This is a genomic window from Nocardiopsis sp. NPDC006832, assembly GCF_040635885.1.
Taxonomy (GTDB): domain Bacteria; phylum Actinomycetota; class Actinomycetes; order Streptosporangiales; family Streptosporangiaceae; genus Nocardiopsis.
In genome coordinates this window covers 57672-112779 of sequence record NZ_JBEYLC010000011.1, presented here as the reverse complement: position 1 = coordinate 112779, position 55108 = coordinate 57672, and the positions used below count along the sequence as shown (strand labels likewise).

The following is a 55108-nucleotide window of genomic DNA, read 5'->3' as shown; positions in this document are numbered from 1 at the left end:
TGTGGCCCAGCCACTGCCCCGTGGGGAAGTCGACGGAGATACCGACCGACCAACCGAGGGCGGCCACCAGCGCGCTCTGTGTCAGTGTCGCTCCGGCCACCAGTGAACCCGTGGCGACGAACTTGGCGCGCCACAACCCGCCCGCGGTCACCCCCGAGGTCTGGGAGAGGAACCAGCCGTTGCCCTGGTGCTCGATGTCGACCTGCCGTCCGGCCACGATCGCCAAGAGGAGGGGAGAGATCAGGGCCACCGCCAACGCCGGCCCTCCGAGCAGCCACTGCCAGGGGCGCGCGTGGGGATCGTCGATCGCGTCCAGGAAACCGGGGGCGGTGAACGTCAACGAGGAGAAAGCGACCACGCCGACGACCATGACGGCGAGTACGGGCAGGGTGCGCAGGCGTCGCATCTTGGCGAACTCGGCCACCACGACTCGACCGGTCACAGACCCCGCCCCCCGGTCAGATCCATGAACACGTCCTCCAGGGACTGTTCCTCCCGCCGCACTCCGTGGACGGGGATCCGTTCGTGGACCAGCCGATCCACCAAATATGCGGTGGCGGCGTGGTCGAGTCCGGGGACGCGCACGCGGTCTCCGTCTCGGACCGCGTTCCATCGGCCGGCCAGGGTGGTCGCGCGCTCTGGTTCCGGGGTGTCGACGAGTACGTCGGGGGTGGAACGGGAGAACAGTTGCTCCCGGGTCCCTTGGAAGAGCATGCGTCCGCCGGCCAGGATCCCCAGGACGCTCGCGGTCCGATCGATCTCGCCCAGGAGGTGGCTGGAGACCATCACGGTGATCCCCCGTTCGGTCAGCCGGGTGAGCAGGTCCCGCACCTCCTCGATCCCGGCGGGGTCGAGACCGTTGGTGGGTTCGTCGAGGATCAGCACGCGCGGCTCTCGGGCCAACGCCATGGCGATGCCCAGGCGCTGTCGCATCCCGAGGGAGTACTCGCGCACACGCTTGTCGAGGTGGTCCTGTAGGCGGACGGTTTGTACTGCTCGCTGGACCTGTCCCTGGTCCAGGTCCAGCAGGTGTCGCACCAGCCGCATGTTCTCGGCGCCTGTGAGGTGGCCGTAGGCCGGTGGGGCCTCGATCAGCGAACCGATCTCGCCCAGGAGTTCACGGCGGGTCGAACGTCGCATCGGGCGGCCCAGGACGTGGACCTCGCCGGCGGTGGGGCGCACCAGCGACAGCAGCATCTTCATCGTGGTCGACTTCCCGGAACCGTTGGGTCCCAGGAAGCCGTAGACACAGCCCTGCGGCACACGCAGGTGCAGATCGTGGACGACCGTCCGCTTTCCGTAGGTCTTCTTCAGGTCATGGGTGATGATCGCGTTGGACACGGTCGCAGTGTGGTTCTCCGACCGGGTCGAAGTCGTCTACCCGTGGGAGGAGACCACCGTCGTCCTCAAGGAGGACCTTGGGGGTGCGACCGCCTGGTCAAGCCCTGGCGTGGCTTTTGAGCCGGCGAGCAGGCAGACGGATGTCGGGGAGCCCCGAGGTGGGCTTAATTGCGCTTAGTGCCCCCTCGACGTCGGAGCGTCATAGCCGTCAGTATTATTCGTTTTTGGTGTGGAAAGGGCGGTGGATGCCCGGGCCGGCTTGATGGCCTCGGCCACCGGCCTGATCACCTTCCTGCTCTCCGGCAACCCCCAAGGATCCCCCTGTGTTCGAAGCCGGTAAGAAAACCGTCACCGTCTCACGCCTGTTCATCGTCTCGACCGCGTTGGTGACCTTGACGGTGATCTGTGCTCTGGTCGTCGTGGTCGTCAATCTGTGGCCCGAAGACAACGCCACGGAGATTGCTGAATCGGCCACTACGCCCACTCCCTCTCCAGAGGCATCCACCGTTCCCGATGAGAACGCAAGCATGTGCGGCCTGCCGGGAGGAGACCACACCACGATCGACAGCCCACCCGAAGTCGAGTGGGAGTTCGTGGGGACCATGCACGCGCCCACCTCGGCGGATGTCGGCCCCGGACAGATCACCGATAGCGGTTTTCGCCAGTGTTACGCCCACTCGCCGGAAGGGGCATTGATGGCCGCCGCCAACGTCATGGCGATGGGTACCGACCCCCTGCTGGTCCAAGAACTGAACGAGGAACAGGTCGCCGAAGGCCCAGGCCGTGATCTGGTCCTGGAAGACCTGGAGAACAACGCTCCCGAGTCGGACGCCGACATCCGGTTGACCATCGTGGGATACAACCTCAAGGGCTATGCGCCCAACGCATCTCGGATCGACCTGGCGGTCGAAGGCAGCAACGGCGTCTTCGCCTCGGTGACCACCGATCTGCGTTGGGAGGCCGGCGATTGGAAGGTCGCGCTCAGCGACTCCGGACAGCCCGTCATCCCGGTGACCCAGATCGCCGACGCTTCCGGCTATCACCCTTGGAAGGCAGAGGGCTGACATCCTGCTCACGGAGTCAGAAGGCGGTCCCTGAGGGCAGGCGCTAGAGTCCGGTGTTCCGACAAGCGCCGGGCTCCCTACCGATGATCTTGCTCGCAGCGCCATGTTGGGCGCCCAAATGGGCGCTACGAGCAAGATCATCGGAACCCAGGGGCCGGCGATCTGACCTAGGAGCGCCCGTGGAGACGACCCGGCTGGTGACGGTGAACGACGCGGAGGAACTGACCGCGTTGCTGGTCCGCAACCGGAGGTTCCTCGCTCCCTGGGAGCCGTTGCACGACGACGACCACTTCACCCTTCCCGTGCAGCGCGCACTCTTGGGGAGCGCCCTCGCCGACCATGGGAACGGACGGCGCCTACCGCTCGTGATCGTCGACGATGGGCGTATCGTCGGCAGGCTCAACCTGAGCGGGATCACCCGCGGGGGACTGCAATCGGCCGCCATCGGCTACTGGGTGGCGGCCGACAGCAACGGGCGCGGCATCGCCACCAAGGCGGTCACCGAAGCGGTCGAACGGGCCTTCGGCGAGCTGAACCTGCACCGACTCCAGGCCGAGACGCTCCCGGAGAACACCGCGTCCCAACGCGTGCTGGAGCGCAACGGCTTCACCCGGTTCGGTGTCGCCCCGGATTACCTGCGCATCGCCGGGAAGTGGCGCGACCACCACCTCTTCCACCGGATCAACCGGGACTGGCGGCCCTGAGACTCACCGGTCCTCTCGGGCGGCCGGTTCCTCCTCGGCGATGGCCCGGAACCCGGCGATCAGGGAACGCAGTCCGAACTCGAACCCCGTTCCACCGAACAGGATCCCCCCTTCGGCCAGGGCCCACTGAAGGGTCTCGGAGTTCCGGTAGGCCGCCTCGATCTCCTGACCCCGGTCGCTCATCGGGTCGCCCACCCCCTCCGCGAAGGCGGACTGCACGGCGACGGTGGCCGCCCCGCGCACGTAGGCGTCCAAGGCGTCGATCATGTCCAGCCGGGCCTGCGCGCCCAGGTCGGTGCCATCGAAGATCCGCAGTGCCGAGTCCAGCCAGGTCAGCATGGACGGGCCGTACTCGCGCACGGACAGGCGCAACTCCAGCACCCACGGATCCTCCCGGAAGGTCACCCAGTCCTTTCGGGCCCACGCCTGAAGCTTCTCGAACCAGGTGCCGGGGTGTTCGTGGGGGAGTCCGTCCCGGGCCACCACCGTGTCCAGGATCAGGGACTCCAGGGCCTGGCGCCCCTTGACGTAGGTGTACAGGGTCCCGGGAGCCACCCCCAGACGTTCGCCGAGGGCGCGCATGGTGAGCGCGCTCAGTCCGTCGGCCTTCACCAACTCGATGGAGGTGTCCACGATGAGCTCGGTGGACAAGCGTCGACGGGGCCCGGGGGTGCGTCGACCCGGGCCCTCGGGCCCCCGGGCCGGTTCCGTTCCAGGTGTCATGACCATCAGCCCAATCTAGCGCCGCGTCGGCCAAGGACCGCCTCGTCACGGGTGGACCCCGACCGACGCGGCACCGGTCACCCCCCGACGGTGACCCGCGTCGGCGCCTTTCGGGAGGTGAGGTGGCGCAGCAGCCGCTCGAAGGGTCCCTGCACTCCCCGGCGCTCCATCAGCGTGGCGATCACCACCGTGAACAGCCACAACGCGATGGCGTACAGCGCCATCGTGGAGTTGGTGAACCAGCCGCCCAGCCCCAGACCCCAGGCGGACAGCATCGGCGCCATGATGATCGAGTGGGTCAGGTAGCCGCTCAGCGAACGCTTGCCCAGGGCCGCCACGGAGGTGATGACCACCGGGGGCCGGCCCCGGCGCTCCAACCGGGTGGAGATCAGGACGAACAGCGCGGCGTAGCCCAGGCCCTGAGCCAGACCGCTGGTCCAGACCATCCCGCCGAAGACGGCGCTGGAGAGCCCGTAGAAGGGTGCGACCTCGAAGGCGCCCACGTGGTGCAGGGCCGCCGGGAGCGACCCGGACAGACCCAGGGTGATACCGAAGAGGGCGGTGTTGCGCAGCAGCCGGTGGTGGCGCTCGGGTTCCTCGATGACGCGGTTCCGAGCCGCCCAGAACCCGATGAGCATCGCGGTGGGCAGCACCACGCCGAACGAGTTGATGAAGAGCAGCGACACCCACGACATCAGCCGGACCACCATCGAGGCCAGGTAGTTCTCCTCGCCGCTGCCGTTGAGCCCGCCGAACTCGTCCGGTGGCGTCGCCATGGTGGGACCGGACGGGTCCACCACCAGGAGCGTGACCAGGGTGGCGACCGCCAGGACGAACACCGACGACAGCAGGGTGACGCCGACGATGATCCCGCCGCGCAGCCGCCGTTCGCTTCCGCCGAGGAACAGGGAGCACAGGACCAGGCCGATGATCCCGTAGGCGGCCAGCACCTCCGAGCCCAGGAACAGGGACGCGTGCACGAACCCGAACAGGAGCAGCCACCGGTTGCGGCTCCGGATGACGGCGTGCGCCTCCGAGTTCGAGGCGCCGCGGGCCAAGCGGCCGTTGAGGGCCTGCACGAGCCCGTACCCGACGAGGAAGGCGAAGAGCGGGTAGGAGCGCACGTCCAGCAGCGCGATCATCAGGAACTGGGTGACGCTGTCCGCCGCCGTGGTGGGGTCGGGGAAGTTGACGGATCCTTCGTGGGTGCCCCCGTAGAGGAAGAGCGCCGTGTTCGACAGCACGATCATCAGCAGCATCGAGCCCCGGGCGAAGTCCGGCGCCAGTAGTCGTTTCTTGGTGGCGGTTCCTGCCGCGCTACCCACTGTCATCCCGGTCCCCCGACTCTCGCATGTATCTTTGAACGCTGTTCAGGATTATAGGTCGGTGGATGGAACACCTTCAAGACCATCGGCGTGACCGCATGCGGACAAGCGAAAGGGGCCCGGGTGGATCACCACCCGGGCCCCACGGTCCTCTCTCCTACAACAGGAAGACGCTCAGGAGCATGATCGTCGCGAAGGCCGCCAGGCCCTCGATGGCCGTCGCCACCGTGAGGGTCCGGTAGGCGGTCGCCACCGGGATGCGGCTGAGCTGCGAGACGACCCAGAAGTAGGAGTCGTTGGCGTGCGAGACCACCATCGCGCCCGCGCCCACCGCGAGCACGGACAGCACCATGCCCATCGTGGAGTCCAGGCCCAGCGAACCGAGCATGGGGGCGAGCAGCGCCGAGGTGCTGACGATCGCCACCGTGGACGAACCCTGTGCGGTCTTGAGCGCCGCAGCGATCAGGAACGGCACGGCCAGGCCGATGCCCAGGCCACTGAGGTTGTCCGCGAGGAAGTCGGTCAGCGGGGAGGCGGCCAGCACCGCACCGAAGGCCGCGCCGGCACCGGTGATCAGCAGGATCGGGGCGGCGATGGTCACCGAGTCGTTGATCTGCTCGTTGAAGCTCGTCAGCTTCCCGTTGCCGCGCAGTAGCGTCAACGCGGCGGCCAAGCCGATGATCAGCGCGATCACCGGGGTGCTCAGGAAGGAGGCCACCTCGAACAGGGTGCCGCCGCCGAGCGGCTGCGAGGGGAGCTTGACGAACGAACCGAAGCAGATCAGGAGCAGCGGCAGCAGGATCGGCAGGAACGCGAGGAAGGCGTTCGGCAGCTTGCCGTAGCTCTCACGCAGCTCGTCGTAGGAGCGGGTGTCGATCTCCTCCTCGCTGGAGGCGGGGATCGGGGTGAACTCCTTGCGGGCGAAGGTGCTCGCGTAGATCAGACCGGCGATCGCGGCCACGGCCGCCACCGGAAGACCGAGGGCGATGATCAGCCCGAGACTGTCGGTGACGCCGATGTTCTCCGCGGCGGCCAGCGGACCCGGGGTCGGCGGCACCAGCGTGTGCGTGGCGTACAGACCGGTCATCAGCGCGATCGAGGTGGCCAGCGCGGAGACCCCGGTGCGCACGGTGATGGCCTTGCGCAGCGAGTTCAGGATGACGTAACCGGAGTCGCAGAACACCGGGATGGAGACGATGTAACCGATCAGGGACATCGTCAGGTTCGGGAACCGGGTGCCGATCACCTTGATCAACGCCTCGGCCATCGCGATCGCGGCGCCGGAGCGCTCCAGGATCACACCGATCATGGTGCCGAACAGGATGACCAGGCCGATGTTGCCGAGCGTGCCGCCGAACGCCTCCGTCACCGTCGTGACGATGTCCGCCAGCGGCAGACGGAAGGCGAAGGCACCGAGGATGGCGGCGCCCATCAGGGCGAGGAAGGGGCTGACCTTCCAACGAGCGGTGACGAGCACGATGCCCGCCACCAGGAGAACGAGGATGAGGAGATCGGTCACGGTCGTGGTTCCTTAGTGGTGCCCGGCACGGGTCGCACGGTGCTCGGGGGTCCGGGGTGGGTGAGGAGACGACAGCACTGGTAGGCCGTCGAGGTGATCTCCGGGAGGGCCTCGTCCCGCATTTCCTCCAGCGTCCGGGGGCCCGGAGCGATGGAGAGGGCCGCGGTGACCCCTGAACGGCGGAGCTCGTCCGCCGTGACCGACACGCTGCCCGCGATCACCACGACGGGCACGTGGGCGGGGGTGAGTCGGCGCACCGCGTCGACCACCTTCCCGCCGAGGGACTGACTGTCGAACCGGCCCTCACCGGTCAGGACCAGGTCGGCCGCGCCCAGCAGCCGTTCGGCGTCGAGCACCTCGGCCACCATCCGAGAACCCGGGAGGAGTTCGGCGCCCAGGATCGAGGAAAGGGTCGCGGGCATACCGCCGGCGGCGCCCATGCCTTCCACGTCCCGCAGGCACGAGCCGGTGACATCGGCCAGCACGTCGGCCAGCCGGCCGAGCCCGGCGTCGAGCACCTCGACGTCCTCCGGGCCGGCGCCCTTCTGCGGTCCGAAGACGGCGGCGGCGCCCCGTTCTCCGACCAGCGGGTTGGTGACGTCGCAGGCGATCCGCCACCGGACCTCGCGGGCGCGCGGGTCGAGCCCGGACAGGTCCACGTCGGCCAGGTTCTGGAGGTGGCCGCCCCCGTCGGGGAGTTCAGAGCCCTCAGCGTCCAGGAAGCGCGCCCCGAGTGCGCCGAGCATGCCGGTGCCGCCGTCGGTGGACGCGGAACCGCCGATGCACAGCAGGATCTCCTCGACCTCGCGGTCGAGGAGTTCGGTGGCCAGGCGGCCCACGCCCCGGCTGCTCGCCTCGCGCGGTCGGAGCTCGACGTCGGAGACACCGGGCAGGCCGTTGGCCTCCGCCGCCTCGATCACGCCGGTCCGGCCGTCGTCGGAGACGCCGAATCGGGCGCGGGTGGGGCGACCGAGCGCGTCGGTGGTCTCCACCGTGAGGGCGTCGGTGCCCCAGGCGCCGAGCAGGGCGTCGAGGGTGCCTTCGCCGCCGTCGGCGAAGGGCAGGGTGTGGACGGTCACGGCCAGGTCCTGCTCGGCGAACGCCTCACGGGCACCTTGGGCCATGGCCTCGGCCACCTCGACGGCGGACGCACTGCCCTTGAACGAGTCGGGGATCACCGCGACGCGTGCGACGGCCGACTCGTCATGTTCGTGCAACTCCTTGGACATGACGCAGATCATAGAATCCCGTTCGGTGCATTTCGACGGCGTAGCGCCCAGTCTTCCTGCGCCTTTGTTCGGGGTCTATGTGCTAAATGCCCAGTGCCGTCTCCGCGTAGAGACACATGTGCAGTGTGGTCAGGTGATCCGGGCGACGGATGTCCAACCCCGTCGTGGTCCGGATCCGCTCTACTCGTTGCAGCAGGGTGTTGCGGTGGACGTACATCGTGTCGGCGGCCTCGCGCATGGAGGCGGAGGACGCCATGGCCTCGACCGTGCGGCGCTGGCCCTTCGTCAGTGGGGTGGCCGTCGCGGCCATCCGGGTCAGGGAACGGCGGGGCAGGTGGGCCACCGCCACCGCGACCTCCCGGGACCAGCTTTCGGGCTCCTCCAGGCTCGGGAGTAGGGCGGCGTACCGGCACAGTGCCCGGGATTCCTCGGCGTAGGACAGGAGGGTCTCGACGTCGTCGGTCAACGGGGTCTGTGTGTGGCGGCTGTTGGAGGACAGTCCCAGACCGTTCGGTGCCGGCGTGCGGCCCGAACCGATCACCCACAGGGCGCCGTGCAGTACCGCGGCTCGTCGGGATCCTTTGCCGTTCACCCTGGTCACGGCGGTCTCGGCCGGTGATGGTGGGGAGGCGCCGCCGTCCTGCCGTGGGGTGTGCGCCGTCCACAGGGCCAGCGACCACGGTGGTTTGAGCCCGGCGGCCATGAGGCGGGCCAGGGCGTCTTCGCCGCGGGTGGTGCCGGAGCTCAAGGACGCGATGAGGTCCCGGGCCTCGGTGTGCCGCCGGCTCACCGCGTCCTGTTCGAGCTCCTGGGCGATGAGGAGTTGGACGGTCAGCGCGACCACCCGGGCCAGGGGTTCGACTTCGTGCGGGCTGCCGGTCACCCCCACCACGCCGCGTAGCTCTCCGTTGATGAAGAGGGGTTCGTTGGCGCCGGGACGGTCGGAGGTGTCGGGTTCGGGCGTGGTGACCAGGACCCTGCGCCGCTCGGAGATGGCACGTTGGGCGCCCCGATGCAGGCTGCCCACGCGGGAGGGGTCGAGGCAGGCGATGATCGTCCCGTGCTCGTCCATCACGTTGATGTTGTGGCTGATCGTGGGTGCGATGAGGTCGACCACCCGCTGGGCGAGCTCGCTGCTCAGGGGTGCCCGTCGCCGGTCTTCGGGCATGCCTCAAGGGTATTGGTGCCGGTCAGGGGACGGGAGGAATCGACCCCCGAACTCCTGGAGGCCGACCCCCAAAGGCACCGCGGCCACCCGCCCGGATCACCGGCCCCGTACACGCTCTTCCCTCGGCGGGGCGCGGGGCCTCGGTCCCGCGGGGGTCGTGCGTACGAGAGGTCGACGTCAGGCGGGCCAGGGAAGGCGAAGGCGATGGCGCTCGGGTTCCGAGCCGGAGCGAATCCGTTGCTCCGTCGGCGTTGGCAGGACATCGGGAACCCTCCGCGCTGCGGTACAGTTGTCTGCGGTTGTGGTCTGGCCAAGGATCCAGGACCACGGTCACGGGCCTCTAGCTCAATCGGCAGAGCAACGGACTTTTAATCCGTGGGTTCGGGGTTCGATCCCCCGGGGGCTCACTCTTCCCGAACCGGGCGTTCCTCATCTTCGAGGGACGCCCTTCGTTGTTACTCGGCCGGTGGGAACCCGTAGGAAGCGCGAGATGTCTCCGATAACGCGCCAACGGGGTGCCCGGTCGGCGGATGCTTCGGCCGGAGATCGGAGAGAGATCCGGCTCAGCGCTCCTCTTCGGCTCGTTCGGCGACCGCCTCCTATCGCTCCGCCCTGCTCGCGGCACAGACGAGGCCCAGGGCCACGGCCCCACCCGCGTAGAGGACCACATCGACGGCCCCTTGCTCCTCGCTCTGGGAGGAACCGATCGGCCGGCCGACCAAGAGCACCGCGAACGTGAGAACGATCGCGAGGAGGTGGGGCCAGAGCGTTTTCGTGGCCGTCTCGCCGGTGATGGCGGCCCGTATACGGGTTCGAGGGAGGTCGAGGGCACGCGGTGAACGCTTCGGGCCGGCACTGTGGAGCCCGTAAGACCGACATGAGGCTGGATGGGACACCATGGTGCTCGACGACACGGACCTGAGATTGCTGCGCCTGCTCCAGCGCGACGGACGCGCCAGCTACGAGGCCCTGGCGCGGGAGGTCGGACTCTCCCGCACCGCGGCCCGGATGCGCACGAACAAGCTGCTCGACAGTGGCCGGATCCGGGTCCGCGGAGTCGTCAGGCCCGAGGTCACCGACATCACCACGGTCGGACATGTGTCGGTGGCCATCGAGGGCTCCGCCGAAAAGGCCGCGAGCGCCCTGTCGCAGGTCCCGGACGTGGTCTACCTGGCGGTGGCGGCGGGCCGGTATCCCCTGACCGCGGAACTGCGCACCACGGGGATGGAACGGCTCGCCGACGTGGTGGGGCGGATACGTGCGCTACCGATGGTGCGTGACGTCGACACCCTGGTCTACAGCGCGATCCTGCGTGACCGCTTCCAGGCGGAACGCCCCTACACGCCCACGGAGCTGGACACGACCGACCACGTACTGCTGAGGGAACTCCAGCAGGACGGCAGGATGCCCTTCTCCGAACTGGCCGTGCGCGCCGGTCTGTCCGCGCCCGCCGCGCGTGCTCGTGTGCTCAGGCTCGTGGAGGCGGGCGTTGTGCACGTGGGCGCCATGGTCGTGCCCGGCGCCCTGGGCGTGGAGTTCCTCTGCGGTTTCCTGCTGGCGGTCGACGATCCCGAGGGCGAGGCCCTTTCGGGTATCGCCAGGTCGGAGTCGACGGTGTTCCTGGCGCGGTGCATGGGGCGCGGAGACGCGGTGGGCACCGTGGTGGGCGCCTCCCTGGATCAGGTGCTCCAAGAGTTGGATCGGCTCCGATCGACGCCCGGAGTGAGGCTGATCGAGTCGTGGATGCACCTACACCTGGCCAAAGAAACCTATGAAACCGACTTTGGTAGCTGAAAACTTTGCAGAGATAGGTCTTGCCAAACTTTTCATCCACTAGATACCTTCCAATGTGTCGACGCGTTATTTGTGCTGCTCGACACATCGGAGGAGAACACCTATGGACACCGCCAAACGCGACGCGCATGCCTGGATGGATGCCCACAAGGACCACCTGTCACAGTGGCACCGCACCATCTGGGACTACGCCGAACCCGCCTGGCGTGAGTACCGTTCGAGCGCCTGGTACGTGCGGACCCTGCGCGAACACGGCTTCGAGGTCGAGGAGGGCAGCGGCGGCATGCCGACGGCCTTCTCCGCCACCTGGAGCAACGGCCCCGGCCCCACCCTGCTGACCTACGCCGAGTACGACGCGGTTCCCGGTAACTCCCAGGCGCCGGTGGCCAACCGTGAGCCGCGCGAGGGGCAGAGCGAGTTCGCGCCGGGGCACACCGACCCCCACTCCGCCCTGGGCATGTCGACCCTGGCGGGGCTGCTCGCGGCCCAGGACGCGATGAAGCGCAACGGAATCGGCGGCACCCTGCGCTACACCGGCGAGCCCGCGGAGAAGGTGCAGGGATCCAAGGTCGTCCACGGTCTACGCGGCTACTACGACGACGTCGACGCGATCATCAGTTTCCACCCCTTCTACATGCTCCCCCTGTGCAACACCACGCGGTGGGACACCCAGTGCGGCTCCTACTACAGCCGCGTGTACACCTTCATCTGCGATGAACCCGAGACCTGGCTGGCGGCCGACGAAGCCAGTCCCATCCCGGCCTCGCACTCCTCCGCACGCGCTCCGGGCGCCAACGCCGCCCTGTTCACGATGTACTCACTGACCAAGACCACCCAGGAGTCCATGCTGCCCTCGCACGGCGGCTGGTCCCTGACCGAGGCTCTGCTCCCCGGAGGCCAGGCCACCGCCGACAACCTCCCCGCACGAGTGGCCTCCATCCAGTACTCGTGGCGCTGCCCGGACCTGGACATGGCCGAACGCGTGCTCACCGTTTTGGACCGCAACGCCGAGCACGCCGCCCAGGCCTCCCACGCACGCCTGTCCACACGCTGGGTGGCCCGCAACCGTCCGGGCATCACCAACCACACCCTCGCGGAGGCCACGTTCCGCAACCTGGCGGAGGTCGGCGCCCCGACCTACGGCCCCGAGGCCGTCGAGGCGGCGCGCATGATCCAGAAGAGCCTGGGCTTCGAACCCATGGAAGACCCCTTCCTGGACGAGTGCCAGAGCCTGATCGAGCCGAGGGAGGCCGAGCGGTCGCTGCGTGAGCACATGCCGTCCTGGCAGACCAACTGGACCAGCGACGACTACGTCGAGATGACCTGGTACGCCCCCACGGTGCGCTTCTACGTGGCCCGCCCCGCGCTCAAGGTGCCCCAGGGGTCGCCCGGATACCCGTCCTGGGTGATGAACGCCCTGGGCGGCATGCCCGAGGCCATCGACCCCACCATCGACACCGCCGGGCGTACCGTGGCCGGCACCCTGCTGGATCTGCTGCGCGACCCCGAGACCCTGGCCCGGGCCAAGGAGGAGTTCGACCGGCGTCGCGCCGAGCGCGGCGACACCCCGGCCCTGCTGCCCGCGGACTTCCTCCCGCCCACCGAGCTGCCTTGGCCCGACTACGACAGCGGTACCGGTGCCTGGTCCCCCGCGGTCTCCTTCGAGACCGACGACCACGGACGGACGGTGCAGAGTCGATGACCGCCACCACATCCTCCGCCAAGGTCACCAGCTCCTCGCGCCGGGCCGCCATCGGATCCTTCATCGGCAGCACGGTCGAGTGGTACGACTTCTACGTCTTCACCATCGCCGCGGCCTTCCTGATGGGCCCCCTCTTCTTCCCCCTCAGCGAGAACCCGTTCATCGGGGTCATGGCGGCCTTCGCCACGCACGCGGTCGGGTTCTTCGTCCGGCCCCTGGGCGCTCTGGTCTTCGGGCACATGGGTGACCGGGTCGGACGCAAGAAGATCCTGGTCACCACGCTGCTCCTGATGGGTGTGGCCACCTTCTTCATCGGTCTGCTGCCCACTTATGAGCAGATCGGCATGGCCGCGCCCGTGATCCTGGTGGCCCTGCGACTGCTCCAGGGGTTCGCCGTCGGCGGCGAGTGGGGTGGCGCGGTGCTGGTGGCCGTCGAGCACGCCCCCGCGCGACGTCGCACCTTCCTGGGCTCGTTCGCCCAGCTCGGTTCCTCCGCCGGCTCCCTGTTGGCGACCGGGTCGTTCGCCCTGCTGAGCCTGATCGGGCAGGACTTCCTGATCAATGGTGGCTGGCGCATCCCCTTCCTCTTGAGCGCGGTGATGGTCGTCATCGGCCTGGCCATCCGGATGAAGGTCGACGAGTCACCGGTCATGACCGAACTCCAGCGCACCGAGGGCGTCTCACAGCGTCCCGCGGTCGAGGCCGTCCGTGGTTCCTGGCGCCAGATCCTGATGGGTATCGGCCTTCTCTCGGTCGGCGTGGGGGGCTACTACGTGGTCACCAGTTTCGTGATCACCTACGGCACCGTGGACCTCGGCCTGTCCGAGAGCATGCTCCTCAACGCCATCACCGTGGCCTCGCTCGCGGAGTTCCTCTCCGTCCCCGTCCTGGCTCTGCTGGGAGATCGGGTGGGCGCGCGCCGGGTGATCGGCTGGAGCATGCTTCTGGTGGCGGTCGCGTCGATTCCTCTGTTCGGACTCATGGCCACCGGTAGCGTCGTGCTCATCTGGGGCGTGATGTGCGTCGTCCGCATCGGCATGGCGGGCTCCTACGGTCTCGTGGGCTCGGTCCTGGCCGAATCCTTCCCCGCCCGCACCCGCTACACGGGTATCTCGCTGACCTACCAGCTGTGCGCCATGATCTTCGGTTCCATGTCGGCGCTGGTCGCCACGGGTCTGCTGGCCCTGACCGGTTCGGCGTGGTCGGTCGTGGGCTACCTGGTGGCCATGTGTGTTCTGGGAGCGGTGTGCAACAGAGGGCTCTCCCGATACGGGCACCACATGGACGCCGTCGAACGGAACGCGGGAGCGTAGCCGTGCGCGTCCGCGGACGGGGCCGGGCTCAGTGGAGACCGGCCCTCGCCGGTGGGTCTCCGGTAACACGACAGGGCCCGGCCAGGCTGGAACAAACCGCCACATAGCGGCGCGAAATCCCCCGGTCCCGTGGACTTCTCGTCCGTGGGTTCAGGGTTCGCTCCCCGGGGGCGCCAGAAAAACCCCAGGTCAGTGCGTGTTCAACGCGCTCTCGACCTGGGGTTTTCGCGTGCCAGGGGCTTCGCCGCACCTCTATGCGTGCTCCTAGCGGGCCTATGGATACATGGTCGGGTTCACCGAGCAGGGCGTCGGTGGTCGCGGAGCCGTACACATAGCGGCGCTGAAGCATCTCCCGAGTCGGCGCCGAAGCGGTACTCCCGCAGGGGACGGCATGGTCCTGGCACGGAGGGCCTGTCCAGATCAGACCGACCGCGAACCAAGGGTGCCCGCGGTGGTGCCCCGCCCCCACGATTCTCCCGTCTCGACCCGTGCGTCGCCCAGTAGCGGTGTGTCATCTCCCGCCCGTGACATTCGTGGAGTCCAAGTCATGACGCGGCATCACTTTTGGACACACGCGACGCGCAAAAGACTGTGTCGTGGACGCGGTGGTCGAGCCGGAGCGTCCCGGGCCCGAGGTCGGCCCGGCGCCGCCGGCTCCGGACCGCGACTTCCAGACACCAACGAGAGGAACGACATGGCACTGCCGACCCTGATCTCGGTCGAGGACATGTTCGGCTCACCGGAGCGCACCCGGCCCCTGATCTCGCCGGACGGCACCCAGGTCGCCTTTCTGGCCCCGTGGAGGAACCAACTCAACGTCTGGCTCCAGGACCTGGACACCGACACCGAGCCGCGCTGCGTGACCAACGACGAGACCCGCAGCGTGATCCGCTACGAGTGGGCCGACGACCCCCGTTGGCTGCTCTACCTCCAGGACGTCGGCGGTGACGAGAACTGGCACCTGTACCGCGTGGACCTGGATTCTCCGGATGTTGACACGGTCGACCTCACACCGTTCCCCGGAGACAGGGTTATCGGTTTCGAGCCCGTCGCCGGGCGCCCCGGTAAGAGGAAGCTGGTGATCGGCAGGGCGGCCGGGGGCATCGAGACCCACGAGCTGGACATCGCCTCCGGGGAGATCGTGTCGATGGAGGAGGACCCCGAGCACCTGGCGGCCCTCAAAATGGCCGAGGAGAGCGAGTGGCTCGACGGCACCGACTACCCCCTGGGCGTCTTCCCGACCACGATCACGCCGGACGGCACCGGGATGTGGATCGGTTCCCACCTGGGCACCGACCGTACCCGGCTGGTGCGGGTCGACTTGGCCACCGGAGAGGGGACCGAGGTCGACAGCCACCCCACCCTCGACATCGACACCCGGTCCCTGGTCTTCCCCACACTCCCCCCACCGCTGATCCAGGGCCGGCGGGGAGAGTTGCTCGGGGTGCGCTACCTCGGGGAACGGCAGGTGATCCACGCACTGGACCCGCACTTCGCCGAGGTCCTGGAGAACCTGGAGAAGCTGTCCGAGGGAGACCTCTCCGCCGTGTCCACCGACGAGAGCGGACAGCGGTGGGTCGTCACCTTCACGCACGACCGCGACCCCGGGGTGACCTGGTTCTACGACCACGCCACCGGTGAGAGCCGGCTGCTGTTCCGGCCCTACCCGCACCTGGACCCCGAGGCGTTGGCACCGATGCGGCCGGTCACGATCACCGCGCGCGACGGACTGGAGTTGCCGTCCTACCTCACACTTCCCGTAGGGCTGGACCCCGTAGGGCTGCCCATGGTGCTGCTGGTCCATGGCGGGCCGTGGGCCCGGGACAGCTGGGGGTTCGACCACTCCGTGCAACTGCTCGCCAACCGTGGCTACGCGGTGCTCCAGGTCAACTTCCGTGGATCGACCGGGTTCGGCAAGGCCCACATGGAGGCCGCGATCGGCGAGTTCGCGGGCAAGATGCACGACGACCTGATCGACGGCGTGGACTGGGCGGTGGCGCAGGGCTACGCCGACCCGGAGCGGGTGGCGATCTTCGGTGGTTCCTACGGCGGCTACGCGACGCTGGTGGGGGTCACCTTCACTCCGGACCGCTTCGCCGCGGCCGTCGGTTACGTCGGCGTCTCGAACCTGGCGAACTACATGCGGACCCAGCCCGAGTTCGTCCGTCCCGCGCTGGCCAACAACTGGTACCGCTACGTCGGCGACCCCGACGTCCCGGAGCAGGAGGCGGACATGCTCGCCCGCTCGCCGATCAGCCGGATCGACGAGATCCGCACACCGCTGATGCTGGTCCAGGGCGCGAACGACTCCCGCGTCGTGCGGGCCGAGTCCGATCAGATCGCCGAAGGGCTGCGCGCTCGCGGGGTGGACATCGAGTACATCGTCTTCGACGACGAGGGGCACGGGTTCGTGCACCCGAAGAACCTGATCACCATGTTCGACTCCGCGGAGCGCTTCCTCGCCGAGCACCTGGGAGGACGGACCGAACAGGGCTAGCCGATCAGGGCTGAGCGCCCGCGAAGAACCGAACACCCGGACGGCTCCACCCGTCCGGGTGTTCGCGTGTGGGCGGAGCGTGATGACCAGGGGCGGAGCCAAGACCAGTGACACCACGTCATGGGTGCGCCCCCAGGAATGTCATGCGCGGGTGTTGACGTGAGGGCACTGCCGGGCCAACGCCCCAACGGCTTGAATACAAGAGAAGGAGAACAGAGGAGCAACCGCTTAAAGGCCGAACCGCCCCTTTCAAAACTTTCGAAGGCAGGAGAAGCCCCCATGAGTCACCAGACCGCGATCACGAACTTCGAGCAGGAAGACCGGAACGCGCAGGAGGTGCGGGACGCGCACTCCGAGCAGCCGGTGGACATCAAGCAGGAAGTGCTCAAGGGCCTGGGTGGTACCTCGGGGATGATCTACTCCGTTCTGCCGGTCGTGGTCTTCGCGATGGCAGTCCCCTTCCTTTCACTGTTGGCCGCGATCGGGGCCGCGATCGCTGTGGCCCTGCTGTTGGCCGTGTATCGGCTGTGGCGTGGTGAGCAGGTCATGGCCGCGTTGGGCGGGGTCTTCGGTGTGGCTGTGGCCGGTGGTGTGTCGGCCGCGACCGGGTCGGCCAACGACTTCTTCCTGATCGGGATCTGGGCGTCGCTGGTGGGGGCGGTGATCCTGCTGGTGACGTTGGTGGTTCGTCGGCCGTTGACCGGGGTCATCTGGAACGCCGTCCATGGTGGTGAGAACCCCTGGCGTGAGGAGCGGGGCGTGCTTCTGGTGCACGATCTGGCGACCTTCGCGGTGATGGTGATGCTCGCCGGCCGGTTCGTCGTGCGGCAGTGGCTCTACATGGCTGATTCCACGACCTGGCTCGCGGTCGCCGACACGGTGACGGGCTTTCCGTTGACGGCGGTGGGCGCGGTGGTGATCGTGTGGGCGTTCCGTCGCTCCACCAAGCGTCTGCGCAAGAACGACACCGCCGAGACCGCCACCGCACCGACCAGTGCATAGACCAGCGCGCAGGGCCGACCTGACGAACACCGCGCCATCCATCGAACGGTGGGTGGCGCGGTGTTCGTCGTCTCCGTGGTGGATCGGGGCCGAACAGGCGATCCGATCCAAGGTGCGGTCGGTCAGGTGCTGTTCAGCCCTACTGCCCGCTGGAGCGGGCCACGGCCAAGAGGGCCTGCCACTCGTGGCTGTTCCCGAAGTAGAGGTGTCCGAGATGCCTGTTCTGGGTATCGCGCACGGCTGCGCCGACCGGGAGATCGGCGACCTCTACACAGTTGTCGCCTGAGCCGCCGTAGGACGACTTTCGGAAGCAAGCGACCTCGACACACTCCTGCGCAGTAGTGCTGTAGCTGCTCTTGTGGAACGTGAGTTCTTCGGTGTGGGTGCGCACGTGTGAGTCCTTCGCTGGAGGTAGGGGCGCCTTTCGGCTCGTACCCAACCTTGCTCGCGCTTACGTCCCAGGTTCAGAAGGACAACGTCCCGAACCCCTGACCAGCTGTGGCCACCAAAGAGTCGGCGAATCCTGCTCCCTGCCACTCTGCACGGAAGAGCTCGCACTCGTCGAAGAACGAGTTATAGGCAGGGCGTAGTGTTCGCGGGAACAAGCGAAGGGAGCCCTCACTCTTGTGGGGCTCCCTCTTTTCTAGGGTCGAGTGATGCGCAGCAGCGCGATCCACTCCGTCCCTGGGAACGGAAGGTGGCCGCGCTCAGGGTGCTTGGAGTCGCGGACCACAGCGCCTCCGGGGACGTCGGCAACGGAGACACAGTCACTGCGGTCGCTGTAGCTGGAGGTGCGGAAGTCGAGGGTGTCGAGGGTGGGAATTAGGCTCATGGGTGCCCTCTCCGGGGATTCGGCTGCCCTGCTACTCCTTGACCGTAGCGCTCAAAAGCGCAGCCCACTCCGAGGAAGAGAACGCCAAGTGGCCAAGTTGCCGGTTCTGGGTATCCCGCATCGCTGAGGCACCTGGCAGGTCTGCGACCTCAACGCAGTTCTGCCCCTGGGGCTGACTGTAGGAAGACTTACGGAAAGCGGAGGCGGGGATAGTCGAGTTCATCATCGTCCCTAGGTGATCATTTCTGTCAGGCGTGCCACGGTCTCATCCGGGGTGAGGGCCGCGATGCGCAGATGGCCGAAGGTGTTGCGGTAACGCGCCACCTCGTCCGGTTCCTCCAGGTACAACCCGTCGGTGTCAGTCTCCAGAAAGACGATCGTCGGGTCGACTGCCTCGGGGAAATCCATGATGACGAAGGGTCCGCCGAGTCCTGGTGTCAGCCGGTAAGCAGGAGTCATCTGGATGGTGGTCGTCGGAGCCTGCGCCGCATCCAGCAGGTAGGAGACTTGTCTTTCCAGTACCTCAGGGTGGTCTGACAACGCGAGTAGTGACGCCTCGGAAAACACCGACCACAACTCTGGTGGGTCGCTGTTGAGGATGCGCTGCCGTTCGAGTCGGGCATCAACAGCGCGCTGAATGCTGTGTTCGTCTCCGACTCTCGCCGCTCTGGCCAGGACGCGGGAGTACTCGGGGACTTGAAGCAGGCCAGGGATCACCAATGGTTCCCAAGTACTGATCACGTGTGCCTCAGCCTCGAACCCGATGAACTTTCCACTGAGAACGTCCCGGTACCTGGACCACCAGCCACTCTCGCGCGACTGCCTGACCAGGTTCAGGATCTCCTCACGTTCCTGCTGCTCGGTCACCTTGTAGGCGTCCAACAAGGCCCTGACTTCGTGAACTTGAGGGCGCTTCTTCACACCCGATTCGATGTTGCTGATCGTGGTCCGTGACATCTCAGCAGCTGGAGCAGCCTCGTCAAGGGTCATCCTCGCGGCGTCGCGACGGCGTCGAAGCTCATCGGATAGGCGTCGGCGGCGGACAGTAGGGCTGTAGCGCTGCGTCGTCATCTCTCTCCAAGTAGCTGGTCGCGATTCGAATCCTAGATCCTGGTTGTCTTGAACTAGACATTCCGGGATTTCCCGGACCGGATTTCAGCTTAGTCTCGAAAATCGGAAATTCAGGTTCCATGATGAGGCTAACTTGAAATCCCGGTCGGACCAACCGCCCGGAACCCTGAGCGCCAGGAGCCGCGCCATGTCGCGTTACCTGAACCTGTCCGAGCCGACGTACGTACGCCATCGTGCCGCCGAGCCGATCCACCACCGTTGCCCCCGTAAGGCCGGACGGGTGCGTATCTACGCCTCGTCTCCTCGAACCCTTGCCGAGACAAACCAACCGCGTTCGCCTCGTCCGCCACTGATCCCGGCTCCTCGTCGGCCGCTGGAGGCCGTGCCCTCGGAAGTCCTTCCCGCCGCGCTCGTCGGACTCCACCGGCTGGAGGTGGCGATCTGATGCTCGACGCCCACACCGGAAACCTGCTGTCCACCGTCGAAGACGCCTTGCGCCCGCCGCCGCACCTGACCCCCGGGCAGCTCGGTGACTGGTACTCCCACACCCTGCGCAACCGGCTTCCGCTCATTGGCGACGCGCTGCGCATCGCCCACCAGGAAGGGGATGCCGAGCTGGCCACGCGGTTGATCGACCAGGCCGTCGCCGACCACCCCACGCCCGGCCGCGTCGACACGGCCGGCCCTCGGATGGTCGTTCCACGTCCAGCACCGGCCCAGGACTCAACGGACGGCGAACTGCCCATCCCCGAACGAGTTCTCTGCGCCCTGATCTACCGGCATTGGGACCTGACCATCGAGGGCCGGCCGCCCCAGGAGAAATACGTGGCCCGCCGCCCGCTCACTTGGGCCGGGGAGGGTGACCGCTTCGAAAGCATCACCGCTCCTAGCCGCACCGAACTCCTGCGTCGGCTCGCCCACCGCCACCTGGGCACCTCCACCCGGTTCGACCCCGAGCCGCCGGACGCGGCCTGAGGCCCCCAACGAAAAAGCTCTGGCGGGTGCATGAACACCCCCAGAGCAGGCCGTCAACCAACCCGGATTCGAAGAGAAAGTTGCCGACATGGCCATTGTGCCGCATGCCCGGACTCAGAGTCACACCTTCACCACATCTTCGGCCCCCTTCCGCGACGGGCCGGGCATGACAGCGGCGAATAACAGGGTGCGCTCCGTCCTGGCCGCACCTCGGGGGCAGCGATTCTCCCGGCCGGGATCTGCCCGCCCGACCACCCCACGACCTGGCCCCTTCCGCCCCGTGAACCCCCGGCCGGAATCGCACCAGGCCCGGCAGGAACGGCTGCTCCGGCAGATGCCCGACAACCCCCGGGTCGCCTACATGCTTGAACACGGCCCGCTCCCGCACTGGATGATCGTGGCTCGTGAACGGAGGGGACAAGCCGAGAGGGAAGCCCGCGAGAGCAGGGAGGCAAGGGCCGCCGACGAGGCATTCCTCACCGATCTCCCCGGCATGGCCTCAGCCAAGCCCCGGGGCCGTCATCGGGCCCCGCGCCGGAGGCGGAGCGTGCCCGCTCTGGCCATCAACGTGGTTTTGCTCCCGGGAGCGGCGGTTGTGGCGGCAATAGGCCAAGCGGTAGTCGAGGCGGTCGGGTTCTTGCTCTGACCACGGGCACCAGAACCGCGGCCGGCGGCACCTCGAACGTGTTCGAGGTGCCGCCGGCCCGATCACTCACGGAATCGACCGACGCTTGGCAAGAGCCGGTCAGCCCACCAACGCTCTCCAGGTGATGGGTCCGCCCTCACCATCGACGACCAGACGGTTCAGGCTCTGGTAGGTGCGCACCGCGGAGTGCATGACCGGGCCGAAGTTGCCATCGACCAACAACCCGGCGCTTCGCTTGTTCATCACCTGCTGGAGCCCGCGCACGTGGGATCCATCGGCCGAGCTCTGGTCGAGCGTGTAGATCAGGTGAGGCCAGGTGAGGGGGCCCACCTGACCGTCGTCGACCAACCCTTGGCCACGTTGGAAGGCCTTGACCTCGTTGACCGACACGGGCCCGTAGTAGCCGTCGATCTCCAGCGAGCTTCCCCGCTGGTTCATCAGGTACTGAATGGCCCGGACCCGAGCCCCGTTGGACTCCGGGTCGATCTTCGGCCAGCCACCACCCAGGTCGACGCCTCGCGCGGTCATGAACGGCACCGGGTTGGTCGTCGGCCCCAACCCACCCGTGTGGGTCTCGAAGTGCAGGTGGGGTCCGGTGACGTTGCCGGTGGTGCCCATGTCGCCGATGCGCTGCCCGGCCGAGACCGAGGCGTTGAGCGCGACCCGGTAGGCGTCGAAGTGACCGTAGTAGGTGTAGACGTTGCCGCCGTGGGAGATGACGATGCCGTTGCCGGTGCGGCCGGGAAGGCCACCGCCCCAGGAACGGCGGATCACGGTTCCGGCCGCCGCCGCGTAGACGGCCGTGCCACTGGAGTTGGTGACGTCTTGCCCGGCGTGGGTGACATTGCCGCGCGGCGCGCCGTAGTGGCCTCCGTTGGGGAAGTAGCCGAGGGCGGGGTTGCACCAGGCGCCGTTCATTGCCGAGGCGTGTGCCGGCGTGGCACCGGCGATACCGGCGACCGCGATCGCGGCACCCACACCGGTGCCGAACAGGGCGCGGCGGCTCAGAGGGTTGGGGGACTTTTCGGCTCCGCTCGGAGCGGGGGTTGAAGCCGAGCAGGAGTCGCACATGGGGGACCTCCGAAAGGAAAGCTATCTACTTGTGAGGGGTAACTCAGGGAAAATTTCCTTCTGGGTTGGGATGGTAGGCACCTGATCTCGACCTGACCAGAGAGTTTCTCCCTTTTTTCCTGTTTTCTCCTGGCACGACTTCGGCAAAAGCAAGGACCGTTTTTCCTAAAAATGTCCCAGAATGTAGGGTTCCCTCCCATTTTGGGGTGAGGGAACTCCCTAGCGTCCGGAAACCCGGCGCGTTCGACATGTGCGCGGGGGCGCGACAACGAGGAGGGACACGTGCAAGCCCCACCTCGGAGGCCGGGGCATCGACTACACGGAATGCTCGACGGGGGCTTCGACGTGGTCGGTGAAGCGGTTCCGGTAGGACGTGGGCGTGGTCGCGTAGCGCGCGGTGAAGTTCTGCCGGAAGGTGACGGGGCTGGCGAACCCGCAGGCCGCGGCGACGTGGGCGATGGGCCGGTCGGTCGTCTCCAACAACCTGCGGGCCTCATCGAGTCGACGGGTCAGGACCCAGCGGGCCGGACTCACCCCCGTGGTCTCGCGGAAGCGGCGCGAGAAGTTGCGGGGACTCATGCTCGCGCGCCCGGCCAACACCTCCACGGACAGACGCTCGTCCAGGTTCTCCAACGCCCACGCCATCGTCCCGCCGATGGCCCCTTCCTCGGGATCGTCGAGAACAGGACGATCGATGTACTGGGCCTGGTCACCCTCTCGATGAGGCGCGATCACGAGGTGTCGGGCGACGGTGGCGGCGACCTCCGAACCGAGCCGGGAACGGACGATGTGCAGGCAGGCGTCCAGCGCGGAGGCCGTGCCCGCCGAGGTGAGCACGTCCCCGTGGTCCAGGTACAGCGCGTTCGGGCTCACCCGGACGGCGGGATGACGTGCGGCCAGTTCCTCCGCCGCCGTCCAGTGCGTGGCCGCGGTACGTCCGTCGAGGATCCCGCTGCCCACCACCGGAAAGGACCCCAGGCACAGCCCGACGATCCCCGCTCCCCGTGAGTGCGCGGCGCGGATCAGATCTCTCAACCCGGGCTCGGGTTCTGGGAGGTGGACCGGCCAGGAGGGGAAGACGAGCAGGTCGGCGCGCTCGGCGACGGCCGGGCCGTGCAGGTCGCCCACGCCGACCCCCTCCTCGGAGCGAACAGGGCGCCCGTCGTCGCTCCACACCTCCATGCTCCAGCCCGTGTCCGGGTACCGACGGGACAGCTCCCCGAACACGAGCAGTGGCGCGGCGAGGTGGAACGTGGTGATCCCGTCGAAGACGCGAATGGCGATCCGCATGGGTTGTCCTGATTCCATCGAAGATGTGCATCTATGCCACTCACGCTACCCCGTCATGGAGGGCGAGGATCGGAATCGGAGGCGTCGTCCGCCTCGCATCGACCCGAACGTGAAGGAGAGCACCATGTCCGCTCCGCGCCGAGCCCTCGTCCTCGTCGACGTCCAGCAGGAGTACTTCGACGGCCCGCTGAACATCGAGTACCCGCCCCGTGAGGAGTCCCTCGCCCGGATCCTCCAGAGCCTGGACGTGGCAGAGCGGGCCGACGTGCCGGTGGTCGTGGTCCGACACCAGTACCCCGAGGGCGCCCCGGCGTTCGTGGCCGGTACCCCCGGATACGAACTCCAGCCCGACGTGAGGGCCCGCACCGGCAACGCGGCCAAGCACGTCACCAAGAACCTCTCCAGCGTCTTCGCCGACACCGACCTGACGGACTGGCTGCGCGCGAAGGACATCGACACGGTCACCCTGGTCGGTTACATGACCAACAACTGCGTCCTCGGCAGCGCCGCCGACGCCGAACGGCTCGGGTTCGCGATCGAGGTCCTCTCCGACGCGACCGGCGCCATCCACATGTCCAACGAGGCCGGTAGCGTCAACGCCCGGCAGGTGCACGAGACCCTCATGGTCCTGCTGCACTCGAACTGGGCCGCGGTCGCCGACACCGAGGCGTGGGCCGAGGCCGTCTCCGGTGGGCAGGAGCTCCCTAAGAGCGACCTGGTCACCACCGCCGGCAAGGGTCGCGCCGCCCACTGACCCACGCCATCACGCACGGGGGCGGGTCAGGGCGTCTCCTCGCGTATGGCCGAGGCCGCCTCGCGAAGTGAGCCGGTGACCAGCTCGTGGAGTTCGGTGGTCTCCCACGGGGTGACGGCGAACACCGACCGGCCCAGCCACGTGGGGTCATCGACGCGTACGACGCCGACGCCCGCGGGTACCGAGGGCGCGAGCATCTCCGGCAGGAGACAGATCCCGAGCCCCGCGGAGACCAGGCCGAGCCGGGCGGTCCAGCTGCGGGCACGGCATCGGACGACGGGGTCGGCGAGTGTCGGCCAGGCACCGAAGCGTGGTTCTTCGCGGGATCCCCGCCCGACGATCCACGGCTCGTTCGCGATCTCCGCGAGGGGGACGCGGGACGTGCCGTGGAGTCGGTGCCCGGTCGGTACACCGACACAGAGCTCGCCGGTCTCCAAAGGGGTCGTCCGTAGGCCTTCCAAGGCCGCCTGGGGCAGGCCCTGCCCCATGGCGACGACCGCGACGTCGAGGCGCGCGGCGGAGACCTGTTGAACGAGGGCCGGGGACGACGCCTCGGCCAACGTGAAGGCCAACCTCGGGTGCTGTTCCGTCAGACGGGCCAGGGCCCGTGGGAGCAGGGCGGCGTTCGCGGCCGGGAAGGCCCCCACCCGCAACCGCAGTTCCCGGTCGGAGGCCGGTTCGTCGATGCTCTGTTCGAGGTGTTCGAGTCGGGTGAGGGTCTCGGTGGCGAATCGAGCGACCACGGTGCCCGCACGGGTCAGGGACACACCGCGCGGGTGGCGGACGAAGAGCCGTTTGCCCACGGCGGCCTCCGCCGCGGCCACCTGGCGTGAGACCGCCGGTTGGGAGTACCCGAGGACCCGGGCGGCCTCGCTCAGGGACTTATGCGTCGCCACGGCGCGTACGACACGGAGTGAACTCATCGAGATGTCGGGCATCGCCCCAGCCTAGCCATGCGGAAAGGTTATGGATATCGACGAAGACCTGCATATCAGTTAGGGACTAGCCCTATGGCGGGGAGGTGTTGGAACCATCGACGGTAGAAGCACCAGAGACAGGGACACCCGCCATGAGTGAATTCATCTCGCCCGACGACACCAGGTACGACGAGCGCTCTCGGGCGTTGGTCCGCATCGGTCGCGAGGCCATCGCGGTGGCCGACGACGAGAAGCTCGACCGGTACTTCGCGGAGGACTTCGTTTTCCACGGACCGGACGGCGACATGGGGTACGTGGAGCTCAGGTCGTTCTTCGCGGCGATGCGGGGCGCCTTCGAGGGGTTCGCCTGTGAGCGCAGGGAACTCGTCGCCGAAGGCGCGTTCATCGCCGCTCGCACGTCGATGTCGGGCGTGTTCACCGCCCGCTTCGACGCTTCGCCCATCGGACCCATCGAGCCGACCGGAAAGCCGATGCGGCTCGAACTGATCAACTTCTTCCGCTACGACGAGGACGGTCTGCTGGCCGAGGAATGGGTCCAGTACGACAACCTCGACTTCCTGCGCCGGCTCGGTGCCGATCCCTCCTGATCAGTGCTCGCCCACGTCCACGGCTCGGCTCACCGCCGCCCTGATCCCCCGGGCCCAGGGAAGGCCGTGGCCCGGCAGGACGAGGGTCGCGTCCGTGGCGACCAGGGCGTCCAGGGACGCCAGCGCCTGGTGGGTGTCCTTGGTCGCCGCGGACGCCACGATCTGGGGGCCCGAACGACCGGTGTAGGGGTCGAGCGTGACCAGGGCGTCGCCACTGATGACGGTGCCGCGACCCGGAAGGTGCAGCGAGCAGTGACCGTCGGTGTGGCCGGGGGTGTGGATGGGCACCGGCCGCCCGGGTACCGGCAGGGCGGTGCCGGTCGTCATCGGCTCGACCCGTTCCACCCCTCGCACGTTCAGGGCTCCCGCCAGGCTCATCCGCGCCAACACCGGCAGGGACCGGGGATGGGTGAGGGGGTAGAGAAAGCGATTCCGCTGAGGTGTGTACCTGTACGGGTGGGCGGCCAGACGTTCGTCCCGGGTGTGGACGAACACGGGCACCCTCAACTCCCGCCGTACCCGGTCGGCGAACCCCACGTGGTCGAAGTGGCCGTGGGTGAGGACCAGGGCGCGCACGTCTTTCGGTGTGCGGCCGCATCGCTCCAGGGTCCGCAGGACCATGGGCCACATGGAGGGAAGACCCGCGTCGACGAGGGTGACCCCGTCGTCGTCCTCCACGAGGTAGCAGTTGACGTGTGCGTGGGAGACGACGTGGACGCCGTCGGTGACCATGCCGATCTTCACGGGTGACCTCCTGCGCTCCGGGCCTGTTCGACTACCCGGTGCCGCACGCGTACAGTCGCGCCCCCGTCGTTTTTCTCGGGGAGCGGTCACCGTGCCCGAACGGGTCAGGCCACCAGACCCTGACGGTAGGCGTAGATGACCGCCTGCACACGATCACGAAGGTTCAGCTTGGTGAGGATCCGTGACACGAAGGTCTTCACCGTCTCCTGGCTCAGGGTGAGCGCGGAGGCGACCTCCCGATTGGACAGACCCTCCGCCATCAGGCGCAGCACCTCCAGCTCGCGGGGGGTCAACGGGGTGTCCTTCTGATCCCGATCGACCGGTCGGACTCGGGCGGCGTACGTGCCCACGAGCCTCCGGGTCACTTCGGGGTCCAGCAGCGCCGCGCCGGTGGACACGGTCCGGATCCCGTGCAGCAGCTGCGCCGGTGGCGCCTCCTTCAGCAGGAAACCGCTGGCCCCCGCGCGCAGTGCCTCGTACACGTACTCGTCCAGGTTGAACGTGGTCACCACGAGCACCTTGGTCGGCTCGGCCACCCCGACCCCGGCCAACAGACGGGTTGCCTCGATGCCGTCGAGCACCGGCATGCGCACGTCCATCACGACCACGTCCGGCTTCGACCTGGCACAGAGGTCGACCGCCTCCTTGCCGTTACCGCACTCGGCGACCACCTCCATGTCCGGCTGGGCGTCGATGACGGTGGTCAGACCGGTACGGATCAGCATCTGGTCGTCGCAGACCAGGACCCGGATGGTCTCGCTCATGAGCGGCCTCCCACGGGCACGCGAGCCTCCACGGCGAAACCGCCACCGTCACGTTCACCCGCGCTGAAGTCGCCGCCCAGCACCTCGACGCGTTCGCGCAGGCCGGTCAGACCCCGTCCGCTCCCACCCGTGGACGAGACCTGAGTCCCGGACCCGTCCGTGTCGATCCGCACCGTGATCTCCTTCTTTCCGTGGCGCACCCGAACCGAGGTGGGGGTGCCGTGTGCGTACTTGAGCGCGTTGGTCAGGGCCTCCTGCACGACCCTGAAGGCCACGAAGTCGGCGCTGCCCGACGACTCGGCGGGGGTGCCCTCCTCGGAGAACTCCACCGGCTGACCTGCCTCGCGGGTGTGCTCCACGAGCTCCGACAGAACACCGGTATGCGGCATGCGAGTCTCGGCGCCCTGATCGGTGCCGTGGTCGGGGTCGATCAGTTCGAGCAGGCGCCGCAGGTCGGAGGTGGCTCGACGGCCGGTGTCGGTGACCGAGGAGAGAGCCTGGTCGAGACGGTCGGGAGCGGCGGTCAGGTACCGGGCCGCCTCCGTCTGCACCACCATGGCCGTCACGTGGTGGGTCACCACGTCATGCAGTTCGCGGGCGATGCGGGCCCGCTCGGCGGCCAAGGCGTCCTGGGCGACCCGGCGACGGCGCTCGGCCTCGGCGATCCGGGTGGAGCGCACCCACGAACCGATGCCCCACACCAGGGCCACCGCCAGGTAGAACACCACGAACTCGCTCACCGGCTCACCGGTGCCGATCTGGTACAGCACGACCGCCAACGGCAGGTACGCCAGGGAGAACAGCAGCGCGGTGAGGCGTCGCCGCCGCTCCAGGTGCACCCCCGCGCTCAGCACGGCGATGGCCAGGCCGGTGCCGGCGACCGTGTGGTAGCCGAGGAGCTGGTCGACGGCGAAGCCGACCGCGATCAGTGTCAGACAGAGCGTGGGCCACCGCCGACGAAGGGCGAGCGGGAAGCTCTGTAGGGCGATCACCACGACGGCGATGGCGTCGAAGGGCCGGTCCGGCACCCCTCCGACCTGCGTGCCGTAGTTGAAGAACATCGGCATGAACGAGGGGACGAAGAGAAGGAGGACCAGGGGGAGGTCCCGGATGGTGACGTCGAGCCGGCGCCACAGCTCGGGGACGCGCAGAAGAGCGCTCATCCGGTGAGTGTAGCGGCGGCCACGCGATCGGAACGACGCATGGGCACCAGGTTCCGGCGCCGACGGGCGACCCACAGGTACACCACCGTCGCGAGTACGAGGAACACCAGCGAGTACAGGCTCGCCTCCGGCCCGAAGTCGCCGCCGGTGATGAGCAGTGGCCCCGAGGTGGTGGCGTCCAGCAGGCCCGCGGGGGTGCCGTTTCCGGAGACCTCGGTGCTGAAGATCGCCGAGGCCGCGAAGTTCCAGCCGAAGTGGATGCCGATGGGCAGCCACAGGCTGCGGGTGGCCACGTACGCGACGGCGAGCAGGCCACCGGCCCCGACCGTGATGATGGCGATGCCCAACAGGCTCGCGTTCGGGTTGGGCAGGTGCCACAGGCCGAACAACACCGAGGACGCCACCACCGCGATCCACGTTCCGGCGCCCCTCTCGATGAACCGGAACAGGACGCCGCGGAACAGCACCTCCTCGGTCACCGCGGCGGCGGCCATGAAACCGAACAAGCCCACCGCGCCGGTCGGTGACCCCATGCCGTCGACCTTGTAGTGGCCGAGGAAGGCGATGTTGACGATGACGCACGCGAACAGCAGGACACCGACCAGCGTCCCCCCGCCAAGACCCGCGAAGACACCCTCGCGGGTCACGTCCGTGACGGTCACATCCTTGGTCAGGCGGAGCACCCACCGCTAGAGGGCCAGCGTGAGCACCGCTGTCAGCAGGCCCAGCCCGAGGGTGAGCCATGGGTCGCCCTCGACCAGCATGACGGCCTGACCACCGACGACACCGGCCACCATGACGGCCAGTAGCTGTAGGAACAGCTTCATGTTCTTCCCCTTCACCGAGTCCACGGACGGATCACCGCGGCTGTGGGGAAAACGCTACGGATGCGGGCTTTCGGGGTCGTCACCACGCGGTGGACACTTGCGTGTGGCTCTCATGGGGGACAGGCGGTCGGTGGGCGCGGGGCGCCGCGCAGAGTCCGTGCGTACAGCGGAACCGGGTGGGAAGGGAAACGGTGCCCACCGGGGGACGGTGGGCACCGTGGGATGGGCGAGAGCGACACCGAACGGGGTGATGTCCTCTACGTCCCCGACATGGGGTGTCGGCTAGTGGGAGATGTCGTCCGCGCCTCGGAGGGGACCGTGGTAGAACTCGTGGCTCGGCTCGTCGTCGGGCACCGTCGGGTAGGTGGGGCCGTCCTCGCCCGGGGCACGAGCGGCGGCGATGGGGATGTCGAGCGCCCCCATGGTCTGGGTGACCCGGTTGCGCAGGTCGGGGAGCATGGCGTACAGCACGTCACCGGGGCAGGCGGTGGCGTTGAAGTCCCGGTGGCCGACGATCGCGCTCGGGTTGAGCCCGTAGGCGCCGCACAGCCAGGCCAGGGTCTCCACCAGGGAGTCGGTCAGGGCCTGGGTCGGGCTCGCGCTCGTGTAGGTGCCCTCGTTCTCGATGCCGATGGCCGAGCTGTTGTAGTTGGCCACGTGGGTGCCCACGACGTGCTGACCGGCCGCGATGGCCTCCGGGGTGCGGTCGCGTCCTTCCATCACGTACCCACCGCGGCTGATGGTGAGCTGCTGGCCGGCGTCGATCCAGCCGTTGGAGTCCATGTGGTAGTTCTGAATCGACTTGGACAGGTTCAGTCCGTGGTCGAGCGAGTAGTCCGTGCTGTTGGGCGTGGCGGTGTGGTGGACCACGATGTAGGTCGGCGCGTTGGCCAGCACCTGGATGGGTGAGCGAGGTGCGCGGGCGTTCCAGGCGCCGCGCCAGTAGAGCTCCGGGGCGGCGGCCTGGATGGGGTTGCCCGGTTGAGCGGAGGCGGCGGTGGCGCCCAGTGTGCCGAGGGAGCCTCCGAGGATGGCCGCGCCCGAGGTGAGGGCGGCCCCGCGCAGGAGGGAACGCCTGTTCAGACCGGACCGGGGGATGTTGGTCATGGGTGTCCTTCGCGATCGTCGTTAATTACTTACCAGTTCATAAAAGAACATGGAGAAGCTTGACGCGCAAAGGGTCGAGCCGTGAATTCCGGTGACCGGTTCCGGTCAGAGAATTCACCGGTTGCCCCCATGGCCGAATTTCCTCGGATGTTGTAGCGAGGCCCGAAGGATCCGCTGAGGGCTCCAGCGAAGCCCTATTCTCCGGTGGCTCCTGGTGCTGAGGTGGTCACCGGCTGTCGAAGGATGGTGCGCCGTTTCTCCGGAGCGACCCGACGGAAATCACCCAGGTAGACCTCGTGGTGCCTGCCCACCATGCGCAGGCCCTGTTCGGGGACGAACTCGTGGTGCATCCGGTGGAGCACCTCCGCCTCGTCGTCGAAGGGGCCGACGTGCAGGGTCTGGACGCAGCGGCCCTCGGAGAGGGGCTCCAACCGGACGTCGTCGAGGCGTGCCGGCGGGGTCTTGGCCCCGGCCAGTGCGACGGCGGTGGTGAAGGCGTCCGAGTCGAGCCAGTCCGGGACCATGATCATCAGGGTTCAGCTCCAGCGTGACTTGTCCCGTTCGGTGGTGAACGCGTCCATGTCCTCCGCCCACCACAGGCCCTCCAAGGGCGGGACTACGTAGTCGCGTTCGAGGTCGCGCTTGCTCGCGAACTTCAGTTTGTACGCCACCGGGTAGAGAGCCTCGATCGCTTCGGCGAAGGCGGGGGAGGTGTTCGGATCACCATGGCCGTCGACCATGAGGTAGCTCAGGTCCGGAAGGTCGAGGATCCTGAACCGGTCCCGTCGCGCGCGGTAACCGTCGAAGGTCTTCTTGAAGTCGGTCTTGCCTGCCATCGAACACCCCGACCCGATCGCTGAGCCACTGCCTGGGGCCAGGGTACGGCGGGGCCACGACATTCGATCGTGTTCGTGGGCATCCACCGAACGGTGGATGCCGGGGATCCGCCGTATCGGCGCCGAACAGGGGCCGCGCGGGCGATCCACGAGAGGCCCGCGCCGACCAGGCTTGTGGGCATGGCAGTCATCGAAGTCGACGAACTCGTCAAGAAGTACGACGATCACGTGGTCCTGGACCGGGTCTCCTTCTCCGTGGAGGAAGGAGAGGTGTTCGGGATCCTCGGCCCCAACGGCGCGGGCAAGACCACCGCCGTGGAGTGTGTGGAAGGCCTGCGCCGCCCCGACTCCGGCACGATCCGGCTGCTCGGATCCGACCCCTTCGAACAGAGTCGGGAGCTGCGCGAACGCATCGGTGTGCAGCTGCAGCACACTCGACTCCCGGAGACCATCAAGGTGTGGGAGGCGCTGGATCTGTACGCCTCCTTCTACTCCCGCCCCAGGGACTGGCGGGAGCTGCTGGAACGGTGGGGACTCGTCGAGCAGCGCCACACACGCTTCGGCAGACTCTCCGGTGGCCAGAAGCAGCGCTTGTTCATCGCCCTGGCGTTGGTCGGTGACCCCGAGGTCGCGTTCCTGGACGAACTCACCACCGGACTCGACCCGCAGGCCCGCCGCACCACCTGGGAGCTGGTCAAACGGGTGCGTGCCGAGGGGGTGACGGTCGTACTCGTCAGCCACTTCATGGACGAGGTGGAGGAACTGTGCGACCGGGTGGCGGTCTTCGACCGTGGCCGCGTCGTCGCCCTCGACACCCTCGCGGGGCTGATCGAGGGGGTCGACCCCGAGTACCGGATGGGGTTCCGGCTGATGGACGTGGGAGCTTCACGGGCCTCGGAACCGGAGGCCCTGCTCGGGAACCTGCCGGGGGTGGGCTCGGTCTCCCGTTCCGGTGACCGGGTCGAACTGGTGGGCCGCGGCGACTTCGCCACCGAGGTCACCGCCACCCTGGCCCGCGAACGCTTCCTCGTCGCCGATCTGCGCATCGACGGCCGCAGCCTCGACGACGCCTTCATCGCCCTGACCGGGCACTCCTTCCGCGTCGCGGAGAACGCGGAGAACGGGGACGGATCATGAAGAGCCTCACCAAGCTCACCACCGTCGAGACCAAGCTGTTGGTCCGCGAACCCGGCGCCGTGTTCAGCCTGCTCATCCCCCTGTTCATCCTGTTGGCGTTCGGCGGTTCCATCACCGAGGGGGACACGGTCCTGCTGCCGATGGCGGTCACCATGGCGATCGCCATGGTGGGCGTGTACCTGCTGCCCACCACCCTGGCCACCTACCGCGAACACGGGATCCTGCGCCGGCTCTCGGTCACCCCGGTGCGCCCGGGGAACCTGCTCATCGTGCAGATCCTGCTCCAGCTCGTCCTCACGGTGCTGGCGGTCGTGCTCCTGCTGGTGGTGGGCACGGGGTTCCTGGGGGCGGTCGCTCCCTCGGGCACCGCCTTCACCGTGGCGTTCGCCCTGGGTGTGGCGTCGACCTTCGCCATCGGTCTGCTCCTCGCGGCGCTCGCCCCGAACGGGCGGTCGGCCAACGGGTTCGGCGTGCTGCTCTTCTTCCCCATGACCTACCTCGCCGGCCTCATGCAGCCCCCCGAGTACATGCCGGAACCGTTGGCGGTCGCCGGACGGTTCACCCCGTTGGGCGCGATGCGGGAGAGTTTCCACTCGGCCTGGTCGAATGGGACCCTCGAACCGCTGCCCCTGATCACCATGGCGGCGTACGCGGTGGTCCTCAGCGCCCTCGCGGCCAGGTACTTCCGCTGGGAGTGAGCATGGAGAACACCTCGGAGCGCGATCTCGACCTGCGGGAGCGTCGGTTGGGGCGGCTCATCGCCGTCGCTCCGTTCGCCCTGTTGACCGCCTCCACGGTGCTGGCGTTCACCACCGGCGACGTACGGTGGCCGAGCCCGCGGACACTCGCTCTGGTGGCGCTCGCCGCCCTGCTGGTGTGGATGCTGAGCGGTCGCCGGCACGGGTGGGTCGACCGACCGGGTGTGGTGACCGCCTTCGTCGCCGCGCTGATCGTGATGATCGCGGTGCTCGGTGTGGTCAGCGTCTGGTTCGCGGGGTTCTTCGGCTTCATCGGTTACGTGTACTCCTGGTGGCTCCTCAAGGACGCCTGGCGGTACCTGGGGGTGCTCGCCACCGCTCTGGTGACCGTCGACGCGTACATGGGCGGGCCCCTGACCCTCGCCCCTGGCCCGCTCCTCCTGCGCCTGTCGTTCGTGGTGACCATCGTCGTGATGGTCGTGGTGTTCAGCCACCTGGGCGAGGTCACCGAGCAACGCAGCGCCGAACGCGAGCAGATGGTGCGACGACTGCGCGAGACCATCCGGGAGAACGAGGGGCTGCACGCTCAACTGGTGGTCCAGGCGCGCGAGGCCGGTGTGCTCGACGAACGCCGACGCATCGCCCGGGAGATCCACGACACCCTCGCCCAAGGGTTCGTCGGGATCATCACCCAGCTCCAGTCCGCCGAGCGGGCGGGGGAACCGGGGGAGTGGCGGCCCCGCGTCGACAACGCCCTGCGGCTGGCCCGCGAGAACCTGACGGAGGCGCGCAGGTCCGTGGACGCGCTCGGCCCCGCGCCCCTGGAGTCGGCGGCGTTGCCCGAGGCCCTGTCCGACCTCACCGCCCGCTGGTCGCGCCTGTACGGGGTGCGCGCGGACTTCACCGCCACCGGGGAGACCCGGCCCCTGCGTGACGAGGTGGAGGCCGCCCTGCTCCGCATGGTGCAGGAGGCACTGGCCAACGTGGCCAAGCACGCCGACGCCGAACGCGTCGGGGTGACCCTGTCGTACATGGAGGACGTGGTCGCCTTGGACGTGCGCGACGACGGCGTGGGCTTCGATCCCGAGCGGTGTCCTTCGCCGCGTCTCGACGGCGCGTCCGACCACGCGCGCGGCGGGTTCGGTCTGACGTCCATGCGGCAGCGCGTGTCCGGCCTGTCCGGGATCCTGGAGGTCGAGTCCGAATCCGGTGTCGGGACGGCGATCTCCGTGGTCGTTCCGGCCGCTTCCGAAGGAGAACCCTGGTGACCGACCGACCCATCCGCCTTCTCATCACCGACGACCATCCCGTGGTCCGCGATGGCATCCGGGGGATGTTCGCCGCGGACCCGGGGTTCGACGTGGTCGGAGAGGCCTCCGACGGGGCGCGGGCGGTCGAACTGGCCCGGTCGCTGGAGCCCGACGTGATCCTCATGGACCTGCGCATGCCCGGCACGAGCGGTGTCGAGGCCATCCGGGAACTGGCCCGACTGGGCGTTCCGTCCCGTGTGCTGGTGCTGACCACCTATGCCACCGACGGCGACGTCGGCCCGGCCATCGAGGCCGGGGCCACCGGCTACCTCCTCAAGGACGCGCTGCCCGAGGAACTGACCCGCGCCGTCCGTTCGGCCGCGCGTGGGGAGACGGTCCTCTCCCCATCGGTGGCGACCCGACTCGTCGGTCGGGTCCGCTCGCCTTCGGTGTCCCTGAGCGACCGTGAGTTGGAGATCCTCCGGCTCATCGCCGATGGGTCCACCAACCGGGAGGCCGCGGCCCGCCTGTTCGTCAGCGAGGCCACCGTAAAGACGCACGTGCTCCACATCTACGCCAAGCTCGGGGTCAACGACCGCGCGGCCGCGGTCGCCGCGGGCTTCCGCCGAGGTCTGCTCGACGTGTCGGACGACTGACCTCGATCGGAGCCCAGGGAGGGGACGTCGGGGTGGGCGCGGCCGTGGACGGTGGCGTCCTCGTCGACGTGGATCGCCCGGTCCAGGGCGATCAGGGTGGACCACGTCGGCGTCGGTGACGGTGGGGTGGTGGCGGGGTCGTGTACGTTCATCGACGTGTGTCGGACCGAGTGAAAAAATACACGTTGAGAATATTTGCGCGTCCTGAAAAAATCAGCAGTGTGCAAGGAGGTCCGATGGGGCTGCGGGAGCGAAAGAAGCAGGCCACGAGGCGTGCCCTCCAGGGCGCCGCGGTCCGGCTCACCCTGGAGCGCGGACTGGAGAAGGTGACGGTCGAGGAGATCGCGGCCGCGGCCGACGTCTCCGCCCGTACCTTCTTCAACTACTTCGCCACCAAAGAGGACGCCCTCATCGGCGACGCCCCCATCAGCCCGGACGAGGCGGACCGGGAGGAGTTCATCGCGGGCGGCCCCACGGGCGACTTCTCCGAGGACCTCGTCCACCTCCTCATCAACTCCCTGGCCGGCCCCGGCGGCCTCGCCGCCCACCGGGCCGAGGCGACCCAGCGCAAGGAACTCCTGGACCGGGAGCCCCAACTGCTGCCCGTCTTCCTCGGTCGCCTCCATAGCGCCGAACAGGGGCTGGCCACCGCGGTCGCCCAGCGCACCGGGGCGCCCGAGGACGACTTCCGTTCCCAGGTGATCGCCGGCGCGGCCATGTCCGTCACCCGGCACACCGTGAAGCGGGTCCCCTACGGGGACGCCGGGGACATCGAGGCGGCGCGCGACCTGTTCCGGAAGGCGTTCGTGAACCTGGGCGAGGCCTTCGGGCCGACGGACTGATCCCGGCCCCCTCTTTTCCGGGGGTGTGGCTCAAGTCATGGAACGCCTTTGCGTCACGTTTCGTCCCATTTATGGGGTTTTCGCTCCGGTGAGGACCCTCCCCCTGAGGGCCGGGGGTGGAAGTCAGGGGACGCCCAGGGCTGTCCCCGATGGGAACTGTCGCAAGGAACGGGCACGCTGGAACCATGAGCGAGAACTTCGGGAGCAAGCGACTCCAACGCAGCGAATCCGACCGTTTCCTGACCGGCGTCTGTGGCGGTATCGCCGCCTACACGGGGATCGACTCCACCCTGATCCGCGTCCTCTTCGCCGTCTTCACCCTGCTCGGCTTCAGCGGTGTGTTCGTCTACATCGTGGCCTGGCTGATCATGCCGTCGCAGAGCGAGCAGCGTTCGCTGCTGGAGCAGATCGTCCGTAACTTCCAGGGAAAGGAGAGCCAGAACTGATGATGTGGACCTTGAGGGCACACCCGGACTGGCACCGGAGGGACCCCCGGTGCCCGCGCGAGGAGCACGAGACCGAGGAGGTTCGTGACCACGCCTCGGACCACGGTTCGGGGGAACAGTGATCGACACGGCCGGGGACGACGGAGGCGGGCGCTCCTCCTAGGGGGAGCGTTCCGACTCGGTCGCCTCCATGCGGGCGATCGTCTGCCCGGCCATCCGGGACCACCGGGCCGCCAGGACCGCGGCGCTCAGAACACCGAGCACACCCGCCCAGGCGATGACCGGACCGGTGCCGAAGGACTCCACGAAGTAGCTGGCGAGCAGGATGCCGATCCCCTGGACCACCTGAAGTCCGGAGGCGGCGAGCCCGAACGCCTGTGCGCGCCCCTCCTGCGGCACGCACAGCACGAACGCGGCGTTGGCGACGAACTGGTAGGAACCCGCCGCTCCGCACACGGCCAGGGCGACCACCATCAGCCACAGTGGCGCCTCGAAGAACCACAGCAGTAGCGGCACCGACGTCAATACGGCGAGCGGTCCGAGCAGCCTCATCCGCGTCGGTGGTGGCACCAGACGGGTGAGGATCAGACCACCGAACAGGGCGCCGATCGACGCGCCGGCCATGATGAACCCGGTCGCCGTCGCGCCGGCACCCGCCTCGTCGGCCATGGGTGTGGCCAGACCGTAGGGGATTCCGTACAGTCCGGCGAGCCAGGCGAGCAGGACGAGTGTGCGCAACTTGGCGTCGGTGAAGACCAGCTTCGCGCCGTCCCTGAACATCGACAGCAGGCCGGGACGCTTGGGCGCCTCCGCGCCACCGGCGTCCCCCTCCGGTTCGGGCAGGGAACGGGCCCGGACGCCGAACAGCACGATGAGCGCGGACAGCGCGAACAACAGGCCGGTGCCCATCACGGTGATGTTGGGGCCGATGAACGAGACGATCACGCCGCCCGCGATGAGGCCGAGGAGCATACCGAGCTGGGCGGTCAGCTGGATGATCGTGGTGCTGGCGACGTAGCGCTCGCCCTGGATGATCTGGGTGAGCAGCGCTGCGCGTGCGGCGGCGAAGGGGATCCCCGGCAGCACCACGAAGAACATCAGTGCCCAGATCGCCCAGACCGGCATGCCCGGGACACCGATGAGGACGATGACCGCCGCCCTGAGGACGTCGCAGGCGATCATCACCCGGCGACGGGGCAGGATGTCGGCGAGTCCGGACAGCAGCGGGCCGCCGATCAGCGGTGGCAGGAAGTTCAGCGCGAGGGTGATTCCGGCCGCGAACGCGGACTCGGTCACGTGGTAGACCAGCAGCGAGGTGGCGATGTTCAGCAGGTTGGTGCCGACCACGGACAGGGCATGGGCGAGCCACATGGAGCGGAACTCACCGATGGCCATGACGTCGCGGTAACTGCTCCGCCAGTCGTCTTCCCGGGCTTCCTGAGCCGCCGAGGACTCGTGGTCCTCGTTGTCGGGGGCATCGTCGATGCTCGGATTGCCCACGGGGCACTCCCTACTGTTACAGGGTTGAAATCACGCTGTGTCGTGTCCCAATGACCAACGGTTCCGGATGGTGGGCGGCCTGGCAAGTCGTTCGGGGAAATTCGTATCTGATTCGTTGCTCCGGGTAATGCCACCGAATGGGATTCGGCGATGTGCCGGCGAGTCTACGCGCGGATTGTTCTCCCAGGTCGCTCCATGTGAAATGGGGTGGGAAAGGGTGCGCTGGAACGCCGATTCGGAGGCGAGTGGAGTTTTCCCGGGGGCCTTTCCGTCGACGGTCTGTGGTCCCCCTGGAACGGCGTTCCGACGTAGCGCCGACCGATCACCCCCGACCGATCACCCCCAGCCGAGGTCGGTCAGACGCGAGTCGTCGATGCCGAAGTGGTGCGCGATCTCGTGGACCACGGTCACCAGCACCTCGTGGACCACCTCGTCCGGTGTCTCGGCGATCGCGCAGATGTTGCGTCGGTAGATGAAGATCTGATCCGGCAACACCCCGAAGTAGGAGTCGCCCCGCTCGGTGAGCGGGATCCCCTCGTACAACCCGAGCAGCCCCTCCGGAGACTCGTCCTCGACCGTGATGACCACGTTGTCCATCAGTCGGGAGAGCTCGGGCGGGATCTGGTCCAGGGCGTCGGCCACCAGTTCCTCGAAGTCCCTGCGCGTCAGTTCAACCACACACGTCATTGTGGCGCCTTCGGGTGGCCGCGAGGAAGAGACATAACACTCTGGTCGGGATGAAGCATTGGGAACGGCCCGTGACGACGGCATGATGGGGGTGTGTTGTCACAGATCCGCGCATTCGACCTCCGTGGTGCCCTCGACCGCTCCCGTGCGAGCCTCGGACGTTCACGCGCCGCCTTCGCGCGATGGCGCACCGGGCGTCTGTGGCGCTGGGGCTGCGTCGTCGTGGCGGGCCTCCTCGGCGGTTGGCTCGGCCTGGCGCTGGGCGGACAGGTGGTCACCCCCATCGGCCCCGCGGACGTCACGTTCTCGCTGAGCCCCCAGTGGCACGGGGAGACGGTGGTCAACGTCGCCCCCCTCGGGCAGTTGGCCTTCGACACCCACGCCGCTCCGCTGCGGATCGAGGCGGCCATCACCGAGATCCGCAGCTCCGCGGCCCAGGAGATGTTCACCGACCCGGAGGCCATCGACAGGATGGCCGCGGGCATCGGAGCCGACCTCACCAGCGGCGTGACCGCCCTGGTGTTGCGCTCGCTCCTCGCGGCGGCCCTCGGCGCGGCCTTGATGGGGTTGCTGCTGTTCCGTAACGCCTGGCGGGCCCTGGCGAGCACCGTGACCTCCGTCGTCGTCCTGGCGGGGCTCGGGGGCGTGGCGGCTCTGACGTTCAACCCCAGCGCCATCGTCCAACCGCGATTCACGGGCCTCATCGGGGAGGCCCCGGCCGTGGTCGGCAGCGTCGACGACGTCGTCGGGCAGTTCACCGAGTACCAGGAACAGCTCGCCGGACTCGTCGGCAACGTGGCGATGATCTACCAGGCCACCTCGTCACTGCCGGTCTATGAGGAGGACGAATCGGTCATCCGGGTGCTGCACGTGTCCGACATCCAGCTGAACCCGGCCTCGTGGAGCATCATCGGCACCCTGCGGGAGCAGTACGGGGTGGACGTGATCGTGGACTCCGGCGACCTCACCGAACGCGGGAGCGCGGCGGAGGACGTCTTCGCCGACGAGATCGGCAGGCTCGACGTGCCCTACGTGTGGGTGCGCGGCCAGCACGACTCGGTGGGCACCCAGCGGGCGGTGGAGGCCCAGCCCAACGCGGTGGTCCTGGACGGGGACACCGAGGAGGTCGGCGGACTCACCTTCTTCGGCGCCGGCGACCCCAGGTTCGTTCCGGACGCCACCCGGCTCAACCCCGACGACGCCGACGTGAGGGAGCTCGGGGAGAAGCAGGCGGCCTCGGTCGAGGGCGGCGACACCGACGTCGACGTCGCGGTCCTGCACACCCAGGTCCAAGCGCGGCCGTTCGACGGGGTGGTGCCCCTCGCCCTGGCGGGCAACGAGCACATGCGGTCCACCGAGCTCACACAGGAGGGCACCAGGTTCCTGGTCCAGGGTTCGACGGGTGGTGCCGGGTTGAGTGGGCTCGATCACGGCACGGACCGGCCCACGCCCTACCAGGCGTCCGTGCTGTACTTCGACGCCGAGACCGGCCGCCTCCAGGCGCGCGACGACATCGACCTCGGCGGTGTCGGACTCACTTCCGCGCAGGTCGAGCGGCACATCGAGGAGGACCCCGACCGGGTCGTCGGTGATGAGCCCGAGACCGAGGAGGAAGAGGAAGAGGAACCCACGCCCTGACCCGGAAGCCCTGAGCGATGTGGGCCCGGACCGGCTCGGACATTCATTTTGGCGTTGGTGGAATTCTCCCCTATGCTTGGGACGTCTACACGGGCCCCCATCGTCTAGCGGCCCAGGACGCCGCCCTTTCAAGGCGGTAGCGCGGGTTCGAATCCCGTTGGGGGTACGAAGCGGTCAGACCACTGCCGGGCGTCTGGCAGAATGGAAACCGCAGCGAGACACCGGGCCCGATCAGCTCGGTGTGACAACTGAACAAGGTCCTGTGGAGCAGTTAGGAGTGCTCGCCACCCTGTCAAGGTGGAGGCCGCGGGTTCAAATCCCGTCAGGACCGCAAGCGTCGCCGATCGGCGCCGCGGCTAGGTAGCTCAGTTGGTACGAGCGTCCGCCTGAAAAGCGGAAGGTCGGCGGTTCGACCCCGCCCCTAGCCACACATCACGACCAGCATCAAAGCCCGGAAGCCCTTTGGCTCCGGGCTTTTTTGGCGTTGAGCGAGGATCGATCGTCTTTCGGGCGTCCTAGATCGCGAACGTTAGCGTTCTAGTACGCTTGCCGTGTTCGCCATCAAGGAGCCGGCCGTGTCCCCTCAGGTTCAACGCACCGATCCGCCCTACTTGCAGGTCGCCGAGCACATCAGGGCCGAGATCGAGTCCGGTGCCCTCCCCGACGGGGAGAAGATCGACTCGGTGCGCACCATCAGCGCCAAGTGGAAGATCTCGCTCGCCACCGCGACGAAGGTCGTCGGGGTGCTCAAGGCCGAAGGTCTGGTTCGGGGCGAACCCGGCCGGGGGACCATCGTCACCCGTGACCAGGCGGCGGCCAGCGCCCGGGACCGGGTGGTGCACAGCCTCCAGGGCAGGATCTACGCGGACCACGAGCGGGCCGAGATCCACGCGGCCGAGCTGGTGCCGGCCCCTGAAGCGATCGCGGACGCCCTGGGCGTTCCGGTGGGAACCAACGTCATCCGGCGCCGGAGGGTCGCCTTCCGAGACGACGTGCCCTCTTCGGTCAGTACGTCCTGGTTCAAGGGCGAGCTGGCGGCCAAGGCTCCACTGCTGCTGGAGGTGGAACGGCTGGCCCAGGGAACCCCCAAGTACGTGGAGGAGACCACGGGGCTCGCCCCCGCCGCCGGCAAGGACCAACTCCGTGCCGATGTCGCCTCGCAAGAGGACTCCGCGGCGCTGAACATCCCGCAGGGCTCCCCGGTACTGCGCAAACAGAACTGGGTGCTCGACGCCGAGGGCGACGTGATCGAGTTCGGCCGGTCCGTCTCCGTCGCCCGCCGTTGGACCACCTACGACTACGAGATCTCCAGGTAGGAGCGACATGGAACTGCTGCACTCGGGCAAGGTGCGAGACGTCTACGCCGATGGTGACGACCTCATCCTGGTGGCCTCGGACCGCGTGAGCGTCTACGACGTCGTGCTGCCCACCCCCGTCCCCGACAAGGGCAAGATCCTCACGCAGTTGTCGTTGTGGTGGTTCGAGCAGCTCGCCGACCTGGTGCCCAACCACGTCGTCTCCGCCACCGACGTGCCCGAGGAATGGGCCGGCCGTGCCGTGCGCTGCCAAAAGCTCACCATGCTGCCGGTGGAGTGGATCGCCCGCGGCTACCTCGCCGGTCTGGGACTGAAGGAGTACGAGAAGCAGGGCACCGTCTCCGGGATCGAACTCCCCGAGGGCCTGGTGGAGGCGTCCAAGCTCCCCGAGCCGATCTTCACCCCCACGACCAAGGCGACCGAAGGACACGACGAGTTCATCACGTTCGCGGACGTCGTCGAGGAGATCGGCCAGGAGACCGCCGACCGCCTGCGCACGGTGACCCTGGACGTGTACGAGCGTGGCGCCGAGATCGCCGCCGAGCGCGGCATCATCATCGCCGACACCAAGCTGGAGTTCGGCCGCGCGGCGGACGGCACCCTCGTGCTCGCCGACGAGGTGCTGACCTCCGACTCCTCGCGGTTCTGGCCCGCTGACGACTGGGCGCCGGGCGGGCCCCAGCACGCTTTCGACAAGCAGTTCGTGCGGGACTGGTCGAGCACGGTGACCGATTGGGATCGCACGCCGCCCGGCCCTGAGATCCCGGATGAGATCGTGGAAGCGACCCGGGCCCGGTACATCGAGGTCTACGAGCGGATCACCGGCGAGCGCTGGGAATCGTGATGTCGGAAGGCCAGGTCCGAGAACCGAACGGGTCGAAGGGGGATCTCCTGATCGAAGACCCTTGACCTACGGGAGGTCCCATGGCGAAACGGGAAGGCTCCGACGAACTCCGGGAGCTCCGCGAGCGGCTGGATCGGCTGGAACGACTGACGTGGCGGCTCGACGCGGACGAACGCAGACTCCGCTTGGGCACGGTCGCCATGGCGGTCGGTGCCGTGGTGCTGTTCGTTTCGCTCGCGTTGCCGTGGCTGCGCGGTCCGCGCAAGGACGGGTCCGGGTTCGACGTTTCACCGACCCTGGGTTCTGAGGATCTTCCCTTGCGGCTGGAGCCCCGGGGCCTGATGACCGGATGGGAGATGTTCGGGGCCGCCATCACCGACACCAGGGCGATCCTCGCCGTCTTCGTCGCGGTCGTGCTGATCCTGGCGCTGACCCTGTACGCGTTGGTCATGGATGACGGACGCCTCCACGTCGTCGTTCAGGTGTGCGCGTTCCCGACGCCGTTCCTGCTGCTGATCCTCTGGCCGACCGACTCCGAGAGCTCGATCGTCACCGGGCCGGGCGCGGTGGTGGCCTTCCTGGCCTGTCTGCTGGTCGGAACGGGCGCGGCCCTCGCGAAGCCGGACGACTAGCTCCAGGTGACTCCGTGCCAGCTGACGTGGTGGTCGGTGTGGTCGGAGTCCTTCGTGCACCAGTAGGTGGTGCCGTCGCGCAGCAGGAACCGGTCGCAGGCGATACCCACGGCGCGGTCCTCGGCGAGCCGGCGCAGGATGGGTTGGTCGTCGTCGAACCCGTCGACGTGGGCCAGGCCGTCCAGCAGCACCTCTTGTCGGGACAGGTAGGGCGACTCCGGGAGCGGCAGCCGGATGACCATAGCGGTGGCGTTGTCGCCGCTCTCGGCCTCCCGGGCGGCGTCCACCAACACCTGGGCCAGGACGTCCGGGGTGTGCGCGTGGTCGGTGACCAGTTCGGCCAGCAGGAGTTCGTCGACGTAGTCGTGGACCCCGTCGGTGGTGAACAGCACCAGTTTCGCGGGGGGAGCGGTCGCGGTGCCGATGTCGGCGAGGGCCGCGGTGGCGACCGAGGTGGTGAGCGCGTTGTCGCCGGCCCGCGCCAGGTCGTCCGCCACCCACCGGTCCCGCAACCGCTGCCCGAAGGTGTGGTCGTGGGTGTGCCGGCGCAACCCGTCGCCGGGGGACCAGGTCCAGAGTCTGCAGTCGCCGACCCAGGCGACGTCGATGGGGTCGTCGGGGGCGTCCTGGCGCGCGTGCACCATCACACAGTCGGCTCCGGGATGGGCGTCGGAGATCGCACTCGTGGCGGCGAGAACGGCGTCCAGTGCCTCGCCGCCGGCCTCTATGGCGGTGACGGCGGCGAGTACGGCGGCCTCACGGGTGCGAGGGTGTTCGCCGAAGCCGTCGGCCAGGGACGCGCGCCAGCCGCCGGAGGCGTCGGCTACCTGGTGCGCGTACGCGTCCTGTTGGTGTTCCCGAGGCCCCTGGTCGGAGTCGGCGGCGATGACGGGTGTGTGCATTCGCGCTCCTCTCCCGATGGTGGGATCCGGGGAGATGCTCGTCCGGGGTGGTTTGGTTCGCGGTCACCGGACACGAGATCGTGGACGGACCATTTCCGACGAGTCGAGGAGACCCCTCCGTGAGATCCAACGGCCAGGATCAGCCGAGCGAGACCGAGCGCCTGCGCGTTCGGGTCAACCGCTTGGAGATGCGTTTGCAGAGGCTGAACGGTGACGCCCCGTCGGATCGGACGACGGCCGCCGCGCTCCTCGGTGGCACCGTCGCCCTGTTCCTGTCTCCGGCCCTGCCCTGGATCCGTGAGGGAGGGGGGTTCCGCGTCTACAACGACGCAGGAGTGGGCGCGCTGGATCCGTCCGGCTACGCGACGGGCTGGGACGTGCTGTGGGGAGCGCTCGCCGAGGGGCACGGCCTCTTCTTCCTGAGTCTCGCCCTCCTCCTGCTCCAGATCGGGTTCGCGGTGGGATGTCACTTCGAGCAGAACGGCTTCCGGCTCGTGACGCTGATGGTGCTGTGCGGCCTGGTCCCGTTCCTGTCCTTCGTGGCCTGGTTCTGGGCGGGCGTTCCGGGGGAGGATGTGGCGCCGGCGTCCGGAGTGTTCGTCATGCTGGTGGCCAGTGCGGTACTCGGCTGGGCGGCCTACCGTTCCTGGCACGAGGACCACGTGGTCTCTCGGTCCCCACGCCGCTCGTGAGGCGTGCTTTGTCGGGTAGTGTCCGTTGGCGTGAACCACGCGACCGCCGCTGACGGAACCCGCATTCGGTACGACGTCCACGGATCGGGTGAGCCGCTGCTACTCATCCACGGACAGTCCCTCGACCACACCATGTGGGAGGGGGTGTACGCCGATCTGGCCGAGCGTCACCGGGTGATCCTGATGGACATGCGCGGCAGCGGCGGCAGCGACGTTCCCCTCGACCGCCCCTACAGCATGGAGCTGTTGGTCCACGACGCCTTGGCCGTCCTGGACGGGGAAGGGGTGGAGCGCGCCCACGTCTACGGCTTCTCCATGGGCGGCAAGGTCGCCCAGACACTCGCCGCGATCGCGCCCGACCGGGTCGGTGCGCTGGTCCTGGGCGCCACCGCGCCGGGTGGGAGCAACGAGGTCGAGCGCCCGCACCACGCGTCGATCGCCCTGCGCAAGGCCAACACCGAGGAGGGGCGTGGCCTCATCGCGCACCTGTTCTACTCACCCTCGTGGGCCGACGCGAACCCCGAGACGGTGTCCCGGATCGTGCCGCGCAACCCGCTGCGCGCCCAGCGCCGCCACTACGAGGCGAGCATGAGGCACGACGGCTGGGAGCTGTTGCCGCGCGTCCAAGCGCCCACACTGGTGATGCACGGTGAGGACGACGAGCTCACCCCCGTGGCCAACGCCGAACTGCTCGCCGAACGCGTCCCGAACGCCCGGCTGCTGGTCCTGCCCGGCGTCCGCCACGGCTACCTGCACGAGGCGGCGCCCAAGGCGACCGACGCCGTCCGCGACTTCCTCGCCGAACACCCGCTCCCCTGGCTCAACGGAGAGAACGGACCAGGGTGAGGGCGCGGGGCAGGGCGGCGTCGCGCCCGGACGCCAAGAGGGCGGGGGAGATACCGGACAAGGGGGCTCCTGAGGGCTCAGGCGGGCGGGGGGAAGTCGGACCGCAACCGATCCAGCATGCGACGGTCCTTCTTGGTGGGCCGACCGGCGCCGCGATCGCGCCGGATCACCGGCCCTCGGGCCTCCGGCGGTGGGGCCGGGGTGCGGTCCTCGTAGCAGCGGACCGCGACGGACGCCCCGACCCTCTTGACGATGACGTGCGTCACATCGACGATCCGGGTGACGCCGTTCAGTCGTACGCGCACCTGGTCGCCCGCCTTTACCGTCGTGGCCGGTTTGGCCGGTCGGTCGTTGACACGAACATGCCCGCCACGGCAGGCCTGCGCCGAATCGGAGCGGGTCTTGGTGAGGCGCACCGCCCACAGCCAACGGTCCACCCGCGTGGAGTCGGGGCCGGTGGGAAGCGGGGCGGACTGCTCGCTCACGCAAGGTCCTCTCGTCGGTCGCGGGTACTTTCGAACCACTTTAGGGCGACGGCGGTACGAAGTACTCCGAAGTCGCGCTAGAGTTGTGAACGCAACGAGGTCCTGTGGAGCAGTTAGGAGTGCTCGCCACCCTGTCAAGGTGGAGGCCGCGGGTTCAAATCCCGTCAGGACCGCATCATCGAAGGCCCGGTGTCCCTCAGACACCGGGCCTTCGGCGTTGTGGGGACGTTGTCGTCTGGACGGGGGACGTTTGTGAGTTACCGGTACGCCATCGAGCGTACGGACCACTCCGCGCTGGCGAGTGGACAGGTTCTGCGGTCGGCGCCGGGGTTCCCCGGCTTCCCCGTCCGATTGGCCAGCGAACTCCTCCAACGCGCCATGGTGCACCTCGGCCACGAGCGGGCCCGCCTGTGGGACCCCTGCTGTGGCAGCGGTTACCTGGTCACGGTCCTGGGCCTACTCCACCGCGACCTGCTGGTCCACGTACGAGCCTCGGACGTGGACCCCGACGCCGTCGCCATCGCCGCGCGCAATCTCGAACTCCTCACCGCCGAAGGGATGGCCGAACGCGAGCGCGAGCTACGCCGTTCGGCCCTCGACTTCGGCCGTGTCGCCTACGTGGAACGCGCCGAGGCCGCCCGCGACCTCGCCGCGGGACTGGCCGTCACCGGAGGCGACCTCCCGCACGAGTCGGCCGTGGCCGACGTGTTCACCCTCACCGAGCCGGTGGACGCCGACCTCGTGGTCACCGACGTCCCCTACGGCGAGATGACCCGGTGGGAGGGCGACATCCCGCAGGACCCGGTCCACGGGCTGCTCTCCTCGATGGGGCGGGTACTGCCGGAACGCTCCGTGGTCGTGCTGACCGCGCGCACGCGCCGGGTGCGGTTGCCCGAGGGCGTGCGCGCGCTGGAACGGGTCAAGGTCGGCAACCGTTCGGCGGTCCTGGTCCGTGCCCGCGACCTCACCGGGATCTGAACCCGCCCCGATGACGCGGGGCCCGTCAAGACACGTCGCGAAAGGCGCGTGTGGTGTACAGGGCGACCAGGAGCGCGACCACGGCCAGGAGGACGAAACCCAGCGTGTAGGCGCCGGTGGCCTGGAAGACCACGCCCATGAGCAATGGCGGGAAGTAACCTCCCAGCCCGCCGGCCGCGCCGACCAGGCCGGTGACCGTGCCCACCCGGGTGGGCTCCACCAGTTTGGCGACCAGGGCGAACACCGAACCGGTACCCAGCCCCAACGACACGGCGATCAGCACGAACGTGAACCCGGCCGGGAACTCCGCGGGCGGGTGCAGGGCCAGCGCCACGGCGAACACGCAGGTGCCGAAGAACGAGATCAGGCAGACCTTCACCGGGCCGATCCGGTCCGACAGAATGCCGCCGACGGGACGGGCGATCACCGCCGCCAACGCGAATCCGGCGGTGCGCATGCCCGCGTCGGTCTGCGCGTAGTCGTAGGCGGTGGTGAGCAGGGTCGGCAGGTAGGTGGAGAAGGCCACGAAACCACCGAAGACCAGTGCGTACAGGCCGGACGCCTGCCAGGTCGCCTTCAGTCTCAGGGCCTCGCGCATGCGCGGTAGCGCCGGCGCGGTCTGCGGTCGCCATTCCGGCGCGTCACGGACGAAGACCCACATCACGACGCCCATGGCCGCGAGAGCCACGCACATCAGCAGGTGGGTGGTGAACAGCCCCAGGGCCTCCACCAGGCGGGGCGTCAGGAAGGCGGACAGCGCCGTGCCACCCATGCCCGCCCCGAACACACCGGTGGCGAACCCGCGCCGGTTCGGCCGGTACCAGGCGTTGACGAACGGGATGCCGGCCGCGAACGAGGTTCCCGCGATACCGAGGAAGAATCCCCACACCAACAGCATGCCGTAGGAGTGGGAGGAGAGCCCGACGAGGAACGTCGGAACGATGCTCAGGAAACAGAGGATCGTGAACATCAGCCGACCGCCGTAGCGGTCGGTCAGGGTGCCGACCGGGATACGCCCGAGCGAACCCACCAGCACGGGGAAGGCGACCAGGATCGACGTCTGGGTCGGCGAGAGTCCCAGCTCCTCGCTGTAGGTCCGCGACAGCGGGCCGATCAGGTTCCAGGCCCAGAACGTCAGGGCGAACGCCGCCGTCGCCAGCGCGAGGTTGGTACCCGCTGTCCCGGAACGGGCGGTCGTCTCATCGGCTTCCGCGCGCATTGCGGCTCCTCCAAGTATCGGATTCTGCGATTGTCGCCCGAATCGGTGTGGGAAACGTGACTTCACTCCCGTGGCAGGCATATTTATTAACGGAATGTGGTCGATGCTGGAAGTGATTTTCCGGGATTTCCTCATCGCTGCGGTAACGGGCCGGCAAATGGAGTGTCTTCCTTATGGCGACGCAGGGCAAAAATGGCGGGGCGGGTGACGCGCTCCTGCGGATGGGGAACTATCTGACCCGTTCCGAGCCTCTCGACGGAAACCGTGCGCAGGTCAGGCATGGTGGACGTGAAGGCGATGTGTTCTACCGCGATCGTTGGAGCCACGACAAGGTGGTCCGTTCCACGCACGGTGTGAACTGCACCGGTTCTTGTTCTTGGGACGTGTACGTCAAAGACGGAATCATCACTTGGGAAACCCAGGCGACCGATTATCCCTCGGTGGGTCCGGACCGGCCCGAGTACGAACCCCGGGGTTGTCCGCGCGGCGCCGCGTTCTCCTGGTACACCTATTCGCCGACCCGGGTCCGCTATCCGTACGCGCGCGGTGTCCTGGTCGAGATGTTCCGCGAGGCGAAGCGACGCCTAGGCGATCCCGTGCTCGCGTGGGAGGAGATCACCACCGACCCGGAGAAACGCCGCCGCTACCAGCGGGCGCGTGGCAAGGGCGGATTGATCCGCGTCACCTGGGAAGAGGCCCTGGAGATCGCGGCCGCCGCCCACGTGCTCACCATCAAGAAGTACGGCCCGGACCGCATCGCCGGCTTCTCGCCCATCCCGGCGATGTCGATGGTCTCCCACGGTGTCGGCGCGCGCTTCGTGAACCTGCTGGGCGGCTCCATGCTGTCCTTCTATGACTGGTACGCCGACCTTCCCGTCGCCTCTCCCCAGGTGTTCGGCGACCAGACCGACGTGCCCGAGTCGGGGGACTGGTGGGACGCCGCCTACCTGATGCTGTGGGGTTCCAACGTCCCGGTCACCCGCACCCCGGACGCCCACTGGATGGCCGAGGCCCGCTACCGAGGGCAGAAGGTCGTCGTGGTCTCCCCGGACTACAACGACGCGGCGAAGTTCGCCGACGAGTGGTTGGCCCCGCACCCCGGCACCGACGGCGCCCTCGCCATGGCGATGGGCCACGTCATCCTGCGCGAACGCTTCGTTGAACGGACCACGCCGGGCTTCCTGGACTACGCGCGCGCCTACACGGACCTGCCCTTCCTGGTGGCCCTGGAACAACGCGACGGTCGTTGGGTACCCGGCAAGTTCCTCACCGCCGCTGACCTGCCGGGTGGCGACGCCACCGCGAACGCGGACTGGAAGCCGCTCCTGTGGCCCGAGGGCGAGGACGCCCCGGTGGTCCCCAACGGCACGATCGGTGACCGCTGGGGCGAGGACGGCGAGGGCAGGTGGAACCTGGACCTGGAGGGCCGGATCCCCGAACTCACCTTCTACGGCGAGGGCGAGGAGGTGGCCGAGGTGGCGCTGCCCCGGTTCGACACCCCGGATGGTTCGGCCGAGGTCGACATCCGGGGCGTTCCGATCCGTCGGGTCGCCGGACGCCTGGTCACCACCGTGTTCGACCTGGTCCTGGCCCAGTACGGGGTGTCTCGCCCGGGGCTGCCCGGCACCTGGCCCACCGGCTACGACGATCCCGACGCCGCCTACACCCCGGCCTGGCAGGAGACACTGACCTCGGTGCCCGCGGAACGCGCGGTGCGCATCGCACGCGAGTTCGCCGACACCGCCGAGGCCAGCGGTGGCCGCGCCATGATCGTGCTGGGCGCCGGCACCAACCAGTGGTTCCACGGTGAGAACTCCTACCGCGCCTTCCTGGCGTTGTTGCTGTTCACCGGCTGCCAGGGGGTCAACGGCGGTGGTTGGGCGCACTACGTGGGTCAGGAGAAGTGCCGCACCGCCACCGGCTGGGCGACGTACGCGTCCGGGAACGACTGGGCGCGCCCGCCGAGGTTCATGGCCGGAACCTCCTACTGGTACTCGCACACCGACCAGTGGCGTTACGACACCTACCGGGCCGACGCGCTCATGTCGCCGCTAGGCCCGGGCAGGGTGCGCGGACAGCACACCGCGGACCTCGTGGCGGCTTCGGCCCGAATGGGGTGGATGCCGTCCTTCCCGACGTTCGACCGCAACCCGATCCAGCTCGGCAAGGAGGCCGTCGAACTCGGCAGGGACCCCGCGGAGTACGTCGTCGACCAGCTCGTCGACGGCACCCTCCGGTTCGCCGTCGAAGACCCGGACGACCCGGCGAACTGGCCGCGCACCCTCACCCTGTGGCGCTCCAACCTGTTCGGTTCGTCGGCCAAGGGCGACGAGTACTTCCTCAAGCACCTGCTCGGCACCCACTCCAACCTTCAGGCGGAACCGGCCGGTCCCGAACACCGGCCCGCGGACGTCACCTGGCGGGAGGAGATCCCCGAGGGCAAGCTGGACCTGCTGCTCACCTTGGACTTCCGGATGACCAGCTCCACCCTGTTGTCGGACCTCGTGTTGCCGGCCGCCACCTGGTACGAGAAGCACGACCTGTCCACCACGGACATGCACCCCTACGTGCACGCCTTCAACCCGGCGATCGACCCACCGTGGGAGACGCGCACCGACTTCGACACCTTCCACGCCCTGGCGAAGGTCTTCAGCGCGATGGCCGCCGACCACCTCGGTGAGGTCACCGACCTGGTGGCCGTGCCCCACCAGCACGACACCCCGGGCGAGCTGGCCCAGGCGCACGGGGTGCCCAGGGACTGGAAGGTCACGGGGGAGCGCCCGGTCCCGGGGAGCACGATGCCGGGGATCGTGCCGGTCCGCCGCAACTACTCGGCGATCGCGCAGAAGCTCGCCTCGCTCGGACCACTCGCCGAGGGCAAGGGGCTCCCGGTCAAGGGGGTGTTCTTCACCCCCGACAAGGAGGTGGAGTGGCTGCGCGAACGCAACGGCGTCGTGCGCGGCGGTGTCGCCGACGGGCGGCCCTCCCTGGACACCGACGTCAAGGTCTGCGAGATGATCCTGGCGCTGTCGGGCACCAGCAACGGTCGTCTGGCCGCCCAGGGCTTCGAGCGTCTGGCGGCGCGCACCGGCACCGACATGGACGAGTTGATCGACCACGCCGCCGGTCGCCGGGTCGTCTTCGACGACGCCAAGCGCGGGCCCACGTCGGTGGGCACCAGCCCGGAGTGGTCGGGCAAGGAGTCGTCGGACCGCCGCTACTCGCCCTTCACCATCAACCTCGAACACGACAAGCCCTGGCACACCTTCACCGGGCGCCAGCACTTCTACCTCGACCACGACTGGATGCACGAGTTCGGCGAGGCCCTGCCGGTCTACCGGCCGCCGCTCGACGTCGGCCGTCTCTTCGGGGAACCACGGATCGGCCCGACCGGGCGGTTGGGGGTGGTGGTGCGTTACCTGACGCCGCACTCCAAGTGGTCGATCCACTCCGAGTACCAGGACAACCTGCTCATGCAGACCCTGTCCCGGGGTGGTCCCACCATCTGGATGAGCGTGGCCGACGCCAAGGCCATCGAGGCCGTCGACAACGACTGGGTCGAGGCGATCAACCGCAACGGTGTGGTGGCCGCACGTCTGGTGGTCTCGCACCGGATGCCGACCGGGACGGTGTACATGTACCACGCCCAGGAACGCACCATCGACGTGCCCAAGACGGAGACCACCGGTAGGCGCGGTGGCATCCACAACTCGCTCACCCGACTGCTCGTGAAGCCGACACACCTCATCGGCGGGTACGCGCAGTTCACCTACGCCTTCAACTACCTCGGCCCGACGGGCAACCAGCGCGACGAGGTCACGGTCGTGCGGAAACGGACGACGGAGGTGCGTTACTGATGGCGGACACCCGACCACCCCGACCGGCGGGGGTCTCTGCCCGGGCGGAGACGGGACACGAGGGGAAGCGGCCGATCGGCCGGGTCATGGCGCAGGTCGCCATGGTGATGAACCTCGACAAGTGCATCGGCTGTCACACCTGCTCGGTCACCTGCAAGCAGGCGTGGACCAACCGGAGCGGGGTCGAGTACGCGTGGTTCAACAACGTCGAGACCCGACCCGGGCAGGGATACCCGCGCACCTACCAGGACCAGGAACGGTGGAAGGGCGGCTGGGAACGGAGGCCCAACGGCAAACTGGTCCCGCGCTCCGGTGGGCGCATCAAGCGCCTGGCGACGATCTTCGCCAACCCGCTGATGCCGTCGATCCAGGACTACTACGAGCCCTGGACCTACGACTACGAAACCCTGATCAACGCGCCCCTGGGCGACGACTTCCCGGTGGCGTCCCCGCGTTCGGCGCTCACCGGCAGACCGATGAAGGTGGAGTGGAGCGCCAACTGGGACGACGACCTGGGCGGTGGTCCCGAACTCGCCGCGCAGGACCCGATCGTGCGCAGACTCGGCGACAAGGTGAAGCTGTCCTTCGAGGACACCTTCATGTTCTACCTGCCGCGCATCTGCGAGCACTGCCTCAACCCGACGTGCGTGGCCACCTGCCCGAGCGGCGCCCTGTACAAGCGGGCCGAGGACGGCATCGTCCTCGTCGACCAGGACCGCTGCCGGGGCTGGCGCATGTGCGTGACCGGCTGCCCGTACAAGAAGATCTACTTCAACCACAAGACGGGCAAGGCCGAGAAGTGCACCTTCTGCTACCCGCGCGTGGAGGTGGGTATGCCCACCATCTGCTCCGAGACCTGTGTGGGCCGGCTGCGCTACCTGGGGGTCGTCCTCTACGACGCCGACCGGGTCGGTGAGGCCGCCGCGGTCGAGGACGAGAAGGACCTCTACGAGGCACAACTGGGGGTCTTCCTCGACCCGAACGACCCGGCCGTGCGCTCCGCGGCCCGCCGCGACGGCATCCCGGACCGCTGGATGGACTCCGCGGCCCGCTCGCCCATCTACGCGCTGGCCAAGCGGTTCCGGGTGGCGCTGCCGCTGCATCCGGAGTACCGCACGATGCCGATGGTCTGGTACATCCCGCCGTTGTCGCCGGTGGTGGACACCCTCACCCGGACCGGGCACGACGCGGAGGAGCACGGCAACCTGTTCGGCGCCATCGACGCGTTGCGCATCCCCGTCGAGTACCTCGCCGAACTGTTCACCGCCGGAGACACCGCTCCGGTCGACCTGGTCCTGCGCAGGCTCGCCGCCATGCGTTCCTACATGCGCAGGATCAACCTCGGTCAGGAACGCGACGAGTCCATCGCCACCGCGGTCGGGATGACCGGCACCGAGATCGAGGACATGTACCGGCTACTGGCCCTGGCCAAGTACGACGAGCGCTACGTCATCCCCACCGCCTACGGGGTGAATGAGGCCGACCGCGGCGTCATCGACGAGGTCGGTTGCAGTCTGGACTTCGACGGTGGCCCCGGCATGGGCGGGATGGGCGAGGTGCCCTTCGGCGAGGCGTCGGGACGTCCGAACGAGGCGACGGTGGAGACCTTCCACGCGCTCCAGGACCGGCAGACCGGCGAACACCACTCCGTCACCGACGGACGCGTGAACCTGCTGAACTGGGACGGCAACGGCCGCCCCGACGGACTCTTTCCACCCCAGAAGGACGACGGTACCGACAACGGGCGGGGCGGGAACCCCGGTCCCGTGTAAGGGGTCGATCATGAGCACCACCACCGACGGTACGAACAACGACGACGGGGCGCGGGCCGGCTGGCTGGGCGCGGGACGTGAGGCGCGCCGGACCCACAGGCGGGCGGTGACCCACCAGTCCGCCTCGGTCCTGCTCGGCTACCCGGACCAGGAATTCTTCGAACGACTCCCACTGGTGGCGCGCGCCGTCGCCGAACTGCCCAAGGGCCCCGCCCGGACCGAACTGCTGGAGTTCTGCGAACACGCCTCCAGCACGCCGGAACTCGACCTGTGCGCGCACTACGTGGACGTGTTCGACCTGCGCCGCCGCAGGGCCCTGCACATGACCTACTACACCGACGGGGACACCCGACGCCGCGGCCACGCCCTGGCGGAGATCAAACGGGCTTACGCGGAGTGCGGCTGGCGGGTGCACGCCCGTGAGCTGCCCGACCACCTCGCCGTGATGCTGGAGTTCACGGCCAGGGGCGACTCCGACGTGGGACAGGAACTGTTGGTGAACCACCGGGCCGGTCTCGACCTGTTGTTCGAGGCGTTGCGCGAACACGGAACGCCCTACGTACGTGTGGTGGAGGCGATCCGGCACACGCTCCCGGCGCCCCGCCGGGCCGACGCCGAACGGGCCCGCCGGTTGGCCGCGGAGGGACCGCCCGCGGAGGACGTGGGCATGGAGCCCTACGGTGCGCGGCCACGGGTCCCGCTTCCGTTGACGGACGTGAGCGGGAGGAAGCGGTGAACGATTCCGTGGACCTGTTGCTGTGGGGCGTGCTGCCCTACGTGGTGCTGGTGCTCGTCGTGGGTGGACTGATCTGGCGCTACCGCTACGACCGGTTCGGCTGGACCACGCGCTCCTCGGAACTGTACGAGTCCCGGTTGCTGCGGATCGGCAGCCCGTTGTTCCACTTCGGGCTGCTGGTGGTGATCGTCGGGCACGTGGTCGGGCTGGTGATCCCGGAGTCCTGGACCCGGGCGATCGGCATCTCCGACGGGCTCTACCACGTGAGCGCGCTGTCGCTCGGGGCGATCGCCGGGTTCTGCACGCTCTCCGGGATCGCCCTGTTGATCTGGCGCAGGCGCACCAGCGGGCCGGTGTTCAGCGCGACCACCCGCAACGACAAGCTCATGTACGTGGTGCTGGTGTCGGCGATCGTGACCGGTCTGGGGATGACCCTGTACTTCGCGGGCGTGGAGCTCTCGGGCGGGCACACCGGTGACTACCGACAAACGGTGTCGCCGTGGTTCCGGTCGATCTGGATCCTGCGGCCGAACGTGGACGCCATGGCCGCCGCCGACGCTCCCTACAAGTTGCACGCGCTCGTGGGGCTGGGGCTCTTCGCGCTGTTGCCCTTCACCCGCCTGGTGCACGCCTTCAGCGCACCCGTGGGCTACCTGTTCCGTCCCTACGTCGTCTACCGCACGCGGGACCCGCACCCGGCCGCCGCCGGTCAGGCCGAGCGGGCCACCCGACGCGGTTGGTGATCGGGCAGGGTCGCCACGGGCGCGCACCGACGCTCCGGCCCGCCCCGGTGGGGGCACCGAGGCGGGCCCGGGAGGTCACCGACCCGTTCGGTGACCCGATGTGTGGGCGTGTGGTGGGTATGGGAACGTGTTCTCCTGTGGGACCCATCACGCGCACGACAGGTGCGCGACGAACGCGCGAACTTGGGGTAGTGGCAATGGAACTGACCGTCGTCGACGTGCCGGAGCGCTCGCGGTACGAGGTGA

At 68.4% G+C, this 55108-nt stretch carries 56 protein-coding genes, 5 tRNA genes and 1 pseudogene (2 of these 62 only partly in view); 36 read left to right on the top strand and 26 right to left on the bottom strand.

All coding sequences use genetic code 11. The features are described from left to right. Nucleotides 1-442: the 5' portion of an ABC transporter permease gene (locus tag ABZ717_RS08350; protein ID WP_358507253.1), read on the bottom strand. Its footprint begins 320 nt before the window's first position; the window shows 442 of its 762 coding nt (coding positions 1-442); its start codon is at nucleotides 440-442; its stop codon lies beyond the left edge, outside the window. Further along, nucleotides 439-1341 (bottom strand): ATP-binding cassette domain-containing protein, encoded by a 903-nt coding sequence (locus ABZ717_RS08345; RefSeq protein WP_358507251.1) that lies wholly within the window; start codon nucleotides 1339-1341, stop codon nucleotides 439-441. The genes ABZ717_RS08350 and ABZ717_RS08345 overlap by 4 nt, the downstream gene beginning before the upstream one ends. 323 nt (nucleotides 1342-1664) lie before the next feature. Here ABZ717_RS08345 and ABZ717_RS08340 point away from each other — a divergent pair, with 323 nt between their 5' ends. After that, nucleotides 1665-2405 carry a hypothetical protein gene (locus ABZ717_RS08340; RefSeq protein ID WP_358507250.1) on the top strand — a complete coding sequence of 247 codons (741 nt, stop codon included), beginning with the start codon at nucleotides 1665-1667 and terminating at the stop codon, nucleotides 2403-2405. A 179-nt stretch (nucleotides 2406-2584) separates the two neighbouring features. Further along, a complete protein-coding gene (locus ABZ717_RS08335) occupies nucleotides 2585-3109 on the top strand; it encodes a GNAT family protein (protein ID WP_358507249.1) in 525 nt (174 codons plus the stop codon). A 3-nt stretch (nucleotides 3110-3112) separates the two neighbouring features. Here the strand turns inward: ABZ717_RS08335 and ABZ717_RS08330 are convergent, their stop codons facing one another. The 5 genes from ABZ717_RS08330 to ABZ717_RS08310 all read right to left on the bottom strand — a co-directional run bounded on the left by ABZ717_RS08330 (nucleotide 3113) and on the right by ABZ717_RS08310 (nucleotide 9073). Next, on the bottom strand, nucleotides 3113-3838 hold the full coding sequence (locus tag ABZ717_RS08330; protein WP_358507247.1) for a TetR/AcrR family transcriptional regulator C-terminal domain-containing protein: 726 nt from the start codon (nucleotides 3836-3838) through the stop codon (nucleotides 3113-3115). A gap of 71 nt (nucleotides 3839-3909) precedes the next feature. Next, nucleotides 3910-5163 carry a DUF418 domain-containing protein gene (locus ABZ717_RS08325; protein ID WP_358507246.1) on the bottom strand — a complete coding sequence of 418 codons (1254 nt, stop codon included), beginning with the start codon at nucleotides 5161-5163 and terminating at the stop codon, nucleotides 3910-3912. Nucleotides 5164-5314: 151 nt separating this feature from the next. After that, the gene (locus ABZ717_RS08320) at nucleotides 5315-6676 is read right to left on the bottom strand and encodes a GntP family permease (RefSeq protein WP_358507245.1); all 1362 of its coding nucleotides are present in this window, start codon (nucleotides 6674-6676) and stop codon (nucleotides 5315-5317) included. Beyond that, nucleotides 6673-7917 carry a glycerate kinase gene (locus tag ABZ717_RS08315; protein WP_358507242.1) on the bottom strand — a complete coding sequence of 415 codons (1245 nt, stop codon included), beginning with the start codon at nucleotides 7915-7917 and terminating at the stop codon, nucleotides 6673-6675. Before ABZ717_RS08315 ends, ABZ717_RS08320 begins: the two co-directional genes overlap by 4 nt. 70 nt (nucleotides 7918-7987) lie before the next feature. Further along, nucleotides 7988-9073, bottom strand: a complete 1086-nt coding sequence (locus ABZ717_RS08310; protein ID WP_358507240.1) for a sugar diacid recognition domain-containing protein — start codon at nucleotides 9071-9073, stop codon at nucleotides 7988-7990. A 334-nt stretch (nucleotides 9074-9407) separates the two neighbouring features. Here ABZ717_RS08310 and ABZ717_RS08305 point away from each other — a divergent pair. The 6 genes from ABZ717_RS08305 to ABZ717_RS08280 all read left to right on the top strand — a co-directional run bounded on the left by ABZ717_RS08305 (nucleotide 9408) and on the right by ABZ717_RS08280 (nucleotide 17381). After that, nucleotides 9408-9480 (top strand) — tRNA-Lys (locus ABZ717_RS08305). 490 nt (nucleotides 9481-9970) lie between these two features. Beyond that, the gene (locus ABZ717_RS08300; protein ID WP_358507238.1) at nucleotides 9971-10867 is read left to right on the top strand and encodes an Lrp/AsnC family transcriptional regulator; all 897 of its coding nucleotides are present in this window, start codon (nucleotides 9971-9973) and stop codon (nucleotides 10865-10867) included. A gap of 103 nt (nucleotides 10868-10970) precedes the next feature. After that, nucleotides 10971-12569, top strand: coding sequence for a hypothetical protein (locus tag ABZ717_RS08295; RefSeq protein WP_358507236.1), 1599 nt, complete (start codon nucleotides 10971-10973; stop codon nucleotides 12567-12569). After that, entirely contained in the window at nucleotides 12566-13882 is a 1317-nt protein-coding gene (locus tag ABZ717_RS08290) for an MFS transporter (protein ID WP_358507235.1), read from the top strand. Before ABZ717_RS08295 ends, ABZ717_RS08290 begins: the two co-directional genes overlap by 4 nt. Nucleotides 13883-14576: 694 nt before the next feature. Next, nucleotides 14577-16379: a S9 family peptidase gene (locus ABZ717_RS08285; RefSeq protein ID WP_358507234.1), complete on the top strand. Its 1803-nt coding sequence runs from the start codon at nucleotides 14577-14579 to the stop codon at nucleotides 16377-16379. 279 nt (nucleotides 16380-16658) lie between these two features. Further along, nucleotides 16659-17381: a DUF3159 domain-containing protein gene (locus ABZ717_RS08280; protein ID WP_358507232.1), complete on the top strand. Its 723-nt coding sequence runs from the start codon at nucleotides 16659-16661 to the stop codon at nucleotides 17379-17381. Nucleotides 17382-17520: 139 nt separating this feature from the next. On the opposite strand, the gene ABZ717_RS08275 is transcribed toward ABZ717_RS08280, so the two are convergent. The 4 genes from ABZ717_RS08275 to ABZ717_RS08260 all read right to left on the bottom strand — a co-directional run bounded on the left by ABZ717_RS08275 (nucleotide 17521) and on the right by ABZ717_RS08260 (nucleotide 19284). After that, on the bottom strand, nucleotides 17521-17772 hold the full coding sequence (locus ABZ717_RS08275) for a DUF397 domain-containing protein (protein ID WP_358507230.1): 252 nt from the start codon (nucleotides 17770-17772) through the stop codon (nucleotides 17521-17523). 252 nt (nucleotides 17773-18024) lie between these two features. Continuing rightward, nucleotides 18025-18213, bottom strand: coding sequence for a DUF397 domain-containing protein (locus ABZ717_RS08270; RefSeq protein ID WP_358507228.1), 189 nt, complete (start codon nucleotides 18211-18213; stop codon nucleotides 18025-18027). Nucleotides 18214-18244: 31 nt separating this feature from the next. Then, complete coding sequence (locus ABZ717_RS08265; RefSeq protein WP_358507273.1) at nucleotides 18245-18436, bottom strand: DUF397 domain-containing protein; 192 nt, start codon at nucleotides 18434-18436, stop codon at nucleotides 18245-18247. Nucleotides 18437-18444: 8 nt separating this feature from the next. Next, entirely contained in the window at nucleotides 18445-19284 is an 840-nt protein-coding gene (locus tag ABZ717_RS08260; protein WP_358507226.1) for a helix-turn-helix transcriptional regulator, read from the bottom strand. A gap of 187 nt (nucleotides 19285-19471) precedes the next feature. Here ABZ717_RS08260 and ABZ717_RS08255 point away from each other — a divergent pair, with 187 nt between their 5' ends. The 3 genes from ABZ717_RS08255 to ABZ717_RS08245 all read left to right on the top strand — a co-directional run bounded on the left by ABZ717_RS08255 (nucleotide 19472) and on the right by ABZ717_RS08245 (nucleotide 20905). After that, nucleotides 19472-19729, top strand: coding sequence for a hypothetical protein (locus ABZ717_RS08255; protein ID WP_358507224.1), 258 nt, complete (start codon nucleotides 19472-19474; stop codon nucleotides 19727-19729). Beyond that, complete coding sequence (locus tag ABZ717_RS08250) at nucleotides 19729-20259, top strand: hypothetical protein (protein WP_358507222.1); 531 nt, start codon at nucleotides 19729-19731, stop codon at nucleotides 20257-20259. Before ABZ717_RS08255 ends, ABZ717_RS08250 begins: the two co-directional genes overlap by 1 nt. A 334-nt stretch (nucleotides 20260-20593) precedes the next feature. Beyond that, the gene (locus ABZ717_RS08245) at nucleotides 20594-20905 is read left to right on the top strand and encodes a hypothetical protein (protein ID WP_358507220.1); all 312 of its coding nucleotides are present in this window, start codon (nucleotides 20594-20596) and stop codon (nucleotides 20903-20905) included. A 99-nt stretch (nucleotides 20906-21004) separates the two neighbouring features. On the opposite strand, the gene ABZ717_RS08240 is transcribed toward ABZ717_RS08245, so the two are convergent. After that, nucleotides 21005-21976 (bottom strand): peptidoglycan DD-metalloendopeptidase family protein, encoded by a 972-nt coding sequence (locus tag ABZ717_RS08240; RefSeq protein ID WP_358507218.1) that lies wholly within the window; start codon nucleotides 21974-21976, stop codon nucleotides 21005-21007. Nucleotides 21977-22291: 315 nt separating this feature from the next. Beyond that, on the bottom strand, nucleotides 22292-23266 hold the full coding sequence (locus tag ABZ717_RS08235; protein ID WP_358507216.1) for a helix-turn-helix domain-containing protein: 975 nt from the start codon (nucleotides 23264-23266) through the stop codon (nucleotides 22292-22294). Between the two features lie 124 nt (nucleotides 23267-23390). On the opposite strand from ABZ717_RS08235, the gene ABZ717_RS08230 reads away from it, so the two are divergent. Next, nucleotides 23391-24020 carry an isochorismatase family protein gene (locus ABZ717_RS08230; RefSeq protein WP_358507214.1) on the top strand — a complete coding sequence of 210 codons (630 nt, stop codon included), beginning with the start codon at nucleotides 23391-23393 and terminating at the stop codon, nucleotides 24018-24020. A gap of 26 nt (nucleotides 24021-24046) precedes the next feature. On the opposite strand, the gene ABZ717_RS08225 is transcribed toward ABZ717_RS08230, so the two are convergent. After that, nucleotides 24047-24958, bottom strand: a complete 912-nt coding sequence (locus ABZ717_RS08225) for a LysR family transcriptional regulator (RefSeq protein ID WP_358507212.1) — start codon at nucleotides 24956-24958, stop codon at nucleotides 24047-24049. 131 nt (nucleotides 24959-25089) lie between these two features. Here ABZ717_RS08225 and ABZ717_RS08220 point away from each other — a divergent pair, with 131 nt between their 5' ends. Further along, nucleotides 25090-25545: an ester cyclase gene (locus tag ABZ717_RS08220; protein ID WP_358507210.1), complete on the top strand. Its 456-nt coding sequence runs from the start codon at nucleotides 25090-25092 to the stop codon at nucleotides 25543-25545. Here the strand turns inward: ABZ717_RS08220 and ABZ717_RS08215 are convergent, their stop codons facing one another. The 7 genes and pseudogenes from ABZ717_RS08215 to ABZ717_RS08185 form a co-directional block, all read right to left on the bottom strand. Further along, complete coding sequence (locus ABZ717_RS08215; RefSeq protein ID WP_358507208.1) at nucleotides 25546-26289, bottom strand: MBL fold metallo-hydrolase; 744 nt, start codon at nucleotides 26287-26289, stop codon at nucleotides 25546-25548. It lies immediately after the preceding gene. A 104-nt stretch (nucleotides 26290-26393) separates the two neighbouring features. After that, complete coding sequence (locus ABZ717_RS08210; RefSeq protein ID WP_358507207.1) at nucleotides 26394-27053, bottom strand: response regulator transcription factor; 660 nt, start codon at nucleotides 27051-27053, stop codon at nucleotides 26394-26396. Continuing rightward, the gene (locus tag ABZ717_RS08205; protein ID WP_358507205.1) at nucleotides 27050-28216 is read right to left on the bottom strand and encodes a histidine kinase; all 1167 of its coding nucleotides are present in this window, start codon (nucleotides 28214-28216) and stop codon (nucleotides 27050-27052) included. Before ABZ717_RS08205 ends, ABZ717_RS08210 begins: the two co-directional genes overlap by 4 nt. Beyond that, on the bottom strand, nucleotides 28213-28863 hold the full coding sequence (locus ABZ717_RS08200) for a CPBP family intramembrane glutamic endopeptidase (RefSeq protein WP_358507203.1): 651 nt from the start codon (nucleotides 28861-28863) through the stop codon (nucleotides 28213-28215). The genes ABZ717_RS08205 and ABZ717_RS08200 overlap by 4 nt, the downstream gene beginning before the upstream one ends. 42 nt (nucleotides 28864-28905) lie before the next feature. Further along, a complete protein-coding gene (locus ABZ717_RS08195; RefSeq protein WP_358507201.1) occupies nucleotides 28906-29043 on the bottom strand; it encodes a hypothetical protein in 138 nt (45 codons plus the stop codon). Nucleotides 29044-29325: 282 nt separating this feature from the next. Continuing rightward, nucleotides 29326-30150: an N-acetylmuramoyl-L-alanine amidase gene (locus ABZ717_RS08190; protein WP_358507199.1), complete on the bottom strand. Its 825-nt coding sequence runs from the start codon at nucleotides 30148-30150 to the stop codon at nucleotides 29326-29328. Between the two features lie 194 nt (nucleotides 30151-30344). After that, nucleotides 30345-30986, bottom strand: a pseudogene (locus ABZ717_RS08185) (GyrI-like domain-containing protein). Nucleotides 30987-31166: 180 nt separating this feature from the next. Between ABZ717_RS08185 and ABZ717_RS08180 the strand changes: the two are divergent. The 7 genes from ABZ717_RS08180 to ABZ717_RS08150 all read left to right on the top strand — a co-directional run bounded on the left by ABZ717_RS08180 (nucleotide 31167) and on the right by ABZ717_RS08150 (nucleotide 36137). Continuing rightward, on the top strand, nucleotides 31167-32123 hold the full coding sequence (locus tag ABZ717_RS08180; protein WP_358507197.1) for an ABC transporter ATP-binding protein: 957 nt from the start codon (nucleotides 31167-31169) through the stop codon (nucleotides 32121-32123). Then, nucleotides 32120-32821 (top strand): ABC transporter permease, encoded by a 702-nt coding sequence (locus ABZ717_RS08175; protein WP_358507195.1) that lies wholly within the window; start codon nucleotides 32120-32122, stop codon nucleotides 32819-32821. Before ABZ717_RS08180 ends, ABZ717_RS08175 begins: the two co-directional genes overlap by 4 nt. 2 nt (nucleotides 32822-32823) lie before the next feature. Further along, nucleotides 32824-34089, top strand: a complete 1266-nt coding sequence (locus ABZ717_RS08170; RefSeq protein ID WP_358507194.1) for a sensor histidine kinase — start codon at nucleotides 32824-32826, stop codon at nucleotides 34087-34089. Beyond that, the gene (locus ABZ717_RS08165; protein ID WP_358507192.1) at nucleotides 34086-34727 is read left to right on the top strand and encodes a response regulator transcription factor; all 642 of its coding nucleotides are present in this window, start codon (nucleotides 34086-34088) and stop codon (nucleotides 34725-34727) included. The genes ABZ717_RS08170 and ABZ717_RS08165 overlap by 4 nt, the downstream gene beginning before the upstream one ends. A gap of 236 nt (nucleotides 34728-34963) precedes the next feature. Continuing rightward, a complete protein-coding gene (locus tag ABZ717_RS08160) occupies nucleotides 34964-35569 on the top strand; it encodes a TetR family transcriptional regulator (RefSeq protein ID WP_358507190.1) in 606 nt (201 codons plus the stop codon). A gap of 185 nt (nucleotides 35570-35754) precedes the next feature. Then, a complete protein-coding gene (locus tag ABZ717_RS08155) occupies nucleotides 35755-36015 on the top strand; it encodes a PspC domain-containing protein (RefSeq protein ID WP_358507188.1) in 261 nt (86 codons plus the stop codon). Then, nucleotides 36015-36137 (top strand): hypothetical protein, encoded by a 123-nt coding sequence (locus ABZ717_RS08150; protein ID WP_263363335.1) that lies wholly within the window; start codon nucleotides 36015-36017, stop codon nucleotides 36135-36137. The genes ABZ717_RS08155 and ABZ717_RS08150 overlap by 1 nt, the downstream gene beginning before the upstream one ends. A gap of 37 nt (nucleotides 36138-36174) precedes the next feature. Here the strand turns inward: ABZ717_RS08150 and ABZ717_RS08145 are convergent, their stop codons facing one another. Both ABZ717_RS08145 and ABZ717_RS08140 read right to left on the bottom strand, forming a co-directional pair. Then, nucleotides 36175-37515, bottom strand: coding sequence for an MFS transporter (locus tag ABZ717_RS08145; protein WP_358507186.1), 1341 nt, complete (start codon nucleotides 37513-37515; stop codon nucleotides 36175-36177). A 336-nt stretch (nucleotides 37516-37851) separates the two neighbouring features. Further along, nucleotides 37852-38202, bottom strand: coding sequence for a metallopeptidase family protein (locus ABZ717_RS08140; protein ID WP_358507184.1), 351 nt, complete (start codon nucleotides 38200-38202; stop codon nucleotides 37852-37854). A 93-nt stretch (nucleotides 38203-38295) separates the two neighbouring features. Between ABZ717_RS08140 and ABZ717_RS08135 the strand changes: the two genes are divergently transcribed. From ABZ717_RS08135 to ABZ717_RS08105, 7 genes are all read left to right on the top strand, one after another. Continuing rightward, complete coding sequence (locus ABZ717_RS08135; protein ID WP_358507182.1) at nucleotides 38296-39840, top strand: metallophosphoesterase; 1545 nt, start codon at nucleotides 38296-38298, stop codon at nucleotides 39838-39840. Between the two features lie 93 nt (nucleotides 39841-39933). Next, nucleotides 39934-40006: transfer RNA gene (locus ABZ717_RS08130), tRNA-Glu, on the top strand. Nucleotides 40007-40096: 90 nt separating this feature from the next. Then, nucleotides 40097-40171 (top strand) — tRNA-Asp (locus ABZ717_RS08125). 23 nt (nucleotides 40172-40194) lie between these two features. Further along, nucleotides 40195-40268, top strand: a tRNA-Phe gene (locus tag ABZ717_RS08120). Between the two features lie 147 nt (nucleotides 40269-40415). Further along, nucleotides 40416-41156, top strand: coding sequence for a GntR family transcriptional regulator (locus ABZ717_RS08115; RefSeq protein WP_358507181.1), 741 nt, complete (start codon nucleotides 40416-40418; stop codon nucleotides 41154-41156). Between the two features lie 7 nt (nucleotides 41157-41163). Next, nucleotides 41164-42000, top strand: a complete 837-nt coding sequence (locus ABZ717_RS08110; protein ID WP_358507179.1) for a phosphoribosylaminoimidazolesuccinocarboxamide synthase — start codon at nucleotides 41164-41166, stop codon at nucleotides 41998-42000. Nucleotides 42001-42080: 80 nt separating this feature from the next. After that, on the top strand, nucleotides 42081-42632 hold the full coding sequence (locus ABZ717_RS08105; protein ID WP_358507178.1) for a hypothetical protein: 552 nt from the start codon (nucleotides 42081-42083) through the stop codon (nucleotides 42630-42632). On the opposite strand, the gene ABZ717_RS08100 is transcribed toward ABZ717_RS08105, so the two are convergent. Continuing rightward, nucleotides 42629-43534 carry a phosphatase gene (locus ABZ717_RS08100; RefSeq protein ID WP_358507176.1) on the bottom strand — a complete coding sequence of 302 codons (906 nt, stop codon included), beginning with the start codon at nucleotides 43532-43534 and terminating at the stop codon, nucleotides 42629-42631. The genes ABZ717_RS08105 and ABZ717_RS08100 overlap by 4 nt on opposite strands. A gap of 119 nt (nucleotides 43535-43653) precedes the next feature. On the opposite strand from ABZ717_RS08100, the gene ABZ717_RS08095 reads away from it, so the two are divergent. Further along, nucleotides 43654-44226, top strand: coding sequence for a hypothetical protein (locus ABZ717_RS08095; RefSeq protein WP_358507174.1), 573 nt, complete (start codon nucleotides 43654-43656; stop codon nucleotides 44224-44226). A gap of 30 nt (nucleotides 44227-44256) precedes the next feature. Then, a complete protein-coding gene (locus tag ABZ717_RS08090) occupies nucleotides 44257-45072 on the top strand; it encodes an alpha/beta hydrolase (RefSeq protein WP_358507172.1) in 816 nt (271 codons plus the stop codon). A 77-nt stretch (nucleotides 45073-45149) separates the two neighbouring features. On the opposite strand, the gene ABZ717_RS08085 is transcribed toward ABZ717_RS08090, so the two are convergent. Continuing rightward, on the bottom strand, nucleotides 45150-45557 hold the full coding sequence (locus tag ABZ717_RS08085) for an RNA-binding S4 domain-containing protein (protein ID WP_358507171.1): 408 nt from the start codon (nucleotides 45555-45557) through the stop codon (nucleotides 45150-45152). Between the two features lie 98 nt (nucleotides 45558-45655). On the opposite strand from ABZ717_RS08085, the gene ABZ717_RS08080 reads away from it, so the two are divergent. Together ABZ717_RS08080 and ABZ717_RS08075 are read left to right on the top strand one after the other, a co-directional pair. Next, a tRNA-Asp gene (locus tag ABZ717_RS08080) sits at nucleotides 45656-45730 on the top strand. Nucleotides 45731-45809: 79 nt separating this feature from the next. Further along, nucleotides 45810-46535 (top strand): rRNA methyltransferase, encoded by a 726-nt coding sequence (locus ABZ717_RS08075; protein WP_358507169.1) that lies wholly within the window; start codon nucleotides 45810-45812, stop codon nucleotides 46533-46535. 25 nt (nucleotides 46536-46560) lie between these two features. Here ABZ717_RS08075 and ABZ717_RS08070 read toward each other — a convergent pair whose 3' ends face one another. After that, on the bottom strand, nucleotides 46561-47754 hold the full coding sequence (locus tag ABZ717_RS08070; protein ID WP_358507167.1) for an MFS transporter: 1194 nt from the start codon (nucleotides 47752-47754) through the stop codon (nucleotides 46561-46563). A 173-nt stretch (nucleotides 47755-47927) separates the two neighbouring features. On the opposite strand from ABZ717_RS08070, the gene ABZ717_RS08065 reads away from it, so the two are divergent. The 5 genes from ABZ717_RS08065 to ABZ717_RS08045 all read left to right on the top strand — a co-directional run. After that, on the top strand, nucleotides 47928-51611 hold the full coding sequence (locus tag ABZ717_RS08065) for a nitrate reductase subunit alpha (RefSeq protein ID WP_358507165.1): 3684 nt from the start codon (nucleotides 47928-47930) through the stop codon (nucleotides 51609-51611). 86 nt (nucleotides 51612-51697) lie between these two features. Further along, nucleotides 51698-53383, top strand: a complete 1686-nt coding sequence (gene narH / locus ABZ717_RS08060; protein WP_358507271.1) for a nitrate reductase subunit beta — start codon at nucleotides 51698-51700, stop codon at nucleotides 53381-53383. Nucleotides 53384-53393: 10 nt separating this feature from the next. Next, nucleotides 53394-54119, top strand: coding sequence for a nitrate reductase molybdenum cofactor assembly chaperone (gene narJ, locus ABZ717_RS08055; protein ID WP_358507163.1), 726 nt, complete (start codon nucleotides 53394-53396; stop codon nucleotides 54117-54119). Further along, nucleotides 54116-54862 (top strand): respiratory nitrate reductase subunit gamma, encoded by a 747-nt coding sequence (gene narI, locus ABZ717_RS08050; protein WP_358507161.1) that lies wholly within the window; start codon nucleotides 54116-54118, stop codon nucleotides 54860-54862. Before narJ ends, narI begins: the two co-directional genes overlap by 4 nt. 197 nt (nucleotides 54863-55059) lie before the next feature. Continuing rightward, nucleotides 55060-55108, top strand: partial view of a GNAT family N-acetyltransferase gene (locus tag ABZ717_RS08045; protein ID WP_358507269.1) — the start only. Its footprint extends 239 nt past the window's final position; the window shows 49 of its 288 coding nt (coding positions 1-49); the start codon lies at nucleotides 55060-55062; its stop codon lies off the right edge, out of view.

Excerpts from the sequence above, each read along its gene's own strand:
- ABZ717_RS08330 (WP_358507247.1), bottom strand. The coding sequence starts at position 3,838 with ATGGTCATGACACCTGGAACGGAACCGGCCCGGGGGCCCGAGGGCCCG.
- ABZ717_RS08325 (WP_358507246.1), bottom strand. The coding sequence starts at position 5,163 with ATGACAGTGGGTAGCGCGGCAGGAACCGCCACCAAGAAACGACTACTG.
- ABZ717_RS08315 (WP_358507242.1), bottom strand. The coding sequence starts at position 7,917 with ATGATCTGCGTCATGTCCAAGGAGTTGCACGAACATGACGAGTCGGCC.
- ABZ717_RS08310 (WP_358507240.1), bottom strand. The coding sequence starts at position 9,073 with ATGCCCGAAGACCGGCGACGGGCACCCCTGAGCAGCGAGCTCGCCCAG.
- ABZ717_RS08300 (WP_358507238.1), top strand. The coding sequence starts at position 9,971 with ATGGTGCTCGACGACACGGACCTGAGATTGCTGCGCCTGCTCCAGCGC.
- ABZ717_RS08295 (WP_358507236.1), top strand. The coding sequence starts at position 10,971 with ATGGACACCGCCAAACGCGACGCGCATGCCTGGATGGATGCCCACAAG.
- ABZ717_RS08290 (WP_358507235.1), top strand. The coding sequence starts at position 12,566 with ATGACCGCCACCACATCCTCCGCCAAGGTCACCAGCTCCTCGCGCCGG.
- ABZ717_RS08285 (WP_358507234.1), top strand. The coding sequence starts at position 14,577 with ATGGCACTGCCGACCCTGATCTCGGTCGAGGACATGTTCGGCTCACCG.
- ABZ717_RS08280 (WP_358507232.1), top strand. The coding sequence starts at position 16,659 with ATGAGTCACCAGACCGCGATCACGAACTTCGAGCAGGAAGACCGGAAC.
- ABZ717_RS08270 (WP_358507228.1), bottom strand. The coding sequence starts at position 18,213 with ATGAGCCTAATTCCCACCCTCGACACCCTCGACTTCCGCACCTCCAGC.
- ABZ717_RS08265 (WP_358507273.1), bottom strand. The coding sequence starts at position 18,436 with ATGAACTCGACTATCCCCGCCTCCGCTTTCCGTAAGTCTTCCTACAGT.
- ABZ717_RS08260 (WP_358507226.1), bottom strand. The coding sequence starts at position 19,284 with ATGACGACGCAGCGCTACAGCCCTACTGTCCGCCGCCGACGCCTATCC.
- ABZ717_RS08255 (WP_358507224.1), top strand. The coding sequence starts at position 19,472 with ATGTCGCGTTACCTGAACCTGTCCGAGCCGACGTACGTACGCCATCGT.
- ABZ717_RS08250 (WP_358507222.1), top strand. The coding sequence starts at position 19,729 with ATGCTCGACGCCCACACCGGAAACCTGCTGTCCACCGTCGAAGACGCC.
- ABZ717_RS08245 (WP_358507220.1), top strand. The coding sequence starts at position 20,594 with ATGCCCGACAACCCCCGGGTCGCCTACATGCTTGAACACGGCCCGCTC.
- ABZ717_RS08240 (WP_358507218.1), bottom strand. The coding sequence starts at position 21,976 with ATGTGCGACTCCTGCTCGGCTTCAACCCCCGCTCCGAGCGGAGCCGAA.
- ABZ717_RS08235 (WP_358507216.1), bottom strand. The coding sequence starts at position 23,266 with ATGCGGATCGCCATTCGCGTCTTCGACGGGATCACCACGTTCCACCTC.
- ABZ717_RS08230 (WP_358507214.1), top strand. The coding sequence starts at position 23,391 with ATGTCCGCTCCGCGCCGAGCCCTCGTCCTCGTCGACGTCCAGCAGGAG.
- ABZ717_RS08225 (WP_358507212.1), bottom strand. The coding sequence starts at position 24,958 with ATGCCCGACATCTCGATGAGTTCACTCCGTGTCGTACGCGCCGTGGCG.
- ABZ717_RS08220 (WP_358507210.1), top strand. The coding sequence starts at position 25,090 with ATGAGTGAATTCATCTCGCCCGACGACACCAGGTACGACGAGCGCTCT.
- ABZ717_RS08210 (WP_358507207.1), bottom strand. The coding sequence starts at position 27,053 with ATGAGCGAGACCATCCGGGTCCTGGTCTGCGACGACCAGATGCTGATC.
- ABZ717_RS08205 (WP_358507205.1), bottom strand. The coding sequence starts at position 28,216 with ATGAGCGCTCTTCTGCGCGTCCCCGAGCTGTGGCGCCGGCTCGACGTC.
- ABZ717_RS08195 (WP_358507201.1), bottom strand. The coding sequence starts at position 29,043 with ATGAAGCTGTTCCTACAGCTACTGGCCGTCATGGTGGCCGGTGTCGTC.
- ABZ717_RS08190 (WP_358507199.1), bottom strand. The coding sequence starts at position 30,150 with ATGACCAACATCCCCCGGTCCGGTCTGAACAGGCGTTCCCTCCTGCGC.
- ABZ717_RS08180 (WP_358507197.1), top strand. The coding sequence starts at position 31,167 with ATGGCAGTCATCGAAGTCGACGAACTCGTCAAGAAGTACGACGATCAC.
- ABZ717_RS08175 (WP_358507195.1), top strand. The coding sequence starts at position 32,120 with ATGAAGAGCCTCACCAAGCTCACCACCGTCGAGACCAAGCTGTTGGTC.
- ABZ717_RS08170 (WP_358507194.1), top strand. The coding sequence starts at position 32,824 with ATGGAGAACACCTCGGAGCGCGATCTCGACCTGCGGGAGCGTCGGTTG.
- ABZ717_RS08160 (WP_358507190.1), top strand. The coding sequence starts at position 34,964 with ATGGGGCTGCGGGAGCGAAAGAAGCAGGCCACGAGGCGTGCCCTCCAG.
- ABZ717_RS08155 (WP_358507188.1), top strand. The coding sequence starts at position 35,755 with ATGAGCGAGAACTTCGGGAGCAAGCGACTCCAACGCAGCGAATCCGAC.
- ABZ717_RS08150 (WP_263363335.1), top strand. The coding sequence starts at position 36,015 with ATGATGTGGACCTTGAGGGCACACCCGGACTGGCACCGGAGGGACCCC.
- ABZ717_RS08140 (WP_358507184.1), bottom strand. The coding sequence starts at position 38,202 with ATGACGTGTGTGGTTGAACTGACGCGCAGGGACTTCGAGGAACTGGTG.
- ABZ717_RS08110 (WP_358507179.1), top strand. The coding sequence starts at position 41,164 with ATGGAACTGCTGCACTCGGGCAAGGTGCGAGACGTCTACGCCGATGGT.
- ABZ717_RS08105 (WP_358507178.1), top strand. The coding sequence starts at position 42,081 with ATGGCGAAACGGGAAGGCTCCGACGAACTCCGGGAGCTCCGCGAGCGG.
- ABZ717_RS08100 (WP_358507176.1), bottom strand. The coding sequence starts at position 43,534 with ATGCACACACCCGTCATCGCCGCCGACTCCGACCAGGGGCCTCGGGAA.
- ABZ717_RS08070 (WP_358507167.1), bottom strand. The coding sequence starts at position 47,754 with ATGCGCGCGGAAGCCGATGAGACGACCGCCCGTTCCGGGACAGCGGGT.
- ABZ717_RS08065 (WP_358507165.1), top strand. The coding sequence starts at position 47,928 with ATGGCGACGCAGGGCAAAAATGGCGGGGCGGGTGACGCGCTCCTGCGG.
- narH (WP_358507271.1), top strand. The coding sequence starts at position 51,698 with ATGGCGCAGGTCGCCATGGTGATGAACCTCGACAAGTGCATCGGCTGT.
- narJ (WP_358507163.1), top strand. The coding sequence starts at position 53,394 with ATGAGCACCACCACCGACGGTACGAACAACGACGACGGGGCGCGGGCC.